The organism is Quyinboa ferrireducens (assembly GCF_042436675.1).
GTDB lineage: Bacteria > Bacteroidota > Bacteroidia > Bacteroidales > UBA5342 > JBHJHP01.
Genome location: NZ_JBHMVA010000010.1, coordinates 115,344 through 173,014, shown reverse-complemented (window position 1 = coordinate 173,014; position 57,671 = coordinate 115,344). Strand labels below are relative to the sequence as shown.

Here is a 57,671-nt window from a genome sequence, read left to right as displayed (position 1 = left end):
GATGTAAAAGTTTAATAAAACAGACCCGGATTACGGAATAAGATACCCGCATTACAGATAACGCCCTAAAACTCTAATTTTCAGATTATTTAACAGGTTACACTCGCCGAATTCTACCCTAATTACTGTATTACTTACCAATATTACAGAATGTAAAATATCTTCGTATTTTATATCAGATACTTCATTAATTTTGGGTCATATTTTAACAAAAATAAAGATGAATGACATTTTTAAAATCAATTCTGTAACAGAGTATAACAACATGGTAGGACAGGAAACGCTGCACCCTTTGGTTAGCGTTATTGATTTTTCAAAACTGCAGCCATTTTATGATCCGGACATTCACACTCACTATTCCAAAACACAATTGAACGTTTATGCTATATTTTTAAAAGACATCAAATGTGGTAGCATGACCTATGGAATACAGAACTACGATTATGAGGAAGGTACTTTATTGTTTATTTCTCCAGGACAGGTATTTGGAGTTGAAGGTGATATTAAAAATGAGTCATTATCCGGAACAGCTCTGATTTTTCATCCGGACCTTCTCCGGGGAACTACGCTGGGTAAACATATTGATGATTATACTTTCTTTTCATACGAAGTAAATGAAGCTCTGCATTTATCATCAAGGGAAAGAGAAAGCATAAACGAATGTTTCAAAAATATAAATTACGAATTACAACATGCGATTGATAACCATAGTAAAACACTAATAGTATCTTATCTGGAACTGTTCCTCAACTATTGCAAACGGTTTTATGAGCGCCAGTTTATCACCCGAAGCCATGTTAATAAAGATATTCTGGTTCGCTTTGAAAACGTTTTAAAGGATTACTTTAAAACAGATCTTCCAATTGATTTGGGATTGCCATCCGTGCGTTACTGCGCAGAAAAACTATTTATTTCTCCAAATTATCTTGGCGACCTGTTGAAAAAAGAAACCGGAAAATCAGCACAGGAACACATTCAGCAGAAAATGATTGATGTGGCTAAAGCTAAAATATTTGACACAGATAAATCAGTTGGTGAAATTGCTTACGAGTTAGGATTTAAGCATCCTCAGCACTTTACAAGGATGTTCAAAAAAAGCGTTGGAATGTCACCAACAGTTTATCGAACGTTTAATGAGAATTAAGCGCGGTTTCACATAAATAAGATTAAAAACTAAAAAGACATACAACATGATTTTAGAAGAAACATATACATTATCGAATGGAATTAAAATTCCAAAACTTGGCTTAGGAACCTGGTTCATTAACAATAAAAATGTAGAACAGGCTGTAAAAGATGCCGTAAGAAACGGTTACAGACATATTGATACAGCCCAGGCTTATCGCAATGAAAGCGGTGTTGGTGAAGGAATAAGAAATTGTGGTGTTAAAAGAAATGAGATGTTTGTGACCACCAAACTGGCTGCAGAGGCAAAATCGTATAAAAAAGCAGTGACAGCCATTGACAAATCACTTACAACACTCGGTTTGGATTACATTGACTTGATGATTATTCACAGTCCACAACCGTGGATGAAATTTCGTGGAAACGATCCATACTTCGAAGGTAACCGCGAAGCCTGGAGAGCACTTGAAGAAGCGCATAAAGCAGGTAAACTGCGTGCAATTGGAGTTTCAAATTTCGAAAAACAGGACATCGATAATATCCTTGCTTCCTGCACAGTAAAACCAATGGTCAATCAAGTCTTAGCTCATATAAGCAATACACCCATGGATCTTATCAAGTATTGTAAGGAGAAGGATATTCTTGTTGAAGCTTATTCGCCGGTTGCACACGGAGAACTATTAAAAAATAATGAAGTTAAAACCATTGCAGAGAAATACGGTGTTTCAATTCCGCAATTATCGATTCGTTACTGCCTTGAGCTGGGGCTTCTTCCCCTGCCTAAAACAGCAAATCAGGATCATATGAAAAATAATGCTGATGTAGATTTTGTTATAGCTGAAAATGATATGGATATCTTAAAAAACATAGCTAAAATTAAAGACTATGGAAGTGCCAGTATGATGCCGGTATATGGAGGCAAGATGAACCTGAAAACACTACTTGCAATGATATTTCGGACTAATCGCAGTTAGTTTAAATGAAATAGTTACAGAAACCTCAATTACCATTAGATAATGGTTTTTTATTGTCTTAACATCTCAGCTTATTACCTAAATCCACTATTTCTTACCCAAATTACGGAATATGGTTTAACAGTGGGTTAAGCTGATAATTGTTGCCTATCTTTGTAAGTGTAACCGATAAGATTTTTATTATGAGTCAGGTTAACAGAATAAATTCAGTAAAGGAATACAACAATCTGGTTGGACAGGAAACCCTGCATCCATTGGTAAGTGTTATTGATTTTTCCAAAGTTAAGCCTTTTGAGTTTTTCAAGGCGCATATGAATGTGTATGCCATTTTTTTAAAGGATATCAAATGCGGTAATATAACGTATGGGATTAACAACTATGATTATGAAGAAGGCACGCTGATTTTTATATCTCCGGGCCAGGTTTATGGCGTTGAAAGCAATGGCGAAAAGCAACAGGCCTTCGGCACTGCCATCATCTTTCATCCGGATCTGATCCATGGCACATCGCTGGGCAAAAATATTCAGGATTATACCTTTTTCTCATATGAAGTGAATGAGGCATTGCACCTTTCTGCGAGGGAAAGAGAGATTATCAACGATTGTATCAATAAAATAAACTACGAACTTGAACATGCCATTGATGCACACAGTAAAACACTTATTGTATCTTACATTGAACTCTTTTTAAACTATAGCAAGCGATTTTACGAACGTCAGTTTATTACACGCAGCCACGTTAATAAAGACATCCTGACACGCTTCGAGCATGTATTAAACAATTATTTTGCATCTGATGAACCTCTTGAATCGGGATTGCCGTCGGTTCGCTACTGTGCCGATAAGCTGTTTATTTCACCAAACTACCTTGGCGACTTGCTAAAGAAAGAAACAGGAAAGTCAGCACAGGAACACATCCAGCTTAAAATGATTGGTGTAGCTAAAGAGAAGATTTTCGACTCTGAGAAATCCATCAGTGAGATAGCTTATGAGCTGGGGTTCAGGCATCCCCAGCATTTTACACGGATGTTTAAAAAGCAGGTGGGAATGTCACCGATTGAATACCGTCACCAAAACTAAAACAACCAGATATAATAAAAAACCCCGACTTCTAACGTAGCCGGGGTTTGGTTCCGATTATTTACTACTGCTTATAGCTTACAGTAAATACTTAATGTCTTAAATTACTTCGCTCACAGTAATCATTATGCAGTGCTGAATCAAAATTGAATGCATCCTAAAACGGATCGGTCAGTTTTTCCTGCCTTTTCTCTGCTTCATTATAAAACCAACAACACCCATAAATCCCCCCATGAATCCGCTTATAGCTCCACTCATGCCATTATTGAATGCATTCTGAGTATGTGTTTGCGGAAAAGAGATGATGAAATATACCATAATAAAACTCATAATGAATCCCATTATTCCTCCTATGAGTCCCTGTTTTACGTAAGTCTTAACCATGTTTTATTCTTTTTACAATTATCTAATTTATTGTCTACCCTACCAAAGCAGCGTACTAATGAAAATACCCCACTGGTGATCCTCCATTTTCATCGGTCCATACCAATCATAATTCAGAGCACAACCGAAAGAGAACGTTTTATACGAAAGTCCGAGTCGACCATAAGCATGGCTCCTGTCGTGTTTTCCTGTTTCAGTATTCTGATTATATAATGCCTGAGCCCTCGTGTACAGCGACCAATTGTCCTTTATTACGGGTCTGTATTCTGCCATGGCTAAAGCCTCATAATTATGGCTTTCACTTAAATATAGTCCTGATATAATAGCACACATAAAGGTTCTGCTCATGTATGCGTACTGCCCTCCGGCATATGGACGAAAGCCCCAGACCGAACTATAAGCAGCACCTGAAAGCACACTAACATTTTTAACCAGCTCATACTTCAAAAGCATCAGGTTCAAAGATTCTCTCAGGTATTCATCGTTGTCGTAATTTGCTTTTATATATGAAAGTGAAAAAAATCCTAATTTGCTTTCCGGACTAAATTTTTTATCGATGATTAGTTGTGATGTCCAGCTTTTGGTTCCTAAAACAACTTCAAGAGGAATTGGTGCAGATGTTTGTGCTGCCTCACTTTTTGATTGTGCACTGGTTGGAAAAGAAACGAACAATGCGATTATCAACAACACAACAGAAAAAGTATAAACTCTAAATTTATTCATGAAAATTATGCATTATAATGATTATAATGCAAAAGTAAAGGCCGGGAAAATGAAATCCTTTTACATTTGTTAAAAAATCATTTTCTTGATCGGATCCGGCTTAAAGAAACCTGTGAAATGCCAAGAAATCCTGCCGTATCACCCAGACTAATACGCTGTTGCAGATGGCCATATTCCTCAATAAACCGGGCATACCGTTCTGTTGCATCCAGATAAAGCAGGTTCTTCAGATTTGAAATTGCGGTATATGCTACCATGGAAACAAACCTGCGGGCAAAGCTTTCAAACGAGTGATAGGTCTGACATAAGCGCTCAAAATCTTCATATTCGAGATAACTTATCCTTGTATCTTCGATGGCTATAGTTGAATACTCAGCGGGCAGATTATTAAAAAAACTGTCGGTAGCAATAAAAAAATCCTCCTCTTCAAAAAACCGTAGTACATACTGATTGTCCTTATGATAATAGTTATGCTTTACCAGACCTTCCTCAACAAAAAAAAGACATTTACATATCCGCCCATGTGCATGGATCACCTCTCCCTTTTTATAATCCCGGGTTTGAAAACAATCCGACAGTTCTGCAGATGCCTCGGCAGATAAAGGGAATAAACTATTTACACCTTTAATAAACAAACTCATAATTCCGCATTTATGACAAGAATGCCAGCATTAGTTATACCCATAACTTAGATATAACCGGAAATATAAGTCTATTGTTGGAAAACAACAATTAATTAATCTTTTTCCTCCAAGGCTCAAATACCCGGGATGTGTCATTCATAAATACCATGTCTCAAATTTCAGGAGTTTAAACATGTATCTCTGAAAATATAGCCATGCGTAATCTGAAAGATAATGTCCAGATTTATTGGGACAGAGATTTTTATAGAATCTTTAATAAAATCCCCCACCAATTGTCAAAGCCAATTGGCACCCTCTTTTTACTTCGATACGCTTCGCTACTCAGTAAGCAAAAGGGGGACAGCGTGATATCAATTTGCTATAGGCCGTCCTCCTTTGGAAAAGGAGGTGTCCCGATTTATCGGGACGGAGGATTTAGGCATTAAAGATTGGTAAGTACAAGGATTAAGACTAGAGAAAAGAAATATTAAACAATTTGTATAATTTTAATTTCTTTCCTGTAACGTTAAGGAAGCTTATCAAATAAGTCCTTTAAATATTGTGCCTTCCATAGTGCACCAAATACATCATTTTCACCATGCGAAAAAATTCCAAGAAACACTGAAATTTGATTACTTACTATGTTACTTGCTCCAGATTTATCATAATAACGATTTGAAATAAAATAAACAGGTGCTCCAGACATTCCTCCCACACCATTAACGTCAATCCACATAATTGGCTTGTTTTCTTGATTAATATCTGGCTCGGAAGAAATAATACCTGACTTCCAAATTGGCATGAATGGAGCCGAATGAACCCCTTTGGGAAAGCCAAGAACGTAAACCACATCAGTTGGTATAAGTTTTAATAAAGTATCATATCTTGATTTATATATAATTGGGAAAATGCTTATATTCAATGTATCTTTTAACGGTAGAGCAACAACGTCGGCAGTTGCATCATCAATTTTAAATTCAAACCACAATGGTTTTCCATTATTCTTAATAAGACGCTCAACTTTGGGGTTATATTCTCCAAGTTTTTCACCATTATGCATTATATATATTTCATTGGGTGATACCATATTATTTGGATTTAGCCATTTTTTATTTGAAGGATTTTTATTTGTAACAACATGATAATTTGTAACTAGATAATTCTGAGTCTTAGATTTAATAATAAATCCCGTGGCAGAGCCAATGGTCTTACCGTCTTTACATACTTCCAAATAAAGACTTTGAAGCGACTCCATTCTAGTGATCATTTGGGAAAATGAAATCATTGTATAAGCACATAGAATGCTAATAAAAAGTATTTTTTTCATAATATGAGTGCTATTAAAGGAGAAGACCAGATTTAGGAAATAGTTTAGCTAACTATTTTTAATTAATACTAGTTCCTGAATCAGACTCATTTCAATTTTGGTGGATTAAAGATATGGAATTGAGGGAAATAAAGCAAGGGTTTAGAAATAAGACATAAGATATAAGACTTGGTTTTGTGGCGCTTGTAGTTTTTAAGTAACGGAAATCCTCCGTCATCCCGATATGCATTGGGATGACACCTCCTTTTGAAAAAGGAGGACATCGTGACGGTCTATCTACTGTGGCCCTATCGAAGTAAGTCGGAGGATTTATCAAACATCAGGTTCCTCTTCCAGTTTTTCTACCATATTCTGAATATCCATCGCCACATAATTAAGGTTGTAGATTACTTCATTTTCTGAAAATCTCAAAACAGTATATCCCAATTCTGTCAACCACTTTTCACGGTCGTAATCTTCAGGGCCATTGGTTTTGTGAGAACTGCCATCCACCTCAATGATCAGGTTTAGTTTCCGGCAAATAAAATCTACAATATAGTTTCCAATTTTGTACTGCCGGTTAAACTGATATCCGTTTAATTGCTTTGCCTTTAATAAATCTCTCCAGAGAATAGCTTCTCCCATTGTGCCCAGTTTTCTGTTCTCCCGCGCAAAATCTTTATTATGCTGATTGTAATTTAGTTTCATTTGTTCAGGGTTTGTTCAAAGGTATGAATACCTGGACCCTTTTCAAAAACTATTGTAACGGAAATCCTCCGTCATCCCGATATGCATTAGGATGACACCTCCTTTTGAAAAAGGAGGACATCGTTAACCGTAATAAAGCTATGAGTCTTACTTTGAATATCTGAAAAATAAGAATACAGTTTAATCTTACTTTTTCATTCCACTCCCTAAATAAAATCCGGGATGTGGTGGCTGGTTATAGGCTGTATTTTGCCAGGCAATGCTCAATCGGTATTGCGGATCCTGCATCAGTGTTACAAATCTGTAGTCGGTTGGGATCGTAGTTGAATAAATATGTAATTCTGTATTATCCGCGGTTCGCCATATCACCTCTTCACGCCAGTCTCCCAATATATCACCACTCAAGCAAGGGGTGGCTTTTGTGCCGTTATTGGATACACATTCACCGGCTCTTAGCAAATTAACCGTTGTGGAATTTTCCCAGTCCCATTTATCAATCTGGTTTCTGTCCAGTAACTCACGCGTCAGATCACCATCCCACCAGATCACAAAATTTGTTGACCGTGGCCCCCGTTCTGAAATTGTTTCGCCATGTACATCACGTAATCCACCCGGACCACCCCAGTTTTCGCATCCGGGATAGCGGGGATCAATATCTGCAGCCACACCTCTGCCTACGTCAACTCCGGGACCAACGCCCCAAAGTATTTCTCCGGTAGCTGCATCAAACATGGCAACACCCGGTGTTTGCAGGGCAACAGTTTTCCCTTCATTTTCGTGAATCCCAAATACCTCCTGCCCGGGCCTTTCCGGATCCAGATCAGAAATATGAAGGGCATCTCCATGACGCAAACCCGTGGTATAAAGTCCCTGCCCGTTATCCTCCACCGTCATAGCTCCCACACAAAATTCATCCTTCCCATCATAATCAAAATCACCCACACTTACCGAATGATTACCTTGGCCGGAATACGGATTTTCTGCATCTTTTGAATCAAATACCCACCGTGAGGTTAACTTACCATCTCTGTAATCCCAGGCTGCGACAACAGTTCGTCCATACCAACCACGTACAAAAACGGCACTTGGCAGATGACCGTCCGGATAAGCCACTCCTGCTGAGAAACGGTCAGCCCTGCTACCAACACTATCATTATTGCCGTTTCCTCCTATGCCTCCCCAGCCATTAAGCGGATAACGATCCGGTATATAATTTTCTGTTGCTAAGGCACGTCCGGTTTTCCCGTCAAACACAGTCAGATATTCCGGCCCGTTTACAATTTTACCATACATCGGAGAATTCCCGTCCAGCGTTCGCCAGTCCTTTTTCGGGTCACCAATTACATTCCCCTGTCCGTCGACTGTGCCGTCCGCAGTTTTGCAAATCATTTCTGCACATCCATCTCCATCAAAATCATAAACCAGAAACTGGGTATAGGCAGCACCGGAACGTATATTTTTCCCAAGATTAATTCGCCATAACAAGGTGCCATCCATCTTGTAGGCATCAATGATCTGTTCGCCGGTCAGTCCTCTTTGCGGTGGATTCCTTACAAAAGAAGGCTGCCACTTCAGAATTATCTCGTACTTCCCGTCTCCATCCAGATCTGCTACTGACGCATCGTTAGCTGAATATGTGTTTTCTCTTCCATTGATAATTGTTGAAGGAGGTATCTGAAGCGGCACGGTCAGATATTGTTTAACAAGGGTATCTGCCTTCAAAGTAAAGTTGCTTCCTGATTTTTCGAACGGTTTTATGCCTGACTTAACTACTGAATAAATGTACGTTTCAGATAAGTGGCACTTGTTATCAATAAAAAAAGTAACCTTACTGACAGGTGAAGAATTAAGTTTTATGGTGTTATTATGACTATCAGATCTGTAAATATCAAACGAAATAGCATCAGCATCCGATTTCAGTAAGCGCCAGCTAATAAATGCAGAATCAGTTGATGTACGTACAACAACAACTCCCCGGTCCATATTCTCCATAAGTCGTTCTGCCTGTAACTCAAACCGGAATAAAGACAACAAAATGAAAAACGAAAGAAATGCAGATATGCGTCTCATGATAACCTTATAAAACTACTGCTTTGGAAATGTACTCTCCCCAATATAAAAACCTGTATTAGGCGGTTGATTATACCCAACATTTTGCCAGGCAATACTAAGCCTGTATTGTGGATCCTGCATTAATGTCACATAGCGATAATCTGTTGGATATGTCGTTGAGTAAATTCTGATTTTCTGATTATCACGTGTTCTCCAGATCACCTCTTCCCGCCAGTCGCCAAACAAATCAGCACTCAACACCGGTGTAGCCTTTGAGCCATTATTGGAATTGCATTCATAATCCTGCAGGAGAATTTTCTCCTTGTTCTGTTCCCAGTCCCATTTTGTAATTCTGTTTCTATCCAGCAATTCACGTAAAAGATCCCCATCCCACCAGATCACAAAATTTGTACTTCTGGGTTTGGGTCCTATATCGTTTCCTTTTGCATCGAACAAACCATCTACATTTGTCCAGAACTCAAATCCTTCGTACCTGGGATCAATATCAGCGGCACAGGCTCTGCCAACATCCCATCCGGGATTCTTTCCCCAAATAATCTCGCCAGTCAGGGCATCATACAATGCTTCACCGTACCCATTTTCATAGCCTTTTACAGGTTCCTCATTTTCATGCGGTCCCCACACTTCCATTCCCGGTCTTTGAGGAACCAGATCTCCTACATAAAGAGCATCACCATGCCGAAGCCCTGTACTGAATATTCCTGTTCCATTATCATCTACAACCATGGCACCGTAAATTATCTCATCTTTTCCGTCATTATCCACATCAGCCACATTTATATTATGATTTCCCTGACCGCTGAATAACTCCAGTCCCGGCTTTGAGCTGTCAAATACCCACCGCTGAGAGAGTTTACCATCCCTCCAGTCCCACGCTGCTAAGACAGATCGTCCATAGTATCCCCGGCACATAATCACACTCGGAAGTTTTCCATCCAGATATGCTACGGCTGCCAGAAAACGGTCCGCCCTGTTAGCGGTATAATCATTCTGACCATTGCCTCCAATACCTCCCCAGCCACCAAGATTACCCCTACCGGGCACATAATCGGTTGTTGCCAGCTCTTTTCCAGTTGCTCCCTCAAAAATGGTGAAGTATTCCGGTCCTGTTACTATCTTACCAAACGTTCTGCTTTGTGCATTTCGGTCCACCCAGTCAGCGTCCGGATCACCAATAACGTTACCCGTCCCATCCGTGGTACCATCAGCAGTTTTCATGGCAATTTCAGCTTTCCCGTCACCATCCAGATCGTATACCATAAATTGTGTATAATGCGCTCCTTCCCTGATATTTTTGCCAAGATTAATGGTCCACAATAAGGTCCCGTCCATTTCGTAAGCCTGGAATATTGGATCAGATGTTAAGCCAAGATGCGAGTTATCATGTCCCCGCCCTGTCATGTGGATCACCAGTTCATATTGCCCATCACCATCCAGATCAGCTACGGATGCATCATTTGGAGAATACCGGTAAGGTGTCTGCAAAGGAATCTCCCAATAGGGCTTATCCCAAGGTTTACAGGTACTACTTTCATCTGTTTCTTTCTTATCCTGAATTGGCCTTAACACATATTGTGCATCATCAGTCGCCTTGTCATCTGTAAAATTTGTAACGGAAAGAGGTTTTGTATTTAGAAGTTTTCCATCCCTATAGAGGTTAAATGTTGCCTGTTCAGGGTCGGAATTTAACAAACGCCAGCTAATAAAAACAGAATCTTTCCCTGCAGGTATGGCCACCATTCCACGGTCCAGCCTTTCCAGATGACGCTGTGCATTCAGATTAAATAACAAACCCTGAGAAAGTATTAACAGAGAGAAAAGAATAGTATGCTTTAACATGTCGTTTAAATCAGTTTTTAATTTTCAGCGTTACTGCGCCCTGTTCCAGTCCATCAGCCTGTACATTTACTGTAATTTCACCTGAGTCTGCTTCAGCACGTACGATTGCCGTACAACTTCCATTCAGAACCCTGCGACTGGATTCAAAAAATGGAATATGTGTCTCCAGATCAGCATTATCAACAGCAATAACAGAACCAGGTCCTGCTACCGTAAATGAAAGCATGTTATCACTGTTTGGGCAGGATACTCCGTTTTCATCTACTATTTCTGCCGTAACATACACCACATCGTCAAAATTGTCAGATAGTGTATTGCTGCTCACAGTCAGCTTAATTTTAAGCGGATCACCAGCCGTCTTCATTTCATGATCAGTAACATCCTTACCGTCATTTCGTCCCACCACTTTTATGGTTCCCGGCTCAAAGGTAAATTTAGCTTTCACCGGAGCAGCATTTTCCGGAACAGGGAAAACGCCTTTTGATGTTCCATTCAGGAAAATCTCCACTTCCTGCGTATTGGCATAGACCTCCACTTCAGCCACATCATAGGTATCTTCATCAGCAGGACTCCAGTTTGAAACAAGCGGGCCATTGCCTGCATTAAACGCACTGCGCACCAAATGCACATAAGGTTCTTCACCCCACCAGCTCTGACGCTGATATGCCAGTGTGGTCTCATTTCCCAAGCGATCCAGCAATCCAAAATGATGAGATATTGCCGGCCAGTTGGCTTCGCCAAGATAATCTATACCTGTCCATAAAAATTGTCCTGACATAAACGGATTATCTCTCATTGTCAGCCAGGCCTCACGCGTATGTCCGTTTTCTGTTCCCAGAACCTTACGTTCCGGTTTATCCAGGTGTGCCTGTACCAATTCCTTCTCACGATAATTCTGCCCTACAATATCCATCATATCAGCAAATCCGTTTTGGTAAACACCGGAAGAATTTGGCCGGAACAAAGCCATTGTAACCAAACTGCCAGGTGCAATTTCGTGTACCAGATCCTGCATTTTTTTATACGTAGAAAAACCCTGCTCATTGTTCAGGTTATCACGGATTTCATTTCCCACACTGTAGATAAAAATGGAAGGATGATTCCGGTCACGTAGTACAACATCACGGGTATCAGCTTTCCACCAGTCATTAAAAAATAAGTTATATCCTTTTTCCGCATGGTTCTTAGCTGCCCGCCAGGTATCGAATGTCTCGTCCATAACCAGAAATCCCATCTCATCGCACAGATCATAGAATTCCGGAGCAAATGGATTATGTGCCGTTCTTATGGCGTTTACGCCCAGCTTTTTAAGCGTTTCAAACCGGAGCCTCCATGTGGTTAACGGTACTGCTGCCCCCAGAGCGCCACCATCTGCATGTAAGGCCACACCTTTTATTTTAATATTTTTTCCGTTGAGCCAGAATCCGGTTGCTGCCTCAAAATGAAATTCACGTAATCCAAATATATTTGATACTTCATCAACCAGTTTATCTCCTTTATAAACAGAAGTAACAGCTTTGTACAATCCAGGACTTTTTACATCCCAACGTTGCGGATCAGCAACCGTAACCTCACTGCTGATGTTTGTTGCGTCTCCTGATTTAATGGTTTGCGTATTTTCGGCTGACCCAACTGTTTTACCGTTGGGATCAATAATTGAAGTCACAACTTTTATTGCTTCATCAGAGGCTGACGTGTTTGAGATTTTTGTTTCAATCGTAACTATTGCTTTATCAGCACTGATTTTTGGTGTTGTAATATAAACGCCCCATTGCGGTATATACACCGGATCTGTTATAACCAGGTTTACATGACGGTAAATTCCTGCACCGGTGTACCAACGGGATGCCGGCTGAATGGAATTATCCGCTTTTACAGCAATCACATTTTCCTTTTTCCCGTAATTCAGGTAATCTGTCAGCTCATAACTAAAACTCACGTAACCATTCGGACGCTTACCCAGCAAATGCCCATTGATCCATACTTCGCTGTTTGCCATGACACCATCGAACTGAATAAACACTTTTTTATCCTGATCCTCTTTAGGCAGTGTAAATGCTTTTCTGTACCAGCCAATACCTGCAGGGAAAAATCCGCCACCCCGACCGGTAGGATTATCGCGGCTTACCTCTCCTTCAATGCTCCAGTCATGTGGAACATCAAGCAAGCGCCAGTCCTTATCCTTAAATTTTGGATTTTCTGCACCCTCAACGTCACCCAAATGGAACGACCAGTCTGCATCGAATGACTGGGTCTGTCTTGGATTAGTTTGACTACTTTGTTGTGAGAACACATTGGTGCCGGTCTGAACCGATAATAAGACAATTGCCAGGAACAGTATAGTTTTTAATTTTGCATTTCCGGCGTTAAAATAACTAGTTTGCATCGTGGTTGGTTTTCTTCGTTAATATAAGACATCAATTATCCCGGAGTCAAAAATGTAACCTTTAGACTATTAGACATCACCAATAAGAATTGTATTCCATTAAAGTTACTTTTCTGACATAAGGCTTTCCAAACTACAAATCTACGGGATAAGTTAATGAGATTCAATATATAAATTGGGATAAAATTTACATTATCTGACACTTTAAAAAGATACAAGAACCAAGATACAAGAATCAAGATGCAGACATTTAATCTTGTTTTGCTATATTTTGAATCAAGGGTTTTTCAAAGCCGACCCATTTTTCATACCCTTTTTCATTCAGGTGAACACCATCAACAGTCAGCTCCTTCTGCATATCACCGTTTGCATCCACAAACTGACCAAACAGATCGATGACATCGTAGCAGCCTTTTGACTCATGCTTTTTAATCAATTTATTTACAGTAAGTATATCCTCCTTGAGATAATCCCTCCTGGTAGGCAGAATTGTTTGCACATAGATCCTGGTCCCGGGCGATTTTCGATGAATTACTTTGGCTATTCTCAAAATATTATGTGCCACATATTTCGCTGATGGTACAACCTTATCATAGGTTAACTGATGCCTGTTGTCCACATCGTGATGCAGACTAAAGAGGTCATTTATACCAATAAGAATAAATACAGCCTTAGGTTTAAAATATGTCACTTCATCCAGACGCTTCAATACGCCATCTGTCACATCTCCCGAAATACCGCGGTTCCTGATATGTGCGACACCAAACTTTTCGCTCCAGTCCTTCCCTTTTTCTGTAATACTGTTTCCAATAAATACAATATCACCATATTCCAACGGTTTGCCCATGAATTGTTTAATGCGCTTTGGATAATGCGTTTGTGTCCAGTTATTATGGTACCGTGATACGACTTTTTTAGTCGGATATAATTCTTCTTTTTGTTTGGCTGTAAGCGGCGTCGTTTGTCCAAAAGCACTGAGACCTATTAAAATTGTGCAAACTAGAATCAGGATTTGCTTCATTAATTCATATTTTCTGTTTTATCTTTAAAACCGGTCTGAACACTTTTACTTACTGAAGTTTCCATACCATAACACCGGCAGTAGGAATCTTTTGGGCTCCAAAAAGAATGCTATTCTCAGACACTGTATTCAGCTCATATTCCTTATCAGAATAATTCATTGCAATCCCAAAACCATCCCTGTATTCCACAATAATACCCTTTGGATAATCTTCTATACCGATGTGCAGCCTTCCATACAATTTCTTTAAAACGTCATATTCAAGATCTCCCTTATCACTATCGGCTCCAACATACGTAACAGTTCCTTCACCTTTTCCGGCAAAGGTAACAGCAGGTTTACCGGCATAAAAATCCCCCGCATAATTACCCCAGACTTCTGTCTTTTTATATGGATTTAAGATATCGCCCCAGCTGGTCCAACTATAATTGTTATCGTCCATTTTCACCGTATCAGACGCATAAGGCATCGGTAAATCGTAAAATTCTATTTCTGAACCTATCAGCTTATAGATTGGCTCTGCATATCTGGCCTGCCAAAGGTGACCTTTTTCATCCTGATGTCCTGTACGGCACGAGAGTATCAGGTTACCTCCCTGTTTAACGTATGCCGTTAATTTTTCAATTAACTCAGTACTTATCTGCTGATATGCAGGCACTACAATCACAGGATATCCAGTAAAATCCATCGTGTCCCGGATAAAATCAACAGGCGCACCAAAAGACTTTAAAGCTTTATAATACTTTAATACATGCTGCTCCGTGTTCCACAGTATTGTTTGTTTATTCTGATTGATCGCAACTGTATTATCCGGATCATATAAAATTCCTGTTTTTCTCTCGAGGTACAACTCCGGTACTTTTCCTGGTTCCGACTGATTCCGCAATTCCTTTATTTCATTGATGAACTGCTCGTATTCCAGACCTCCAGGGGTAGGTGTAATGCCATCCGTACCAACAATGCCGTAATGATACTGCTCATAACCGTAGATTGGCGCCCGAAACCGATATGTGCATGTAAACCTGCTACCTCCGGCAAAAACGTGCCACAACCACAAGTGAACAGCTCCCGGCAAAGGTTGCGAATTTATTCTTCCCCAGTTTACCTGTCCCGGCTGCAATTCCATAACACCGTACATTGGTGATAGCGGCCTGAAGTAATCATTTGCCATGGCTATACGCGAATATTCACCAACACGGTACCCGCTTCTCCCAATGCCTTTGTCCTCACCATAAACCATATACCGCGTATATGTTATAAAGTCAAGTTCTTTACTTGCACCGATAAACCGGGCATCGTACATCGGTATGTAGTTACTTGTGATCCACTGATCTTTATCGGCATATTTTCGGATCGTTGTGGCCTGGTCATCCAAAAATGAAGAAGTTTCCGAATCACAAAACCTGCTGTGATCAAGTTTCTGATACAGATTCATTCCCCACTGATTATATTGCGGAATATTGATTTCAGAGAAACTGCTGTAGGTTCCGCTCCAGAAATTTGTTCCCCAGGCTTCATTCAATGCATCAATGGTAATATATTTTCGCTGTAACCATTCACGAAACCGTTTTTGTGCATCTGCACCGTAATCAACAGTTGAACGGGGTTCATTGTCCAGCTGCCATCCTATGATCCGTTTATCCTTACCATAATGTTTGGCCAGCTCTGTGATCATCTTTAAGGAATACCGACGGTAAAACTCGTTGGAAAAAGAAGCATGTTGCCGCGAACCGTGATCAAATTTTGTCCCGTCCTCCCTTGTGATCAAAATTTCAGGATGTGACCGGGTCAACCAAACCGGAGGAGTAGCTGTTGACGTACACATTATAACCTTTAGATTATATTTGGCCGCAATTTCTACAGCTTTATCCAGCCATCCAAAATCATAGACACCTTCTTCGGGTTCAAGCTGAGCCCAGGCAAATTCTGCAAAATGCGTAAATTCAAACCCCATTTCAGCCATTTTTTTCAGATCGCGGTCCCACTGTGATTCATCCCAATGCTCCGGATAATAATAGGCGCCAACGGTAGTTAGTTGTTCTGACGGGAAAAAGGTTTCATTATTCTGTGCCTTACCTATAAAAACGGTAAATAAGATCATAAACAGAACCAGGGTGTATTTCATAATATTTAATTTTCTTTATTTATCATCATTCTCTCAATACCCAATTCAAGCCCACTCAGTTCAGCCAGCCCTTTTAATCTGCCAATCAACGGATAGCCCGGATTTGCCGATTTGCTGTAATCATCGAGCATTTTGATCCCGTGATCAGGACGCACAGGGATACGAACATCTGCACGACCTTCCGACTTACGTCGTTGTTGTTCTTCCAGCAGTGCCTTCATAACCGGAAATAAGTCCACATCACCATAGATGTGACCCGATTCATGAAAGCTGCCATCCGGAAGAAAAATATTATTTCGTAAATGTGTGAAATGAATCCTGTCGCCAATCGATTTTACTATGGCGGGTAAATCATTCGTCCTGTTTACCGATAAGGATCCGGTACAAAATGTAACTCCATTGGCTATTGAATCATTTTGCCTGCATATCCATTCCAGATCTTCCTGTGTACTTACAATCCGGGGCAGGCCCAACACCGGGAACGGAGGATCATCCGGATGAATACAAAGCTTAACTCCCGCCTGTTCCGCAACAGGCACCACATCGTTAAGAAACAGACGCAAATGTTCCCGTAAACGGGTCGCATCAATTTCTTTATAGGTATCGATAAATTGCAGAAAAAGCTTTTTATAATCAGGGGCTGAACTATCAATTACACCGTCAATAAATCCCTGGGTAACCACTATAATGTTATACGCCAGCAATTCCTTATCTTCCTCACTCATTTCAGATGCAAGTTTCCTGGACTTTTCCACTATCTCTGCCGGATAATCCGATTCTGCTCCGGGTCTTTTTAAAATAAAAACATCAAAAGCAACAAACGTCGGAAAATCGAACAACATCACTTCTCCGCCATCATCAAGCTTAAAATGCAAATCGGTTCGGGCCCAGTCAAGAACGGGCATAAAATTATAGCAAACGCGATCTATTCCACATTTTCCCAGGTTCCTGATCGACTCCTGATAGTTTTGAATCAATCTGCTGTAATCCTCATTATGTGTTTTGATTCCTTCGGTAACCGGCAAACTTTCAACCACGCTCCAACGCATATTATGCGCTTCAATCTGGTTCTTAACCTTCATGATTTCTTCCACAGGCCAGACTTCGCCGTTCGGAATGTGATGCAATGCCGTCACAACTCCCTCAACACCCATTTGCCGCAAATCTGCTAAAGTTACAGAATCCTTTTGTCCGAACCACCTCCATGTTTTCTCTAATCCCATATCCCCTTTCTTAAACGCCACTGTATGAGCTAAAGCCTCCGTCAACAGGAATAATGGCCCCGGTTATAAAGCTGGCTTCATCCGAACACAGGAACTGAACCAATCCGTTCAACTCAGTAATATCACCAAAACGTTTCATTGGTGTTTTAGCAATCACCTTTTTGCTGCGTTCGGTGAGTGAACCATCCGGATTAATTAATACGGCCCGGTTCTGATCACCAATAAAAAAGCCAGGTGCCACAGCATTTACCCTGATCTTATCACCAAACTTCATAGCCATTTCCATGGCCAGCCATTGGGTGAAAATATTAATACCTGTTTTGGCTACAGAATATCCAGGAACCCTTGTTATAGCTGAATAAGTAGCCATAGATGAGATATTAATGATGCTGCCGCTACCACTTTTTGCCATTTCTTCTCCAAAGATCATGCTGGGCAAAACCGTTCCGTTAAGGTTCAGATCAGTAACCTTCTTGAAGTCTTCCATCTTCATATCAAAAAAGGTCTGATCTTCTGTCAGCGTGGCTCCCGGCATGTTGCCACCGGCAATGTTCAGAAGAATATCAATTTTACCAAACTGATCCAGAACCTCTGCCCGAACAGCTTTTACAGAAGTCTCATCCAGAATGTTACAGACAAATCCTTTAATAGTTCCGGATTGCTCCATCTGCTTTATTTTTTCGTTTAAGATATCCTCTCTTATGTCGAGCAATGCTACTTTTACGCCCTTCAGGAGCAAACTTTCTGCTATACTGCTGCCTAAAACTCCGGCTCCCCCGGTTACAATAGCTACTCTTCCTTCAATACTAAAACTGGTTGGTTGCATGATTCAATTTTTATTTTCAAAAATACGAATCATTCTTAACTATCAGGTATTAAATTTTTATTTAAAAATTAACTATCACCTTATATTCGGGTATCAAACGTACATTAACCAACTCCGCATTTTTAGATTTATCCTGAGCTTCTTTCAAATCAAAATATACACGTGCATCCTCAGACAACGGTTTAATTTGTAATTTAAAAGTCTGTCCTCCCGGATAAAACCCAAGCCGGTTCAAACCGGTAATCCATGTTGTTCCGTTATAGAAATCATCTGCTATCAAACGATCATCGTGATAAAGTTTCGCCTTATCACCTGTATAATTTATCTCCATATAAACATTATTCAAATCTTCGGGGTATTCATCAGGAAAGGATAAGGCATATGTTTTCTCAGCTGAAACAGACGTATACTCAGGGGTAGAATTTTCCATAATTTCAGGTGCCTTGAATCCGCTATAACCGGTCAGAAATGATGGATATTTGTAATTGTCATTTACCAACCAACTTCGATCAGAATTAAATGTGATACGATCGGAATTGAAATATTCTACCTCCATCTTTGCCGCAAAGATCTGCAGATTTGACTGGTATGGAAATTCCAGCAATAAATTATTATCACCCTTTTGTACATATCCGGTCACATCAATTATGTTCAGCCTATTTGGTTGTATTTCGCTGTTTATCCATTTAGAATTAACCTGAACATGACTGGTTCCCTGAACATAGATTGTCAACGTCGCCCTTTTTACTTCCGAAGGATTATTCAGATCAAAGTCTTTCAGAAAAAAACGGTGCATCAGTTTGCTTCGGCCTGACAGAGTTTGTGCATCACTGCTTATCAGCCACTGTGCATCATCCAACGGTTTTGTCTCCTTTACCTGCAATTCAACAGCCTGTTCAGGCACTGTAAACTTCTGTGTTTTAAATATTCCTTTTTCAACTAACTGATTTATAGTGAAATTTTTCGATGTACTTAATGCATCAAGTTCATTTCCATTCATGTAAAGACTGGCATCTGAAACAAAGAAATGCTTATTTTTTGCTGTATCGAATAACCAGGAATGTAAAGCCTCCTCTTCTTTTAATACCAACACAAACAGTTCGGATCCATCATTTAAAATAAGCTTAACTGATGAGCCCATTCCGGCTTTAAGCTTATGAATGAAAATTGCATTTCCCTTTTTCTCCACATTTCCGTCAACGGCAACTATTTCGTCTATTCCTTTGGTATCGAAACATAATTCCGGTTCAATACATGACGTTTCATAAAAAACCCAGGTATTATTGATATGCCCCACAGGCTGCACTGTAGCATAGCGTAATTTCACTTCGCCCATCTTAAAGTTCACAGGCCAGATGAACATGGCGCTATCGGGAACTGTAATTTTTTCAGAAGGGAATGTTACTGTTTCGTTGTTTAGTTCTACTGAAAACTGAATCTTTTGCTTTGCTCCAGCAACATTATGCCTGCAATAATTTGAACTAAAAAGAAAAGCAGAGGTATTATCAGTTCTTACCACACAGTTCAGTTCATCCGGTTCATCGGGAAATACAGCCTCCATGGGTGCCAGCCTGTGGCCAAACTCATTCAAAAAATAGTGCAGTTTTTTAACCTCAAAGTAAGATTTATTGAGCTGACCTGACTCCCTTATAGCTGCCTGAAAATCGTAAGAAACTACCGGATTAGTGTTCCAGTAACCGGTCTCTTCCTTGTTCTCTTCCATTGTAGTCAGAATGCCATGCGGATTAGATCCACCGGCAAACATGTAATATCCGGGCAGGTTACTTCCTGAACCTATTTTAGACATGATAATTCCAAGTCCATCTTTTGAATCTATGGATAAGCGCCTGTGATCCGTGTTCATAATGCCCACACCCACTTCACAGGTAAAATAAGGATACGCGTTATGATCAACATATGGCTTTTTAACCTGTTCGCCTTCATTCCCAATAGTTTCGCTATTCCTGAAAGGTTTAAACACAAACTCATCACACGATGTGCCACGATTCAGGTCTGTCTGCCACGGGGCATCCGGATAGCCACCGTACAATGGAATAACTTCATAAGCCGGCACAGACGCATTGCCCCAGCCTGTTACTGTATACAAAGGCATATCAAACCCATATTTTCGTGCAGTTTTTTTCAGCCATAAAATGTGTGCTTCACCTCCTCTTCCTCGCCTGTATTCATTTTCGAGCTGAACACCAATGACCGGACCACCATCTTTATACATCAGCCCGTTTAATTGTAAACCAACCTGTTTATACCATTCCTCTGCGTAATGCTGGTATTCCGGATCATTTGAACGATCCTTTATTTCAGGATTTGTGAGGATCCAGTCCGGCGTGCCACCATTACGGACCTCTGCGTGTACCCAGGGTCCTATGCGCGGATAAAACCATAAACCATGCTTTTGACACAACTCAGCTAATGCCCGCAGATCCTTATTCTCTGACCAGTCAAACTGCCCTTGTATCTCTTCATGATGGATCCAGATGACATAGGAGGCCACGATATTGATTCCGCAGGCCTTCATCTTCAGCAGCACATCCTCCCACTGATCCCTCGGAATACGTGAATAATGGCATTCACCCATAACAGGAATAACAGGCTTGCCGTTTAGTGTGAGATAGCGGTTATTCACTTCCAGTTTACGGCCTTCCTGTCCCGGATCACCCATTTTAAGCTGATTTTCAATGACATCAGAATTTACTGTCACAGACTTTTTAAATGAGATGAGACTTCCCTGAGATGGGATACTTAAGACCAGAAGTAAGGTTAGAACCACATATTTCATCCGTTTACCGTTTTTATTTTGACTGAATATGATTTAACATCGTATCAAAGATAATAAACCTTACATTGGTCCTATCTATTTCGCTTTCAAGAAATTTTATACTCCGGTATGCAGATGGATTAATTTAACTCATTTCTTACTTTTTGTGCGGTTGGGCTGTAACTCATCCGGATTTTCTTTGGTGTACATTTCCACCTTTTGCCGGTCTCTCTTTTCAAATAATTCGGTGATCACGTCCGCACTTAAAGTATTTTTCGGCATAAATTCCGCGGAATTCATGTAGCTCACAATGGAATTCCGCAGCTGAGCCGATACTGGTCCATTGTTCTTATCAATATTCAAAGTGGTTACCATTAACTTCCCTTTGCCAACATTCGCCTCAAACAGTTGCGCCAGCCGACGACTTAAAAACCATGTATCTATGGGTTGTAATATGGGTCTGAAAGATGGTGGAAAACTGTCAATATTCATAATCTGACGATTGTTTACGATCTCCCACCACTGATAGTCGCTGTGATATGATGTTGGAAAATCTCTGAAGACGGGATGCTCATCCTGTACCAGGAAACCGGTAGTATGCGGTGGCCGCATTTTAAACCATGAGGTATTCCAGAATACTGGTGTGAAGTAAGCTACCACATCCTTCCCATGCTCCACCTTACCGTTTGCCTCAAGAAGAACCGTTCCCCCTTCTTCAAGTTTTTTCTGTGCAGCTTTATCAAAGGTTGACGTATAGTAAATTTCATCATTTTTTACGGCAGAAAGGTTTGCAGGATATACCCAGAAGTCCCAACCGTTTTTATGACCACCAATGGTAACTTCCAGTCTGCATTGGGTTGCCATGATAATTTTATCCAGTGAATACGAAATTTCTCCTATAGAGCTTAATTGCCCCGTTTGTACATTTGTTTCAGGAAAATTGCTTTTCAATAAGGTATCTCCAACTGCCGTTGTGATGGTATATTCTGGTTTAACATCTTTAAGATCAAACGCTCCGTAATGTGACACCTCAACAGGAACAATCATTGTTTCATCGTTTTTGAACACAAATTTATCGAACAAAGCCAACGGAACTGTTTCACCATTAAAGCTGCTGATATCCTCTTTTGTAATATAGCCTTTCTCCTGCCAGAACACATTCAACATTCCAATAATAGCCGATCCCTGTCCCGGAAAATCTGTTAATCCCAGCAACTGGTAGCCATCAAGTGTTTCGGATCTCAGCTGGCCTTCAATTTCTGCCTTATAACACAATGCCTGTAATTTTCCCGAAGCCATTAAAAAATCCTCTGCCTGATCACCCATGTGATGATCATTCAGGATATCCTTAAACATTTCAAAGTTCTTCGCTTTATAGACACCGGTATATTCATCTATCTCAGAGAAGTCAGGAAATACACAGTACTGACCCATCTCATGGGTAATATACGGTCTGCTTTCATCAGCAATGCGGCTGTCGTAATTAAAATCAGCTGAAGGCTTTTGTTTAAATGGTAATCCACGGGGATACGACCGTACTATATATTCACTCTCCGGATTTACACTCCAGCTTTTACCTATACAGGCTGCTGTGTAAATTCTGCGCTTATCTTCCTTTTTACGAACTTTCAGGTCCTTATCCAGAAAAGGAACATATGCTCCGTACGGTTCATTGCAGTAGGCCCACATGACGAATGACGGATGGTTACCATAGGCTTTAAATATGCGATCAGTTTCCTTTATGATATAATCATCTATCGGGCGACCTTTACCCAGTGCGGTCCCGTGGTTTGGCCAGCTTGCTGCTTCAGGCTGAAGATAGATACCGATTTCATCAGCCGCAGTAAATGCAGCTTCCGGCGGACAGTTGGAATGAAAGCGAACATGATTCAAACCACTTTCTTTACACACTTCAAAAATCTTCTTCCAGGACTCAACATCCATTGGTGGATATCCTGTCAGTGGAAAAGCACCACATTCCAATGTGCCCCGAAAGAAAACGGGACGGTCATTCAGGAATATCTTTCCATCTTTGGTCTCAATGTGCCGCATCCCAAAGGTTATTTCTTTATTATCGGTGGTTTTATCTCCGGTGACAAGAGAAACATGCATCCGGTATACATTTGGTTCAAATTCATCCCAAAGTTTCATATTGTTTCCCATGGCATAATTCAACTCAATTACCTGACTATCCCCCTTCAATTGTACCGATTCAGATTTTTCTGGCAATGGTTTTGCGTTTGAATCAATTAAGGCCGCCTGAAGTTTAATTATAGCCTCTCCTGCCTCTGCATCTGTATTTTTAATCTGAATGACCGCCTTAACACTTTTCTTCTCAACATCGGGATAAAGCTGTACATCACCAATAAAAACGTCAGACTTAGCTTCCAAATACATATCACCAACTATGCCATTCCAGTTTCCCTGTGTATGATCCGAAATACTATGCGAATCGGGTCCGACATTTACTTTATCACTCCGGTTATCCACCACAATCGTTATATAATTCACACCGGTTTGAACCAGATTGGTAATATCAAAAATATGCGGTGTTGATAGGCTGTTTTGTTCTCCGGATTTTTTATTATCAACCCACACTGCTGTTTGCCAGTGCGGACGCTCCAGGTACAGTACAACACGTTTCCCTTTCCAGTCATCAGGAATGTTCACTTCTTTGCGATACCAGGCTGCTCCCTTATAATATTTATTTGGTGTAAGCCAGAAAGGAAATTTGATATCTCCCTTCTTTCTGAATTTAGCCAGAGCCGGATTGAAATAGAACGAGCTGTCATAAATGGAACCTGTCCAGGGTGTATGAAGATTGGGGGTAAATCCCTTATCATTGGTCATCATTGATCCGGGTAACTCAACCGTTTCATCCAGATTTTTTGAAAACCATTGTTCCGAAACGCCCACATCATTCCAATCCATCGCAAACTGCCAATCTCCCGAGAGATCAATTTGTCTTGATGATTGGGAACATGAGGTGACCAATAGCAGCGTAATAATACTTAGAATACTATTCTTCATGTATTAACCATTTAAAATTCCGAATCAATCTGTCCTAATGATTTACTCTGTATAAATATCGGTAGCCTCAAACTGTTTCTGCTGAGTTTCATCAGTAAAATCAAGTTCATCCATATTTACTGAACCAGAAGGATTAAAGGTATCACTTTCCATGTATTGTAACAAACTTGACCTCAACTGACGCGCTACAGGACGTTCGGAAAGATTGTTGATTAAATCGATAGAAGAAAAAATGAGCTTGCCATTACCAGCTTTGGTTTCAAAAACATTAGCCAGGTGATGGTTCGTAACAAAATTATCAATAACCCTGACAATGGGGGTCACATTCAGTGAATCGATAATCATGGATTTGGAATGGATGCAAAGATCCCACCACTGCCATTCCGTATAACCACTGGTTGGGAAATCATTAAACGCCGCATGATTTTCATCCATCAGCAAGCCCATTGTACTGGGTTGATTCGGGAAATGAACCGGACTCCAGAATACAGGAACAAAGCGTCCATCAATGCCTTTTAACTTTTTGTAATCAGGATTGAGCAGTACAGTTCTGCCTTTGTCCAGTTCCTGTTTCGCTTCGGCAAACGATGACGTAATCACAACATTATCAGAAGATAGGATTACCTTTTTCGGATAGACCCAAAGCGGCCAGCTATTCTGATAATCAGAACCTCGTAATGCCACACTGATCAACAACTTTTCTGCTTTAGCGGCTGAAACTTTAAACGCAATTGATCCTAAATCAGGATTATTACCTAAAGTCAGGTTGATATTGTTTTCGGTTCCTTCCAGTACTTTTTCACCGGCTTTGTTTGTTATGGTCCAGTCAAGGGTTTGATCCTGCATATCTTTATAGAAGTTGGCAACTTCCAAAGAGGCATTAAACATTTCACCATCCTCATAAACGGCTTTTTCAAAACGAAGAAGCGGAACAAGCTCGGAATTAAACTGACGGAATTCTTCGGCACTGATCACGCCTTTTGATTCCCAGAAGGCATTCAGCAAACCTACAAGTGCCGTTCCCTGGCCTGGGAAATCCTGTAACTGTAACAACTGAAAACCATCAAAAGCCGGTGTCTTTAAGGCTCTTTCAATTTCCTCCTTGTAAAGCATGGCAGCCAGTTTCCCGGATGCATATGTAAACTCAGGAGCCAGATCCAGTAATCCGTTTTTTTCCAGTTCGTTTCTTACTGCCATAAAATTGAGCGGTTTAAGTACTCCCGTATATTTTTCAATTTCTGACATATCGGGATAAACGGAGTACTGTCCGATTTCGTGAGAGATTAATGGGACCGGTACATGTTCGCTGGCGGCCGTATAGTCTTCGTTAAAGTTTGGCGGCTGTGCGTTAAATATTCCCTGTCCACGGATCCAGCCTTTATCGGTTTTTTGAGTGACAAAGTAGTCATCCTCCGGTTGGGCTATTGTACCTAACGGATACTGAAACGAATAGGTGGTTGTCATGTACAGATGACGGTTATCCTTAGCACGTAATTCAGCTACGGTGGAATTCATCAGATCAGCATCGCCCTGCAGTTCATTGCCCAGAGACATCAATATAAAAGAAGGATGATTTCCGTATTCGCTTAGAATCCGGTCTGCTTCGTTCAATAAAAAGCGGGTCGTTTTTTCATCCTCACCAAAATGCAAACTCCAGTGAGGAAGTTCCACCTGAAAATAAAATCCGGCTTCATCGGCCGCTTCAAATGCTGCTGCGGGAGGACACCATGAATGAAAGCGCAAATGATTTAAACCATACGCTTTGGCCTGTGCCAATAATTTTGCCCAACCATCTTTATGCATTGGCGGATGTCCGGTTAACGGAAATATGACACATTCGAGGTTGCCACGTAAAAAAATACGTTTCCCGTTTAAGGTTAGTACATTCCCGTCTTTTTGGATCTGACTGTAACCAAATTTTACACTTGCTCTTACATCCTTTGTAAACAGCCTGAATTCATAAAGATTCGGATTGAATTCATCCCAGAGTTTGACTTCATCCGGTTTTGGAATAGTAACCTCATCTTTCCCGTTTTCCACAATTCCTTCTGCAAGCGCATCTCCGGAAGTCGTCAGTATTTGATATTTCAAATCATTTTCAGAATTGGAATGAAAGCTGAATACTGCTTGTATTGTTCCTTCAGCTACATTCGAATAAACCTGAAGATCTTTTATTTCATCGGGTTCAGAGGCTGAAAGTTTTATGTTTCCTATAATACCGTTCCACTTGATTTGGGTGTGGTTGGTATAGGAATGCGCCAGTTCCTGATTAACCGGGTCAGGGTATTTATCACTTGTGACATTAATCAGTGGATAAATATCAGAGTTGTCTATTAGAATTGTAACCGTATGTTTTCCAGGAGTTAATGATGAACCTAAATCGAAGCGATGTGGCGTTGTTAAACTTTCATTTTTCCCGATAAGTTTCCCATCAATAAATAACCGGGATTGCCAGATCACCCGTTCCAGTTCCAGGTGAATGCTTTTGCCTTCCCAGTTTGCCGGAACATTAACTTCCTTCTGATACCAGGCTTTGCCAATGTACTGATGCTTTCGTGTTAATCCCCACATGACACTGTTATCCATTACCGGCACTTGCGTATTTGTTGTTCCTAATCCGGCATCGTCAAGGGTGCCCGGCAATTGAATGGTCACACCATCAAGGTTTTTGCCAGCCCATCCTTCATCCAGGCCTGAATTTATAGAATCCAGTTTTACAGTCCAGTCTCCTGCAAGATCAATTTCCTTTACAGATGATTTTGAACACCCTGTAGTCATAACAACCATGACTACTACCAAATAATATAATACCGCCTTCATGTACTCATTTTTAATAATTAGCGCAATGTCTTTACGGAGATTTGCTCCAGTAAATCTTTTGATCCCACATGCATGGAGTTTAACTTCAAAACATCCTTCAGATTTTGCATCGCATCGTTGTATGATCGTAAGCCAACCTGTGCCAATGCGATTAGATACTTTGCATCTATTGTGTTTCGTTTTTGAATATCATCTTCAAAAACAAGCAACAGAGGCAATGATGTGGCAAAATAGTCAATCTGTGCTTTTTGGTTCAGTTTAGATTCTCCAAATATTCTGATATCAGACAGTAATCTATTCGCTTCATCCGTTTTTCCCAATTCATTTAACGAAAGTGCCCTGTAGTACGATAACTCAGAATAGGCACTGACTGCCATATCAATAAAATCGCCTTCTTCGTTGGTACTTTCCAAAAAATGTGCATTGGCTTCTGCTTCTTTTCCCATAGCCTTTAAAGCCATACCTTTCCAGTAGTTTATATGGGCAACAGCCTGGAGCGGATGGTATTTTTCACCCAGGTTATCAGGTGTATTCACTGATCTGTTAAAGTAATCCAAAGCCGTCTCGGCATCTCCTTTCTGTAGTGCTGCCTGCCCCAATTTCAAACAGGCATAGGTGAATTGTCTCAATACCTGGCCTTCACCACCTTCCCATGGATGGAAATTTCGTTTTTCCAACAGATTCAACGCTTTGTTATATTCCCCGTTGAAATTGTACAGCGCTGCCAGTTCCACCGAAAAGTCATCGCGGGTTGTGATTTGGTCGATGATTGGTAATAAATCATCCAGTCTGTCTATTGGATCATCATTTAATTTTTTTCTCAACTGGTCATATTCGTAGCGAATACGCATATCATTTGGAGAACATTCAATGGCTTTAAGGAATGCCTGTCTGGCTTTTTTACCATCTTCAAAGGTATTCCAGTATGCAATACCTAAATTGCGGTACAAAGTTCCATAATGGCTATTGGCATTGGAAGCCATTTCCCAAACACTAATGGCATCTGTGTGTCGCTTTAGATTGAAATAGTAGTTTCCCAATCCAAATGCAGCCACTGTATTTTCTTTATCCATTTGCAACGCCCATTCCAATACCAGTTGCTCATATGTTCGCGATGGGAAAACATAATCGCAGGAAGCTGATTTTGTCTTTTTCAGTAAATCAAGGGATTTCGCTGGGTCACCATTCCGTTCATACAACCAGGCCAGAATAAAGTCTGTCATTACCGATTTTGCCATCGGATTGGGCACAACACATTCCGGTATCCCACTGCTATGGTGCAGTTCAATTACAGCAATAGCCTCTTTATAAAAGCCGGCTTCAGCATAATCGAAAGCAATATCGATGATAGTTTGCGCATCGTTTCGTGATGATTCAATAAATTCACTGTAGTTTTCGGATAAAGTTGCTGATTCAAATTTTGCCCACTGATCGAGTGAATCATTTAAGAACAATTCTGACAATATCTTCTGTGCACTTTCTATACGCCCCAGATGTTTCAGGATAACAGAATTCAGGATATGTGCCTTATTATTTTGCCGGTTTGTATCCAAAGAAGCATCGAGATGCTCCAGGGCTGTTTCATAATCAGCCTTTAAACAATCCAGTATTGCCAGCTGATAATAAGCAGCTGAACGCCACTCATAATTCCAGGTTGCTTTATAGAATAAATCATATGCTTCTTCTTTGTTATCCTGGAATGAACATGCTAAACCACAAAAATAATGCGCCTCACCGGATGCGGGATTCGGATGATATGTGGTCATGATGTCAATAGCCGTTCTGAAGTTTCTTTCAGCTTCAGCGAACCTGCCGTTTTTAAGCTCAACACGTCCTAAAGCGATGTATGATTTATAACTTTTCGGATCACGTTTAATAGCTTCTTTCCAGTATGGTTCAGGATATCGGGTAGGATGACGATACAGTTCCAGGTGTTCACCTACTAATTCCAGCTCATTTGCACTTTCAATTTCAGAAGGTAGTTTGGGCTCAAAAGCAAGCTTACGATTCCTTTCTTTACGGATTTCCTGTCGATGATAAGCAATTAACTCTTTCCCTGATTCATCAATGACAATCAATGAAATCGAATTCTCCTGTCCTGATTCAAATGACATCGTTTTGTCTATCCATGGTTCATCAGGCGAAACACGGACATTGTTATATGTTTTTATACTATTACCGATTTTCAGATTAATATGGATGTTTTCGATAACACTGCTGGCAGCAACACCCAGATCCAACTTATTCCCTTGCAGGATTTCAAGTCGTACGGCCATTTGCTTATTGGCATTCTGAACGGGGCCTAACTTTTTAAAACTCCACCAGTACTGCGAAAAGGTTTTGGTCTCGTATGGTAGCAAATATGTGAAATCAGGCTGATTATCGGTATAGACTCCTGCCATCAGCTCAAAATAGGGTCCACCTTCATCCGTCAGTTCACGATCCCATGCTTTACCAAAAGCTTCACTTCCCCAGGTCCATTGTTTTTTACCGGGAGCAATATGTCTGTCGGCAACGTGAATAAAACCACCGTCAGCCTTAAAATCATATCCACCGAAAAAATCATATTTGGTATCGCAAACCATATAACTGGTTGGAACAGGAATGTTGGCATAGTTTCGCAAATCGTTTTTTCCCGGTCTTTTATGATAGGGTATACCATAATAATCATTCTCTGCATTCGGGAAACTGCTCATTGCACGCACTGCATGATCGGCCACGTAATGTACATCGGGCGGGAAAAAGCTTTGATAATCTTTATGGACTTCAACGGCCACGTTTGCCCACCATAAAAAGGTTTGAGTCAGTGGGGTGCGGTTAAATAAACGCCCTCTTAATTCTATTAAAGCGCTATCAGGACGGATACGTATGCCGTGCATGCCTTTTAAACGATACATAGGGTCGTATTCCGACATCCAGACCGTTCTGGCACCATCTTCTTCCTCTTCGATAAAAACATCAGCAGGCAGGTATGTTCCGGGGCGGTGGTGCTGAGGCCAGTTAAACTCCACGCCACCACTTATCCATGGACCTGCCAGACCAACGAGGGCAGGTTTAATCACCTTTTGCTGGTAGAAAAAATTATAATTATTATTGGCTTTATCCTGTGCTTCAAAAATCCTGCCGCCAATCTCAGGTAACATCACCAATTTTACAAAGTCATTTTCCATTATTGCCGCCAGGTATTCTTTATCAAGTTTATCATCGTAAACTTTATCGATGAATGGAACCGGATAAACTTTCCCCGATGATCCCTGATACACACGTTTTTCAAAAAATACGGGATTTATTTCTGATTTTCCAAGTTCATAAGTTGGTAGTACCAGCTTTCGTTTATATGCTTCAACATGTTTCATTTTATCCTTCTCCTATATATGGATCCTGTATTAATGCTAATTTAATATTTCTGCTTCAATTTCTTCCAGTGATTTACCCTTTGTCTCAGGCAAACGTTTATATATAAATATCAGTCCTGCGACACAAATCAGACCGTAGACCCAGAATGTCCCGGAAGCGTTGAATGCTTTGTTCAGTAGAGGAAACGTGTAGGTTAACAGGAAACTTGCCAACCAAAGTGACACCGTTGCTACTGACATGGCAGCGCCACGTATTCTGTTGGGGAATATTTCTGAAAGTACAACCCAGGTTACAGGTGCTAATGACATTGCATAACAGGCTATAGCAGCGACTACCAGTAAAAGAAGTGGCCAACCGGTAAGCTGGAAATAGTAGGCTGCTCCCATGAATGCATAAATACCTGAAAGGCCAGCTGCTCCAATAAGCATTAAAGATTTACGCCCCAGTTTATCTACGGTATAAATGGCCACGAAAGTAAATATCAGGTTCACACTTCCGGTAACAACAATATTAAACAATGTATCGGAAACCCCATAGCCAGCTGCTGCAAAAACTTCCTGAGCATAATTAAAGATAACATTTATGCCACACCATTGCTGAAAAGCTGCAATAACAATACCTATCAGCAATATTTTCCGCATGCCTTTTGAATTCAGAAATTTAAAATTCGCTTTGCCTGCATCATTCAGTAAATTCCGGTGTATATTATCATATTCCGTTTTAGCATATTTTTCACCTCCAATTTTACCCAGTATATTCAATACCTTGTTTTGATTACCGTTTTTAGCCAGCCACCTCGGACTTTCAGGAACATAAAACATAAGCAGGAAGAATGCGGCAGCCGGAATTGTTTCTGCCCAGAACATCCACCGCCAGGCCATTTGCCCGTTCCAGGACGCCAGAATGTCTGCGGCAGTTGAGTCGGCCGGAACAGGTTCAGCAATCTGCCAGTTGGCAATCTGAGCCAGCAGAATCCCGATTACGATAGTGAGTTGGTTTAATGAAACAAATTTACCACGCATGGATGCCGGTGAAATTTCAGCAATATACATGGGCGACAGGTTGGATGCGAGCCCAATGCCTATACCTCCGAGTACACGATAAAAAATGAAAAAGCTGAAGTCGGATGTTGCACCGGTTCCAACAGCTGAAAGGGTAAACAGAAAAGCTGAAAATATTAGTAGTCTTTTCCTTCCGAACCTGTCGCTGAAAGCACCTGATGTAACGGCTCCTAGCAAACAGCCCAGAAGTGCACTACTCATGGCCCAGCCCTGCAGGAACGGAGCATCGCTTATATGAAAAAACTGCTCATAAAATGGTTTGGCTCCACCAATAACAACCCAGTCGTATCCAAACAACAGACCTCCCATGGCCGAAACCATGGATATGGTAAATATGTATTTTGTATTGAATGTATGCATCGTTCAGCTAAAAATTTATTGATTTAAGTGTATTCTGCTTTTCTATCACCAGTGTTGAAACCGAGCGTTTGGGAATAACAAGTTGGTCCAAACGCACCTGATATTTTTGAAGATTTCTTTTTTCATCTGTGATAAAAAAAGCCGGTTGACCGGTACTTATGTCACATCCTTTCAGACGGATTGGTTTATCTTTATGGGTGTAGTTCTCAAAAACAAATACCAGTTTGCCGGAAGTTGTATCTTTAAATGCTGCAACCTGTAAGTCTGTAACCTGCTCTAAAGGTGATAACCCATTCTCAATTTTTGCATCAATCCGAACCATCCCGGGGCGAACAAACCGCGAATAGTTTCCCAGAGCCCAAAGCAGTTTGGTCTCGGTAATTTCACCATCGAACCGTAGCTTGTAATTTAACTGGCTTGTATCATTTACCACACCCGGTCCTTTGCCATCATCCAGATGTATCAGTCCATCCTTGTAATTAAACTGGGAAAGCGCTGTCCACCAATCCCATGATCGCGCATTGGCAATTGTAAGATCCGAATGAATGACACGTGCGACATACAGTGCGGTTGGCATTCCTGTATCGCGTCCCCAGCCACCACTGATTTCATCATTTTTTTCAAGAATACAAAATTCAGTCTGCCAGAAATCCAGATCAGGATTAATATCTTCCATACGATCTGCAAGTTTTTGCCGGATGTCAAGCTGTGTTTTTAATGGCCAGGTCGTGAAGTAGGAGTGTGCTGTAATGGCATATTCCATATTATGTAAATCGCCTAAGTACATCTCTGAATCAGGATTAAAGAAAATATTGATCTGGTCCCCGTTTGAGTTATTACCATTCTTTTTATACAGATATTCCAGGTCTCCGGCTTCACCAATAATAAGTTTAGTATTTAAAGCACGCGCGTATAATTCCTTTGAAAGGATGCTTATAAATCTGTACAGTTCCTGATTTGTGGCAGGTGTGCCTTCCTGGTTGCTTTGATCCCATGCCCACTGAGGTTCGTTAAACGGACTCAAATAATTAAAATATACCTTTTCATTTTTTTCAAAATGCTCTATGATGTCCACCAGAAATTTTGAATAAGCTTCATATGTATCAGTCTTAAGGTTAAAACCTAAATCACCTTTTGTGGCATGTGCCAGGCCGTTTTTTGTGTAAAACACGGGTGGTGAAATAGTATAAGCCGTAAATTCAGGAACACCCCGCTTTTTTGCGGCCTGTAAAAACCAACGCTGACCCTTATATTTTGACCAGTCATACTTGCCTTCAGCGTCAAGGAAGCACTCAGATCGTCGCCAGACATTTCTTATATCAGAATCATCACCTTGTTCCATTGATCCTGCACCTATATAGAAACGCCAGTTTGAAAGGCCGATACCTACTGGATTCCCGTTTTCATCTGTGTCCAGACTAAAGAGGAGATCGGCGATTTTTTCACGTTTAGATATTGGCCAGTTTTCGCCCACAAACTGTACACGCCAGGAATCGGATGCCCCAAAATTCTGAATGCTTTGGTATGTTCTTTCAGGGTTTACCAGAATAGTCACCTCACTGGTTTGAGCAAGTAAATGACCTGATAATAGTATTGATAATATAATTAATACGGGTCTCATCCTTATCCGATTGTTTAATGTATTACAACTTTCGTCGTTTCATAATGATCATTTGTCATTCCCGTAAGGAAATAAACACCGTTACTTAACTGATCTGACGGAATTATAATCCGTTGTTGTTGATTCACTGTGATTGTTTTTAACAGATCACCTGAAACCGAATAAAGTTTAAGGTGATTAATAGAGTAAACAGAAGGCAAGATGGCAATGATCTCCCTGGTATTACTATTGTACCATGCAACCATGTTTTGTTCTGTCCGGTTTTGATCAATCGAAGTTTCTTCTGCAATGTCTGCCGTATACGTAATCACTGAATGAGCCGGGACAATAAGTTTGTCATCAGAAAGATCAATAACCTGCTTTTCAAGATTTGCATATTCATCAGTTAAAAAAAGCTTTGGATTTTTCAGTCCTTTCTGCTCAATATTTTTAAGTGATAGACTTACCACGCGTGCATCTTTCGTGAAATTTGCAGCAACCAGTACCAGTTTATTGATCTCTGCATTCGTAAAAATTGAAAAAACAACATTGTTAAAAGATTCCTCAACGGATATGTTATCCGAACGGGTAAAACCAACTCTGGTCATTCCCGGTCGAATGAAATGTGAAAAACTACCAAATGTATAAAAGAGTTTTGTCAAATGATAATTGCCATCGCTGTCATCTTTTTTTGTTAGAGCTTCTATGAGTCCAAAACGTGATTCTCCGTCAAATTTGACTTCATCGAAAGTTGTCCACCACTGCCAGGCCGACACATTTGCAATGTTCAGATCAGCCATTATAACCCTCGCTAGGGAAAGTGCACACTCCATCTCCGTTAATTTTATTCCTGCCGGATAACCGTATCGATATCCATTGTCGAGCAAAGAATATTCAGTCTGCCATAAAATTGGCTTTGAATTCAAAGCCTGTGATTTCTGAAAAATTTCATTCCTTAAATCAATCAGGCTTGAACCATAATCTGTAAAATAACTGTGATACGTTGCGATATCTGAAAAAGAAGCTTTTTCAAGCAATGATAGTTGAGAATTTGTGTTCCAGAATTTGTTAAGCTGATTATCAGCATGTCCGGCTCCACCAACCATTCTTTCCACAGAACCAGCCTCTGTAATAATTATGTTTGAAGAAATACTGCGGGAAGTAAATTCTTTGTCAATCTCCGCCACCACATCAAAAATTTCTTCGTTAGTCCATGGTGTTCCCTCCTGGGTTACCGTACCACCGCTTGTTGTTGGTGCCCAGCCCCACTGGGGTTCATTCAGCGGACTTATATAATCAAAATGTATGCCTTCCTTACTGAAATGATCGCAAACATCAGCTAAAAATCCTGCATAATCATCGAAGTACTCCGGTTTAAGAATTGTTGCCATTGCGGTACCATAGTCCCGAAATCCAAGATGATTTTGGGTGTAAGCTACCGGAGGACTGTTTTGCCAGCCGATTAAATGGTGTACATCATACTGATTGGCTTTTTGTAAAAACCATTGTTGTCCAATTTGTTTGTCCCAGTTATATCCATTCCCATCGGCATTCAAAAAACCTTCAGTCCGCCTTGATTCTACACTGATCCGACTGGCAGTCCCTTGTTCTGCAGTCCCCGCACCAATATTAAAGCGCCATGCCGATAAGCCGATACCCCTGGGGTTACCATATGAATCTGTATCAGTACTGAATAATAATTCAGCAAGTTTTTCTTTTTTTTCAATGGGCCAGTATTTTCCTATTCGTTCTGTATTCCAGGCATCTGAAGAACCAAAATTCTGTATGGTTTGGTTTTTCGCGGAGAGATCTACGGTCAGGTCTATTTGTGAGCCGGCCGTTTTCCAGTTCGTCTTATTATTAACCGGTGCTGGAATATCAGTTTCATTAAAAAGAGCCTGAATCTGATTAGCTGAAAGTACCTGATTAAAAATTGTAATCTCATCTAAACGAGCTGATATATAATAGTTATCAGATCGATCAGGATTTCCTCCAAGATATAAGGAACTACCCTGAATAAGGCCGGGTGAGATCGCTAAATAGCCAGTGGATATTTCAGAACCATTCAGGTAGATCTTTACGCGTTTATCTTCTATTGTTATGGCGATGTGTAACCATTTATTTTTTTGTAATGTGATGGATTCAACAGTTTCGTAAAGCCCGTAATCCCGGCTGTCGCTAATTAATGCACACCCATAATCTCCCCAGCCAATTTGTGGTGTAAAAAAGAAATTAGAGTTTGTCGCCTTATTGTGTATTTCAAAAAGCTGATGCCATGATCCGGCACCTGCATCCTCCCAATAAAAGAAGAAAGAAATTGTACACGTGTCAGTATTGAGTAAGTTTTTATTAAAAGCAGCATAGCTTTTATCCGATGCAGTAAAATGCAGTACTGCTCCTCTTTCGCTGTCCGTAATTAATTTTGCGTTATTATAAAGCAATAATTCTGAGTTTCCTGTTTCATCTACAACCATGTTACTGTTGAATGTGTAGCTTGCAACAGGTTTAATATTACTTTGTGCAAATACAAGATAATTTGCATAAAATAATACGCATATTAAAGATAGTTTTAAAAATGTCATTAAAAATTCGGTAGCTTTATATAAACTGTGTTGGTCGCAATTCTATTATAGTAACAGGAGATGTTCAGTTGAAAATCTCCTGCTACTAATATAAAATAATTTATTTGATGATAATTTTTTCAGTCCTGATAAAACCACTATCGGTTAGTACTCTGACAATATAGATACCTTGTTTCATTGGTATGGACAAGGATTTATTATGCGTCACAGCAGCGTCCACTTTTTTACCTGTAATGGTATATATCGAGTATTTTACGACATTTTCGTTAGCAAGAACATTAAGATTTCGTCCTTTTTGCCAATAGATTATATTGACATCCATCCCGTTAAATTCTAAATCTGTAGTAACAGCTTTAGCAGTAACTGTTACATATACAGGAATTATGGACTGTAACTTAAGTTCGAAATTATCGAATGTTCCCCAGTTGTTGGCAGGTATGTGGTTATCTGTATCGGCCCCCTTGATACCAAAGGTTAATGAGCCACCATTTACTGCTACCGTCAGATCTCGTTTGGTGTTGGACCATTCCTCAAAAGCCAAAGGTTCTTCAACCAATTCTCCTCCATCAGCATATAAGAAAATCGTACTGTCATTACTGACAACACTCATTACGGAAACCTGATAAGAACCGTCAACCAATCCATTGACTGTTTGCCAGTTTTTAAAGGTATAATCGGCACTTTGCCAAATCGTCATATTCTTGGATCCGTCAACGCCTTTATTTTCGATATAAGGCAACCAATCGGTATCTGATTCATGATCCCAACCTAAAAAGTCTTCCTCGAAACCTGGATTAACCAGATCTATGTCAGGTAACCGAACTACCTCAAAATTATCAAAAGTACCCCAGTTATTGGCTGGAATTGAATTCTCTGTTCCTGCTCCTTTCACCCCAAAAATCAGGCTGCCATTTGTGACATTAACCACAATCTTCCGCTTTGTATTTGTCCATTCTTCAAAAGCCAGGGGTTCTTCAACCAGTTCGCCTCCATCAGCATACAGGAAGATAGTACTGTCGTTGCTGACGACAGCCATAACAGAAACCTGATATTTACCGTTTGGAAGGTTCTCCAATGTTTGACCGTTTATAAACGTATAATCGGCACTTTGCCAAATCGTCATATTCTTGGATCCATCAACACCTTTGTTTTCAATATACGGCAACCAGTCAGTGTCTGATGTCGATGACCAGCCTTCAAAATCATTTTCAAATCCTGGATTTACAAGCCCAATATTCGACAACCATTTTACTTCGAAATTGTCAAAGGTCCCCCAGTTATTGGCAGGAATGCTGTTGCCGTCACCAACGCCTTTTACACCAAATTCAAGTGCCCCGTTAGTTATCTCAATTGTAAGTGATCGTTTTGTATTTGTCCACTCTTCAAAAGCGAGAGGTTCTGTTACCTCATTTTCACCACTTTTTGCAAACAGCGCTATGGTACTATCATTGCTTACAACCGCCATCATACTAATCTGGTAGGTTCCGTTTGGAAGATTTGAAAGTGATTGATAACTAATAAACGTATAATCGGCGCTTTGCCAGATGGTCATGTTTTTAGAACCATCAACACCCTTATTTTCTATATAAGGCAACCAGTCGGTATCTGAAGTTGAATTCCATTTGTCAAAATCATTCTCAAAATCAGGATTTATAAGTTCAACACTGGTGTCTCCTGCTTCCAAAGCTTTTTGAAATGTTACAATGGCATTCTGCACGGCTTTAATGGCATCATCCAGCTGCTGTTCAGTAAGTCCCGAAGTATTAATCAATACAAGAGCATTTTCAATCGCATTCCCTAATTCCTGTTTCGCCTCATCAAATTCCGGCGTATTGGCAATCAGATCATTTGCAGAAAGCAATTCATTGATCAATTGTTGCACTTTATCCATAACTGAGATGGCACTGTTATAGTTATCTGCACTGGCTGCAGGATCAGCCAGTATCGTTTTTGCCGATTCAACCGATAATAGCATACCCGAATTATATCTTGTATCATCAATATCAACCAATGTTGCTGCATATGCTTCTGACTGTATAATAGCATCAACTAAATTCTGTGCCACAGAAAGGTTGTTCCTTAAACTATCGATGATTGCATAATCCGGTTGTTCTGAGTCCAAAAATTCCTCGAGATTCGATATTATGGCATCAAACGAAGTTTTTACATTCGCATCGGCTTCAGATGATGCAATAAAAGATTTTGCTGATTCAACATCAGAGGATAAATCAAGATAGTTATTGAAGAATGCCAGTGCTTCATCAATATTTGCCTGATAGTTAAGCATTTCTCCATCTGTTCCAAATACCCTTACTTCACGGGCCTTTTCCAGCGCATAGAAAAAATCAGCCAATACTACTTCCGAAATATCAGAATGAGCATTATATAACTCCATGCCTTTCTCGATTGAAGATTCGAACAGGGCAATAGGATCAAATTCTACCAGTTTGAAAACGCAGTTGGTGGCATTTGCCTGTGTTATGTCAGCAGTCTTTAGACGAAAGGCAGCTACACCGTTTGCGTCAAAATTCAGAGCATTTGGGCCTGGCGTGTAATTCATACCACTTAAATCTGCTGGCTTATCAATGGTCTCGAAGGCGTACCAATCATCGAAAATATTGGTGAATCGAAACGCCAGTTCCTTATCATGTGTCTCGTTTCCTTCACGTCCATGTTCAGCATCCTGTGGTTCTATATAGGCCAGATTACTCCATGATTTCAAAAAATACTTATCTGACAAACCTTCATCGAGGTTACGAACATTGATATAACCCGGATTTCCCTCCTGCTCATCGAATACCCATAGTTGGGAGCCTGAACCGTCAAAATATTCTGAATATCCTACCTGATCAGACCAGGATGCTACCTCCGGATGATAACTCAACACCTTTTCGTTTCCCGCACCATCGTAAATAAGCAGATAATATTTCGTTCCATCAGTTTTGGGCATAAAATGCTCCTGTGCATTCACCTGACCAAAAAAACAGCAGCTTATTAATAATGCAATTAAATATTTTATTCGTTTCATTTCTTCAAGTTTTAAATTTCAAAATTACATTACCAACCCGGATTCTGAGATAAACCATTGTTTATTTCACTCTGAGGGATGGGGTATAAATTCATGCGTTCTTCGAAGTACCTTTTTTCAAGTTCCTTTTCCTGATAACTATAGGTGCCATCAGCATTTTTAGTTACATCCATTTTATATATTGGTTGACTTAATACATCAACAGCAATTCCCCACCTGCGTAAATCCCAGGCTCTCTGGTCCTCAAACGCAAACTCAATAAATCGTTCTTCTCTGATCCTGTCTCTCATTTCTGCCTGCGTCATGCTGTTGAGCTCAATTTCCGGTAATCCACCATGTCTTACAACTGTCTGATTCAAGAGGGTTGTAGCGGTCAGGTATGATTCTCCCAACGTTGAAGGACCATACAATTCATTGGCAGCTTCAGCCCAGATTAACACTATATCGGCGAATCTAAAAACAGGCCATTCCCGGTTTGATGTCTGATCCTGCCTCAGGTCAAGAGTCGGATCCATAAATTTTCTCAGATAATACCCGGTCTTTGTACCGTAGGCACGATCCATACCGTCACGACCTCCTTTGAAAATCTCGATAATTCGTGATTCAGAGTTTCTTTCATCCCAGTTGCTTCCATTTACTATTACGGTATGCAACAATCTTTGATCCCGGTTAATATACGGGTTTGCAGGATCGTAACCAGAATCAGGATCATTAATCTTTTTACCATTTATCATCCTGTAAGCATCTACCAGGTTCTGGGTTGGGTTGGTGCTTCCTGTGACATTAACTCCTTCTGATCCAACCGGAAAGTTAACTCTCTCTATATAATTAATATCAGCCTGACGATATCCCAGGATGATTTCAGGACTGGTACCATCAAACTGGTCATAGGGTCCGAAAGTAAATACACGGTCGAAAGCAATATCCTGTGCGATATCCAGAACCTCCTTCCAGTAAACTTTTTGTTGTTCAGAACCCTCAGTTACTGCACTATTATATGCAGGACTGGCCATCAATAAATATGTTTTGCACTTTAACGCTTTAACCGCAGTGCCATTGGGTCTGCCCTGATCGGCACCTTCATCCAGCAATGGCAGCAGTTCATTATCGATTAAATTGTCACATTCGTCAATAATGTAGTTCGCACAGGCCACAAAAGGAGACCTAGCTGCGTCAAACGCGGTATTTGACAAATCACTGATGTCTTCAACTACATTGTCACCTACCAAAACGACTGCCCCATATCTTTTAATCAGCTCATAATAATACAGCACCCTTAAAAAACGAGCCTCAGACTTGTATGACTCAAGATTATCCAGGTAGACCTGTCTGTTAGCCGGTTCAAAAGTGTCATACGTTGTGTTCTTGGTTTTCTCCAGAAACAAATTCGCTTTATAAATGGCATAGTAGTATTTGATCCAGATATTATCGGGGTTAGAAACTGCATTCCAGTTGCCTGAATTAAAGTTCTGAATCCCTGCCAAAGGATTGGCATTTTCCGCTTCATCTGTAGCACTGCCAAATAATTCACCCTGACTAAATCCTTCAGGACTAAATCCGTTGGGCATTTCACTGATCAGATCAACCATGTACCGATCGATATATGTCGGATTGTTCCACATAAGACCATCGGTAACACCGGTGTCCTGTTCCATACTGAGTTCCTGACACGATGAGAATATAATAATCAGGATACTTAAAATCGTTGATATTTTTATATAATGTTTCATATCAGTTCTGTATTAAAAGTTAAGATTTAAACCCAGAAAATAAGATTTCATCGGAGGATATCCTATTCCGGTAAATTCAGGATCCGTATATTTCCAGTTGCTCATTGTCAGCATGTTAACACCTCTGATAAAAAACCTGACATTTTCTAATCCAATTTTTTGGGAAGTATTCACAGAAAGTGAGTATCCAAGTTCCAGATTACGCAGTTTAATAAAATCACCTTTACGTACCCAATAAGATGAAGGCTGATAATTGTTGGTATTGGTTAAAGACAACGTTGGGAAACCACTTTCGTTTACAATTTCGGTCACAGCATTACCAGTTAAGAATGGTTGGTATAACTGGTTTTCTGATAGTACAATATCTCTGTTAAACTGTCCCTGAAACATGACATCCAGGTCAAAACCCTTATATTCAAATCCGAGATTGAGACCAGCATCCATATTGCCCATGATATCTCCAATTGCTGTCATATCTCTTGAATCAATAATTTGATCGTTATTTAAATCCTTATACTTTAAATCGCCTACCCGTGGTGTACCAAAGGTTTGGACCGGAGATGACTGTATGTCACCTGTATTTTCAAAATAACCATCAACCTCGTACCCATAAACAGTTGAAACAGAATTACCCGTTTTGTTCAGGTGAGCTAAAGATGATCCGTTAAGCGATTCTCCCATTTCATCTATTGTATTATTAAAATATGAGAACACCAGATTTGCAGACCATTTAAAATCCTTGTTATGAGAAGAATAGCCTAATGACAGATCGAATCCGGAATTGGTAAGTTTGCCAATATTTTCATACGGAAGATCAGCACCTGTAACAGATGGATGGGTGTAATCAATGTACAAAACATCCGACCTTTTGTCCATGAAATAATCAAATGTGAAAGACACATGATTAAACATCTCTAAATCGATACCAATATCCATTTTTTTGGAAATCTCCCATTGAATATCTGAATTAGCCAACATGCCGGGTTGAATACCGGTAATTACGTCCCAGCTTGTCCCTATAGGGAATGAACCGCCGGCTACATAAAATTGTGTGAAAGGATATCTTCCGTTGACATAACGGTTTAAGCCTGTAATACCATAAGACGCTCTTAACTTACCAAAGTTGATAAAACTGTCGTCGGATAAGAAATCTTCATTTGAAAATACCCAGCCTGCAGATACCGACGGGAATAAGCCGTATTGACTACCTTCTTTATACTGATCGGAACCAAAATAGCTGGCCGAAGCCTGCAATACATACTTTTTTGCATAAGCATAATTTACTCTTGCCCCATAATTATTGGTAAGATATGGTGATAAGTCTGTATTTGCCCGGTATTCTCTATCTCCCTCATAACGCAGCAACACATTTAAGTCATGTTTCTTTGAAGATGCTAGTTTGTATCTGATATCGGCATTAACCACATTGTTCCTTACGCTGCTTGCGTTGCTCCATGTATTGTATGGAGAATCTTCACCATATCTATAGTAGCTGTAATTATTTCCAACAGCAGATGCAATTTGCTGTACCGGGAAATACCTCCAGTTACCGTCACCGTTAACTGCTCCGTTATCAATTACATAACCTATTCCGGCTGAAAGTCCGTCCAGAATATAATCAAGTTGATGGTTTAAATAGAATCCTGCATTAAGGAAATTGGTAACAGAATTATTTCTCCCTCCGTACTCAATCATTGCATAGGGGTTATTCGTAAGTAACGAAGTACCACCATAACTGTCGTTTGGATTTATTACATTAAACGCATTTGGTGGCAGGGTATACATGGCTGTCCATATTTCGCCTGCTGAAAATGCCGGGAAACTGTTATTATTAACCATTCCTGCCAGATCCATGGAAAACCGTGTTCTTTTCGATATATTAATATCTATATTGGAACGCAGATTAAACTGGGTCAGGTTCGCATTAGCTTTCATATCGGGGTTTACAGGTTTATAAATCCCGTCGTTGTAAAGGAACCCAACATTAATAAAGTATTGTATAAAGTCTGAGCCACCCTGCACTTCAAGGTTTGCCCTTGAAACGTTCGATGCCTTTTTAACAACCTGATCGTACCAGTTCACATCAGGGAAAAGAGGTGATGACCCAGCTGCTGCAATATCTGCGTCAGAATATATGGGGCTCAGTCCGTCATTCACAGCAGCCTGATTGTAGATGCTCATGTAATCACGAGCTCCAAGAACTTCAATTAAATTAGTTGGACTTTGCATGCCGGATTGCACTCTGAACCGTATATTACGTTTCTGCACCTCGCCTCTTTTTGTTGTAATTATAATTGCACCGTTAGCTGCTTCCATCCCGTACAAAGCCACAGCAGATGCATCTTTAAGCACAGAAATGGTTTCGACTTCTTCAGGGTTTAAATAAGTCATATCCCTTTCAAATCCGTCGATGATAATCAGCGGTGCTCCATTTGCCCCTCTTATTCTGAGGGTAGGTGAGTTATATCCTGGTTCGCCGCCTCCCTGCTCAACAAATAGTCCTGCTAATTTCCCGTACAGGGTATTGCCAAAGTTGCTAACCGCACCTTTTGAAAGCTGATTTCCTGTAACAGTAGACATGGAAGAGGTAATAGTGCTTTTTTCCTGAATTCCGTAAGCAATATTTATCTCTTTTAACTGATCTGCCATTGCTATCTCAGATGTATCATTCTGGGCCCATCCATATACCGGTGCCAGAAAAGAGATAACAAGCAATGCTATTTTATTTATATATTTTCTCATAATATTCGATAATTTGGCTGGTTAATATTTTGGATTCTGGTATAGTCCGGGAGTATTATTAACCCAGTCGTTATAAAATGGATGGAAATAATATTTATCCTCAAAGAAGTCTACCCAGTTGATCTTCTTTCTCGAAACAACTCCATCTTCAATTACCGCTCCAACCATATCGAGTTGCAACTCGTTTCCTTCTTTCCATCTTCTAAGGTCAAAGTATCGCTGCCCCTCCAGGAAAAATTCTACCTGGCGTTCATACTTAATTGCATTGTGAAACTTTTCCTTTTCGGTTGAACCCTGATAATTTGCCGCATCATATCCTGGCATGCCAGAACGGGATCTTATGTCGTCCAGATACTGAATAGCTTCAGCAGTTGGACCGTTATTGGCTTCACTCAGCGCTTCTGCATAAAGGAGGTATAAATCTGCCAGACGAATAATCGGATGCACAGGAGTATATACTACTGAAGGACCTGCTCCCAACTCCTCGTTTACAAATTTTCGTACCATAAAACTTGTTTTAAATTCGGGCCAGTCACCGTGTGTTCTGTCCGGTACATTCGGATCAATATCAAAATTAATCAGCTTGTCATTATAACTGGTTCCAAATTCAGAACCATGATATACAATGTTCTGATAAAATCTGGGATCTCTATCTTTCCAATATTCCTGGTCGTTATAGCCCGCTGCAATACCGGCATCCGAGATAATTGGTTTAGTCCCGTCTCCATTCTCATAACCTGAAATAGGAAATTTTCCGTTTTTCATCTGATATCCGTCAACATGCTGAAATGTAGGCTGATAGGTGACATCAACCCTATTATACCAACCAATTCCATATGGCCAGTTCATCATGTTATGCGTGTACTCCCATCCTCCTTCTGAATTATAAGAACCAAACGTTTGATAAATGATGTTCTCGTCGGTATGGTTAATCGCCAGCTCATAAACATTGTGCTCAACACCTGCAGCAGTATAAAGGGCATGGCCTGCTGCCTCCGCTTCTTCTATTGCCTCTTTACATGCATTTGCGGCCCTTATCCAACGCTGATCATCTGCGTTGCCATAACCCAGAACTTCCGGATGTTCATAGCCGGCGGCATAATCAGGAGTCGGACCGTTATATAGTGGACTTGCCGCATAAACCAGTATTTTTGCTTTAAGAGCTTTGGCTGCTGCCTTTGTAAACCTTCCGGTCCAACGATCTTCCCAATTCCGGGGTAACAGCATAGCGGCTAAATCCAGATGATAAACCAGGCTATCGATCATATCTCCAAAAGCAGCTCTTGGAATAGGTTCTTCTCCACCTTCCATCTTTTTATTAATCCAGGGTAAACTTCCCCAGACTCTAAAACCTTTAAAATACTGGTAGGCAATATGAGCATGAGCTTCACCAAGCATACGTTGAACATATTCCTGTTCGCTTGAAGATGTAGTAGGTATTGAAGCTGCCTTTTCAATAAATGTATTACAGGTTCTTACCGCCTGGAATAAATAGTCAAGAGGATAAATCTGAGTTGTTGCTGAACTAAGTGTACCATTGACATATTTCATATACTGGTTGTCGCTGATATTGGGAACATACATTTGTTCACCAATATCAGACCAGCTAATGTAACCGTCCCACCAGCTAAGGTTTATATTGTCGGCTCCGAAGTAATTATCGTGATAAAGCGAAAAAATTAACTGTTGAGCATTGTTGGTCGATGCGAATACGGTGTCAATAGTAATGTCAGCTCCTGCCGGCTTCTCAAGAAAACTTTCCTGACAGGAAAATAGCGATGTGGCAATTATTACTAAACACGCATATATTACCGGATGAATTATATTCTTTTTCATGATAATTTATTTACAATTAAAATTGAACATTAACCCCTAAATTAATGACTTTTGATCTGGGGTATCTGAGTACTCCATTGGTCGTTTCCGGATCAATGTTTTTAATTTTTGAGAATGTCAGCAAATCCATTCCGTTCGCATAAATCCTGAGACTGCTTAAGCCTAAGTATTCAATAAACCTCACACCAGACTTAAAGGTATATCCGGCCTCTATATTCTTTATTCTAAGATATGTTGCATCCTTTATCCAGTATGAACCTGTGTATTTCCAGTTGTCATTTGTATTTACAAGGCGAGGGTATGAAATACTTTCACCTGCTGCATATTTCTCAGGAGTATACCTATCCAGCACAAAATCAAGTACCGTTCCCTGGTTAGGAGTAGGACTATAATTTGTTCTGGTATTAATTGAAAAATTTGAAGCGCCCTGAAATAATACAGATAGTGAAAACCCCTTGTGCTCTATTCCGGTATTTAATCCAAACATCGTTTCTGGAAAACTGGGCGTATCTAAATATCCTTCATCCAGGTTATTAATTAATCCATCGGCATTTCGATCAATAAATTTTAAATCACCTGCTGAAACATCATGCCCGGCTGTAAATATCTGATAAGCCTGATAATCTTCTTTACTTTCACCTGGATTTAAAGCGCTGTAAGTAGCCCATAATTCATCACGGTACGCACTGGCTTCATCCTCAGTCCTGAAAAAATCTTCCTGTTGATATCCCCAAAGTTCACCTACACGTCTTCCCGTTTGCATCCTGTAATCATAGGCCTGAAGTGGTTCATCCATTTCTATGACTTTGTTTCGGGCAAAAGAATAGTTTAAATCTACCCAGAATCTGGTATTTTTCATTTTTTGATTCCAGCCTAATTCAAATTCATAACCTGAATTTTTGACACGGCCCAGGTTCAGTGCAAGTTCTCCTGTCTGCTGGTAGATTGGAACTACCCTTTGATTTATTAATATGTCTTTTCGGTCTTCGGTGAAATAATCAAACTTTACCGATAACTTACTGTCAATAAAATACAAATCAGTTCCGTAATTGATTTTTTTAGACGTTTCCCAGGTTACATTGGGGTTTCCTGCAGCACCCTGGTAGGCCATGGGATAGTTTTGTATCTGACCGGGTAAACCAAAATTAATTCCAATTTCACGCCATCCGGTGTACGCATCATTGTTCATCACATAAACATCAGGAAGATAAAGGAAACGTTGGCTCATTCTGTCATTTCCGACCAGCCCATAGGAAAACCTTAATTTACCGTACGATAATATTCGTTCTCCTATTATGTTTTTGATCCAACTTTCTTCAGTAAAAGTCCATCCTGCGGAGTATGCCGGAAAAAAGCCAAAACGTTTACCCTCTGCAAAATTCTCTGACCCATTATAACCCAGATTATATTCCAATAGGTATTTGTTGGCATAATTGTATGTTATACGTCCTACTAATCCAAGATATGATCTGGGTATTTCATTCCAATACGTTTCCGTAAAGTGTGATTTATCTGCATTTACGAGTGCTAAAGCCGTAACATTATGCCCTCCGCTAAAATTATGGTTATAATTCAGTGCAAATTCATAGTACTCTTTTCTGGTTTTTGCCTGTGAAGTTGTATTATAAGGCAATACATTTTCCTGTACCTGGTAAAAGCTTACACTCTCGTCCCCATTTAAGTAAGGTCTCCAGTAAGGGCGTTTCTTTTCGTCCTTGTCTCTGCGAATAAAATTCTCAAAATAGCTTACCACCGATACTGTACCTTTGGCTGAAAGTCCTTCTGTAATAAAATCAAGTTTTTGATCGAGAATAAAACTGTAGTCTGCCGTGTTTTGAAGTTCAACAGTATAACCGCGTATATCACTGTTCAGCAGAACAGAGTTTGCATTATCCTGAAGCAACACAACTTTACCATCCTGTACATATCCATCCCATGGTGACGAGTGAACCAGCATGTTCCAGTAAAATCCCTGATCGGGTTCTCTTCCGGCTTGTCCCAGGTTAATATTTTCATTAAAACTTCCACCAATATTAATTTTGGCTGAGGTAGTATTGGTTATTTTTACATCGATGTTAGTCCTGTAATTGTATCTTTTGTAACTGGTTGATTTATCAATCTCAGGATTCAGGTTTTTAAACATGCCATCCTGGTTAAAATATCCCAGTGAAGCAAAATACATCAACCTGTCGGTACCTCCACTAATAGTAACGTTATGCTGTTCCTGCAATGCATAATCCTTAATCATCAGATCTGCATAGTTGCTACTGGGATAGAAGTATGGATCACTTGTGTTCAATGGATTACCGTCAATCACTCCTTTAAACCTGTCTCTTACCGACTGAGGATACGGAGCTGTAGGATCCGTGGAATTAGCTGCAAATCCCATGTATTCGTTCGCTAATCCTGACTGGGTATAACTGTCAAGGGGATTGACCCTGAAACTCGGTACAAGGACTGCCATGGAACCTTTGTAATTAATCTGTGCCGGCCCGCTTTTACCACGCTTTGTTGTGACCAGAATTACACCATTTGCCCCCCTGACACCGAAAACCGCTGTTGATGAGGCGTCCTTTAATATTGAAAGGGATTCGATTTCGTTGGGATCAAGGAAATTAAATGCATTTTGATCCCGTTCAATACCATCTATTAATATTAATGGATTTGAACCGGATCCAGCGTCAAGGGTTCCTATCCCCCTTATTTTTATTGTGGCAGCATCCTTTCCGGGCCTACCGCCGGATTGGTTTGCGACAAGTCCTGGAAGTCTGCCCGCCAGAGCCTGTGAAACACTACTTACCGGTTGCTGTACAATATCATTCGAAGAAATGGAAGACATTGATCCTGTTACAGTTTCCTTTTTCTGAACGCCGTAACCAACCACCACTACCTCTTCAAGATTTGAAGTTTCTTCCTTTAAAACAATAGTCAGGTTTGTCTCACTACCGGAAATTGGTATTTCCTGTGACCCAAAGCCAATTGAAGACACCAATAAAATTCCATCTACAGGTACCTCAATGCTAAAGTTACCATTAATGTCAGTTACAGTACCCACTGAAGTTCCTTTAACTATAAGGGTTACTCCGGGAATGGGCTCATTCGTTTCATCAACGACTGTTCCTGAAATTTTTACGTTTTGTTGAATAGCATTTATTTCATCTTTACCATTATTGGATGCATTTGCTTCAGAAAAAGAACCAAATCCCCAAAAAAGAATAAGAAAAATCCAAACAGGTATAAGAAGGGCATTCTTAATGCTATTCCTGCTCGTTAAGTTCATAAACATCAGATTTTTTAGTTAACAAATGCAAACTTATGGAGATTGGTATGTGAAGGAAATGGATAATTTTACATAATTTTGTACAATCCGATTATTTATTACAAGATTTTATTAAGTGTATATTTAAAAATTAATCTAAATATTTTCTCATACTATTTAGTTATATTCTGTTGTAAATATGACAACGCTTTGCGAATAATTTGTAACTTACAATAAAACAGATAATTAAATAAAAAAGAAATGAATATTTTTTAAAGAAGCTTTCGTAGATAATTTTATAAAATTTATTCGATACCTATATTAACAAAATTTACGTTTTTGACAATCTGATTATTTTAATAAACTGACTAAATATGCAGGAAACAGAACAAAACAGAGGTACAAAAAATTATAAAACAAGTTCTCCTGAAATAGGTAAATCGGAGAATTTTACCGGAGACAGAAGTGTAGTATTATCGAAGAAACAACTAAAAAAGATCAGGAAAAACCCCTTAATAAGCGGACTCTATATAACAGATATTGGATTCTACCCGAATGCGAAGCATCACTACAGAAAAAGAATTCTGGGTATAAAGGAACACATCCTTATTTACTGTATTGATGGATATGGCACGATTAAAATCGGGGAAGCGGAACATCAACTGGAACCTAATACTTTTTTTGTCATTCACTCTGATACTGCACATTCCTACTGGGCTTCACAAAAGGATCCATGGTCGATATACTGGCTTCATTTCGGGGGCGAACGCAGTTCCTTCTTTACGGAGCATTTTAGTAAGGTAAACTGGATAAAGCAATCCAGTAAATCACGTATTGATGATCGGATCATACAATTTAATGAATTACTTACTGCACTTGAATCAGGCTTTTCAAAGGAAAATATAAATTACGCTAATCTAAGCCTGAATGGCTTACTGGCATCATTCTTTTATGTTGAAACATACAGGGCTGTGAAAGGCTTTAGTGTAACTAATCCTGTTGATCAGGCCATCATTTTTATGCAAAAGAATATAAATACAACGATAAAAATTGCCGACATCTCTCAACACGTTAAGCTTTCCGAATCGCATCTCAACAAAATCTTCAGGAATAAAACGGGAACTTCCCCCATGGACTATTTTATCAATTTAAAAATGCAGGAAGCGATACGGCTGCTAACCAATCAGTCATTGAAAATAAAAGAAGTAGCCTACAGACTGGGTTACAGTGATCAGTATTATTTTACACGTATTTTCACTAAACATATTGGTTCAAGCCCCGGATCATTTTCAAAGATGAGTATTCAACCATAGTATAGTTAAAATCACATACATCAATCATTAGTTGAAAATCTAACTATTACGCGAATTACTAATGCTTAAACAGACAACCAATCAAATTTATCTAAGGTTCTAATTTACCCGGACACCAGTGGAAATAAATTATTAATAAGCAATATTTATAGTATCTCAACACCTTCAGGTGCTTTTATTTCAGTTTTTATTTTTCCGTTTTTCTGCTTTATATGTTTTACGTACAACACACCCAAAGGAGTAGGAAATGTACCTTCAGCCCATTCCAAATCACCTAAATGCGGTTCAATCTTTATTTTTTTGCAGCCAGGTTCCAAAACTTTTATTCCCAGGATATATTCACTTAACCATGGCGTTGGTCCTGATGCCCATCCATGGCATAAACTGCGTCGAAGTCCGATATAGCAGTTGGCTCCGGTTGAATAATGGTAATCCAGCTTAACTGCAGGAACGATATTATCTATTGGTGCGGCATTTTCTGCTTCTTTCAGATTGAATTCTTCCCAAAAGGTTGTTGCTCCTAACTTTAGCATGCCACCCCAGAATTGCCTCACATTATTAAGGGCATTTTGATAATCACCAGCCAATGCCTGTGCCTGCAGCATGTAGTATCCATAGAATGAGGAATATGCACCAACACCATTAGGTAACAGAATTTCCTGATCTACATCCTCCGGATTCATTATCCCTGCCAATGCCAAAAGTGATCCGGCCTGATTTGATCCGTTAGGATTCGGAACCACCTTTCTCATTTTTTCAGCCAGTTTTTGATATTTCTCAGATTTTTCCGGCTCATTCAATACCCGGCACAAATAACTTCCCTTCTCAAACATCATCGTCATCAAAGCCTGAAGTCCCGCATGTATGGCAGCGGTGTCCCTAACCGATGGCCAGTCCAGAAACCGGAATCCAATTCCTCTGAGGTTTTCCTGTCCTTCATCATCTACATAGCGACTAAATTTATCCAACAAAGCCAGCATATATTCTTTTTGTTCAGTCAAATAATCCTTCCTGCCATGATATATGTACCAATCGTGCTGCATAATTACCCACCACATGGAATAAGACGGAATACCGTTCATAAAAGCCGGCAGCGGTGTATAGTCTTTAAGAAAATCAAGTGTTTTCGGTACAACTTCATTATATCCGAACACAGTACTTATAGTCATAACTTCGGGATGCATATCGCCGGCCCATACCATCCTGTCGCGCTTAATGCCGTCCCATAAATAATCCTGCATACACAAATGAACCGTATAAGCACCAGTCTCCCAGATTTTATTCAGAAGAGAATCATTGCATTTAAATGAACCCAGATAAGGAATATCCCTGAATGTTGCAATGGCCTTAACTTCTTTTATAGCCACCATTGCATCAGGTTCTGCCAGATCGATCCGTAAAAACCGGAAACCGGTGTTACCTACCTCAATATTGCCATACCCGGGCAGAGCTATTTCAAAATCACGCATGGCATGGTGATTTGTTGCCCCGCCTTCGGTTCCGGAGGTCCCATCACCTATAACATCACTACATGTCTCACTCACAGATTCCCCAAATCGTAACCTGACTTTTCGTGTAACACGGTTGCTCTGGGACGTAATTATTCGTACACCTCCCTGAATTTCTTTTCCAAAATCCAGGATCAAACCCGACACTGAACCGTTCTTATTGGTTATCCTACACACTGTTTGACGCCCAAAATAAGCCTGCCCGGTTCCTTTCTCCAGTAAAATATCTGCATTTTGCACCAGCGAATCGCTGGATATCCACACAATTCGTTGTGGTGTGAGATATACCCGGGCTAACGAATCAACTGTAGCTTTTGCAATCATCTTTTCTGTAAATGTTGGTGGATACTGCCCAATTAAACTCGATACAGAAAATAACGATAACAAAAAAAAGACTACTGCTTTAATGCTTAATTGTCTGTTCAAATGTATCATCATATAATGTGTTTATGAAACTCTCTTATCCAACGGAGTTGTGAATTTAAAAATAAAAGCGGAAATGAATGCTCACCCCCGCTTTTTAGTACCAACTAATTAATTATGAAAAAAAATCTAATTATATAACGATGCTTTTAATTAAGCATCTTAAAGTCTATAACGTTTTCGTTAATTACCGGTTTATCCTCTACGTTCTCTGCCGATACTTTCTTAAGTATCACATTTTTAACCGGCAACTCCTTTTGTCCCAGAATCCGTGAAATAAATTTTACGTCTTTTGCCTGTATATTCTCAAGATAAATATTGCTTATCGGAGTAAGCCGCCTTTCATACGTTGGAACCAAATCCCTCCACTGGTATAACACATCGGTTTCAATACCCAAAATACCTTCACGCATCTTGTCGGCCACAATATTGCTAACATGTATATTTTTTACATATCCACCACGGCGTTCATTGGTTTTTATAAAAACCAGGTGGAACATGCTGGCACCATCAGCAACCTGACAACTATCCATATAAACATTTTCTATTCCTCCGGATAATTCACTGCCGATAGCCAACAACTGGTGACCGTTCTTAACATAGCAATTTCTGATGACCAGATTTTTGGTTGGTGTATTCAGGCGCCATGCATCCTGATTGCGACCGGATTTAACAGCGATGGCATCGTCACCCTGATCGAATACACAGTTTTCAATTAACATATTCTGAGTCATCTCAGGATCAACTCCGTCGTTATTATGACCATGTGCATAGACATTAATATTCCGTATCACTACATTTTTAGACATATAGGGATGGATAGTCCAAAACGGGCTGTTTATGACAGAAATACCCTCCAGCAAAACATTTTCACAGCGGTTAAACTGGATAAAATGCGGTCTTAAATGTGCGGTATCATTTACCATTTGTCGTTCCTGAACAGGAACATCTTTTGCAGCCAGATTATAGAGGCGTTTCAGGCTGTTCATATGAGCCGGCGGACGGGAAAACCAGGTTTCCCAGAGATCCATCCTGGCTTTCACTTTACCTTCACCGCTAATGGCAATATTTTTACACTCGTACGCATAGATTAACGGAGAATAATTGTAACACTCCAATCCTTCCCAGGTAGTATGCACAGCTGGTAAATAGTCTTCAGGATTATCCGAAAAAAGAAGGACTGCACCTTTGTCAAGATGCAAATTAACATTGCTCTTAAAATGAATTTTTCCAGTCTGCCATTCACCCTCAGGAATAACTACTATTCCTCCTCCGGCGCTGTTAGCCTGACCTATAGCCGCAGCCATCGCTGCAGAAGTTTTAACCTTATCATCTTTTACTGCACCGTAATTAATAATGTTAAATGTTTTACAATTGCTAAAATCAGGTATAGCGATTTCAGGCATTTCAAAAGGCGCATCAACTTTTACTGTAATGAGTTCAGGAGGAATACTTTTATTGCAGGATACAACAACAGTACCAAGAACAATCAATACATATAACAGTCGGGATTTCATACTAACCAGATTTAAGTAATACCTGTTTCCTATAACTTTATAATTAGTTTCCATCCGGCTTAATTAACTCTACTGCCGGACTTACAGGCCAGAAGAAATTTTCATACGGATCAGGATGATTGGGATCAAAACCTTTAAAATCATCTGAAACATATTTGGCCAGCTGCGGATAATTTTCCTTAATGGACTCTACAACACATTTAGCCAGCTCATAAGCTCCGTATGGATTAAAATGAGTGTTATCCGCCAAAGGTTTATCCTGTCCCGGATAGGTATGAGCCGGATAATGTACAAATGCCTTTTTAGAGTTCTCCGGTCCCAACGCCTCAAAAAGTTCTTTGCTCATGGCATTCAGGTCAATTAAAGGCACATTTTCTTCTTTGGCCAGTTGCCGCATGGCCTCCGGATATTCTTCAAGAGTATTAACAATCTTTCCGTAATCATCAAAAACCCTTCTGTTTGTTGATGTGACCAAAACAGGGTGCCCGCCTTTTTTCCGGGTTTCATTCATAAAGTATCTTAGCTGATCCTGATATGTCGTAAAGGGCTCCACATGACTACTTCCTGGTTTTTGATCATTGTGGGCAAATTCCATAAAGAGGTAATCACCAGGCTTCATAACACTTAATATTTTTTTAAGTCTTTTCTCACCCCGGAATGCCTTCAGTGTTTCACCTGATTCTGCATAATTGGCAACAACTACGTCCGGTTTCAGAAAACGAGGAAACATCTGTCCCCACGATGCCCAGGGTTCGTACATCTGATCCACTACAGTAGAATTTCCGGCAAGAAAGATGACAGGAAAATCATTCACGGCTTCAATTTCCAGTGATGACACACATGGTCTGGGCCCACCAAATTCCAGGGTAAGCTTGTTATCCCAGTTCAGATACCCCAGTTCTCTCTTCTTCAATCTTATCTTTTCCTCATCGTTTATTTTGGATGAGCGGACATCAACAATAAATGTTTTAGTTACTATTTGTTTATTACCTGTTTTAATATTTTCCAGCATCAATCGGCGATTTTCCGCCTTTACGGTTGTTTCGGACTTACCTTTAGGATCCCCAAGGGTGACTGTAATTTTATAACGCCCTTCAGGAATATTTACGTTGAAATAAAACGGATGTTCACTGGTCAGAAAATCACTTGTCAGGTTATTTTTTTTATCTCTCTTAATGGTCTGAACCATAAAATTACTGGCAATACCTAATCCGTTTTCTTTGCTGTAAACAGTTTCAGGCGTTACAGCAATATAACCTTCAGGTGTCTTCTCCGAACCGAAATCAAATTTTTCAGGAAATGCAGTATCGGTTTTAGTCTGTGCTTGCGCCGTAAAAAAACCTATTGAAACAACACCAGCTAATAAAATTCCTGCAAGAAGTTTTTTCATTTGTAGTTATATTTTTCAAAAATGCTTTCTGTTCTGAATAAATAAGACATTCAGCTGTTAAAGAAAAAATAAGATATTGATAATGAGTGTTTTCTTAACTAACAAAAATAGAACATTCACAATACAGTTTCAATGCATAATATGACTATATATTTACACAATATGACACTCTTTTACATGAATAAGAGACTACTAAAAGAATCATAATATACTAAAAGAAAGATATTTAAAAAAATATATATAAATTAATTTGTTGTATTTGATACACTTATAATGCATATTATTATTGAGTCCACAACGCAAAAAACCCGCTACATTCAGTAACGGGTTTTTACCTTATTTCTTAAAGATTTTATCTTATTTCATTCCGGCTTTCTCCATGAAGAAAGACAGAGGCTGAGATTTTGGTCGTTCGATACCGAAACCGTACAAACGGTCCCAAACCAGCGAAGCTAAAACACCAAGTGATCGTGATACTCCGAACAAAACAGTATAAATCTGCTGCTCTGTTATACCATAACTGGTGAGTAATGAACCTGAAATGGCATCAACATTAGGCCATGGATTTTTCACCTTCCCGGTTTCTCTTAACACATCCGGAACAACATCATAAATATCGCTCACTACCTTAATATACTGTGCATCCGGCTTATATTTCTTAGCAAATTCAAGCTGAACGGTAAATCTGGGGTCGGTCTGACGTAAGACCGCATGTCCATATCCGGGGATTACATTCCCAGAGTCTAATGTAATCTGTGCAAATTCACGAATTTGATCTTTAGTTGGACAACATGTATCAGCCCATGACAATAGTTTATTAATCCAATGCATAACATCCTGATTAGCCATTCCGTGTAGAGGCCCAGCTAATCCATTCATACCTGCAGCAAATGAATAATAAGGGTTTGATAGGGCTGAACCGACCAGATGTGTGGTGTGTGCCGAAACATTTCCACCTTCATGATCCGCATGAATTACCATATAAAGTCGCATCAGCCGCTTAACTTCTTCACTTTCATATCCCATCATGTGAGCAAGGTTTCCTGCCCAGTCCAAACTGGGATCAATATCTATATACTTTTCCTGATGGAATACACGGCGATAAATGTAAGCAGCTATAACAGGAAGTCTGGCTATCAAATCCATAACTCCTTCGAACATCGGATCCCAAAAATCTTTCTTATCCATACCATCATCATAAGCTTTCCTAAAATGTGACTGCTTTGACATGGCAAGAATCGCCGTATTTAGCTGTATCATTGGATGAGCATCTTTAGGCAATGCATTGATGACATCAAATACGTAATGTGGAATGTCCTTTGCACGACGTGACCAATCCTGACTTATTTTTTTAACATCCTCTTTGGTAGGTAGCTCATCCATTAACATCAGATAAAACAATCCTTCAGGTAATGGTTCTCCGTCAGGTTTAATTTTTGGAAGTACTTCCTTTAATTCAGGAATACTGTAACCTCTGAAACGGATACCGCTTTCAGGATCCAGTTTTGATGTGTCAGTTAACAGACTTACAATGCCTTTCATTCCTGTTAATGCATGTGCAATGGTTACCTTTTGTAACTCAACGTCACCGTGATCTTTGAGAATCTTTTTTACAATTTCAGCTTTTTCAAGTCCCTTTTGATGCAGTTTTGCTTTGATTTCTTTCATTTGCTTCTATTTTGTGGAGTATTAGTATTAATGATATTGTTTTATCATGTGTAACATATTATTACTGTCTTCTCCGGGATTAACATTCATTTCTTTGTGTATAATAATATTATTTTTATCGAGTACAAATGTCCAGCGACTGGCTGTAACATTACGGGTTAATTCAACCTCATTGCCATCGACCTTCCTTGTTATGCTTCCTCCGTCTCCTGTTGGCACACCAAACATAGCGGCAACCTTTCCTTTCGGATCAGACAGTAACGGAAAATTCAGGTCATATGCCGTTTTAAAGATTTTCAGATTTTTCACTGCATCTCCGCTGATACCAACAACTTGTGTACTATCCTTTTTCAAATCATCTGAAACATCCCTGTATGAGCAGGCCTGTGTAGTACATCCTCCTGTCATAGCGGCCGGATAAAAGTAAACGATCAGATATTTGGATGTAAAATCTTCAGATAAATCCCAGGTTTTTCCATTGTCCTCTTTGAGAGAAAAACCGGATATAGTATCTCCTACTTCAACCTGGGCATTTAATGCCAGGCTGATGAACGTTAACACGACTATATAAACAGCTCTGGAAAACATCATTGAGATTTTACTACATCAATCAAACAACGGGTATATAAAAAAGGTTCAACCCGTTTTTACTAAATCTTATTAAAACTACCAAAACGCTAAACAACCCTTTTTATACGCCTTTCGAAGTAATTCAGGAACCTTGCTGGTTATAGCTTTTGCTATTTTGAATTTTCATTCGGAGTTATATTATAGCTCCCCTTCAAAAACTTAAATACGTGAACTAAATTCTTTCAAATCTCAAACGATAAACTCGCAATAACTTACAGCCCCTTTTTCCCAATCAGACCAAATATAGTAAAATATATACATATTTAAAATTATATTATGCCAATTACAAAAAGAAAAGCACCTGTAAGATTTCCTACAGGTGCTTGCAATTAAATGTTTATATATCCTATGCTCAATTCATGTTTAATCCTTAAATTTTAATATGCTCAATTAAAAATCCTCCCAATTATTCTTTTACAATTCTATGTATCTCTGTATTACCATCAGAAATAATTTTCACCAGATAAATTCCCTGAGGGAATGTATCAAAACTTACTGCGAGAGTTTTATCATTCACATCTACAGAATTGTAAACAACCCTGCCGGATAAATCAATTATCGAAATATCTGAATTTCTCCCGGCCCTTTTAAAGTCCACATATAGTGTTCCATTCACCGGATTTGGA

34 protein-coding genes (1 of these 34 only partly in view) are annotated in these 57,671 nt (G+C 39.8%); 4 read left to right on the top strand and 30 right to left on the bottom strand.

Annotated elements, in window-relative coordinates:
* The first annotated feature begins 220 nt into the window (after nucleotides 1–220).
* The 3 genes from ACE01N_RS14310 to ACE01N_RS14300 all read left to right on the top strand — a co-directional run bounded on the left by ACE01N_RS14310 (nucleotide 221) and on the right by ACE01N_RS14300 (nucleotide 3,178).
* Entirely contained in the window at nucleotides 221–1,144 is a 924-nt protein-coding gene (locus tag ACE01N_RS14310) for a helix-turn-helix domain-containing protein (protein WP_380590297.1), read from the top strand.
* Nucleotides 1,145–1,190: 46 nt separating this feature from the next.
* Entirely contained in the window at nucleotides 1,191–2,099 is a 909-nt protein-coding gene (locus ACE01N_RS14305) for an aldo/keto reductase (RefSeq protein WP_380590294.1), read from the top strand.
* A gap of 182 nt (nucleotides 2,100–2,281) precedes the next feature.
* Nucleotides 2,282–3,178 carry a helix-turn-helix domain-containing protein gene (locus tag ACE01N_RS14300; protein ID WP_380590291.1) on the top strand — a complete coding sequence of 299 codons (897 nt, stop codon included), beginning with the start codon at nucleotides 2,282–2,284 and terminating at the stop codon, nucleotides 3,176–3,178.
* Between the two features lie 171 nt (nucleotides 3,179–3,349).
* On the opposite strand, the gene ACE01N_RS14295 is transcribed toward ACE01N_RS14300, so the two are convergent.
* The 24 genes from ACE01N_RS14295 to ACE01N_RS14180 all read right to left on the bottom strand — a co-directional run bounded on the left by ACE01N_RS14295 (nucleotide 3,350) and on the right by ACE01N_RS14180 (nucleotide 48,617).
* On the bottom strand, nucleotides 3,350–3,562 hold the full coding sequence (locus ACE01N_RS14295) for a hypothetical protein (RefSeq protein WP_375720739.1): 213 nt from the start codon (nucleotides 3,560–3,562) through the stop codon (nucleotides 3,350–3,352).
* Between the two features lie 39 nt (nucleotides 3,563–3,601).
* On the bottom strand, nucleotides 3,602–4,285 hold the full coding sequence (locus tag ACE01N_RS14290) for a hypothetical protein (RefSeq protein WP_380590287.1): 684 nt from the start codon (nucleotides 4,283–4,285) through the stop codon (nucleotides 3,602–3,604).
* A gap of 77 nt (nucleotides 4,286–4,362) precedes the next feature.
* The gene (locus ACE01N_RS14285; protein ID WP_380590284.1) at nucleotides 4,363–4,926 is read right to left on the bottom strand and encodes a Crp/Fnr family transcriptional regulator; all 564 of its coding nucleotides are present in this window, start codon (nucleotides 4,924–4,926) and stop codon (nucleotides 4,363–4,365) included.
* Nucleotides 4,927–5,434: 508 nt separating this feature from the next.
* A complete protein-coding gene (locus tag ACE01N_RS14280) occupies nucleotides 5,435–6,235 on the bottom strand; it encodes a S1 family peptidase (protein WP_380590281.1) in 801 nt (266 codons plus the stop codon).
* A gap of 312 nt (nucleotides 6,236–6,547) precedes the next feature.
* Nucleotides 6,548–6,922, bottom strand: coding sequence for an endonuclease domain-containing protein (locus ACE01N_RS14275; RefSeq protein WP_380590279.1), 375 nt, complete (start codon nucleotides 6,920–6,922; stop codon nucleotides 6,548–6,550).
* A gap of 186 nt (nucleotides 6,923–7,108) precedes the next feature.
* On the bottom strand, nucleotides 7,109–8,992 hold the full coding sequence (locus tag ACE01N_RS14270; protein ID WP_380590276.1) for a rhamnogalacturonan lyase: 1,884 nt from the start codon (nucleotides 8,990–8,992) through the stop codon (nucleotides 7,109–7,111).
* Between the two features lie 15 nt (nucleotides 8,993–9,007).
* Nucleotides 9,008–10,834: a rhamnogalacturonan lyase gene (locus ACE01N_RS14265; RefSeq protein WP_380590273.1), complete on the bottom strand. Its 1,827-nt coding sequence runs from the start codon at nucleotides 10,832–10,834 to the stop codon at nucleotides 9,008–9,010.
* Nucleotides 10,835–10,844: 10 nt separating this feature from the next.
* Entirely contained in the window at nucleotides 10,845–13,220 is a 2,376-nt protein-coding gene (locus tag ACE01N_RS14260; RefSeq protein WP_380590270.1) for a glycoside hydrolase family 2 TIM barrel-domain containing protein, read from the bottom strand.
* A 250-nt stretch (nucleotides 13,221–13,470) separates the two neighbouring features.
* Complete coding sequence (locus ACE01N_RS14255; protein WP_380590267.1) at nucleotides 13,471–14,241, bottom strand: GDSL-type esterase/lipase family protein; 771 nt, start codon at nucleotides 14,239–14,241, stop codon at nucleotides 13,471–13,473.
* A 49-nt stretch (nucleotides 14,242–14,290) separates the two neighbouring features.
* Entirely contained in the window at nucleotides 14,291–16,366 is a 2,076-nt protein-coding gene (locus tag ACE01N_RS14250) for a beta-galactosidase (RefSeq protein WP_380590265.1), read from the bottom strand.
* 5 nt (nucleotides 16,367–16,371) lie between these two features.
* Nucleotides 16,372–17,589, bottom strand: coding sequence for a mannonate dehydratase (gene uxuA, locus ACE01N_RS14245; RefSeq protein ID WP_380590262.1), 1,218 nt, complete (start codon nucleotides 17,587–17,589; stop codon nucleotides 16,372–16,374).
* Between the two features lie 10 nt (nucleotides 17,590–17,599).
* On the bottom strand, nucleotides 17,600–18,415 hold the full coding sequence (locus ACE01N_RS14240; RefSeq protein WP_380590259.1) for an SDR family oxidoreductase: 816 nt from the start codon (nucleotides 18,413–18,415) through the stop codon (nucleotides 17,600–17,602).
* A gap of 61 nt (nucleotides 18,416–18,476) precedes the next feature.
* Nucleotides 18,477–21,212: a beta-galactosidase gene (locus tag ACE01N_RS14235; RefSeq protein WP_380590256.1), complete on the bottom strand. Its 2,736-nt coding sequence runs from the start codon at nucleotides 21,210–21,212 to the stop codon at nucleotides 18,477–18,479.
* Between the two features lie 129 nt (nucleotides 21,213–21,341).
* Nucleotides 21,342–24,221 carry a glycoside hydrolase family 2 protein gene (locus ACE01N_RS14230; RefSeq protein WP_380590253.1) on the bottom strand — a complete coding sequence of 960 codons (2,880 nt, stop codon included), beginning with the start codon at nucleotides 24,219–24,221 and terminating at the stop codon, nucleotides 21,342–21,344.
* Nucleotides 24,222–24,263: 42 nt separating this feature from the next.
* Entirely contained in the window at nucleotides 24,264–27,041 is a 2,778-nt protein-coding gene (locus ACE01N_RS14225) for a sugar-binding domain-containing protein (protein WP_380590250.1), read from the bottom strand.
* Nucleotides 27,042–27,058: 17 nt separating this feature from the next.
* Entirely contained in the window at nucleotides 27,059–30,397 is a 3,339-nt protein-coding gene (locus tag ACE01N_RS14220; RefSeq protein WP_380590246.1) for a DUF5107 domain-containing protein, read from the bottom strand.
* Nucleotides 30,398–30,433: 36 nt separating this feature from the next.
* Nucleotides 30,434–31,819, bottom strand: a complete 1,386-nt coding sequence (locus ACE01N_RS14215) for a sugar porter family MFS transporter (RefSeq protein ID WP_380590243.1) — start codon at nucleotides 31,817–31,819, stop codon at nucleotides 30,434–30,436.
* A 7-nt stretch (nucleotides 31,820–31,826) separates the two neighbouring features.
* Nucleotides 31,827–33,440: a glycoside hydrolase gene (locus ACE01N_RS14210; protein WP_380590240.1), complete on the bottom strand. Its 1,614-nt coding sequence runs from the start codon at nucleotides 33,438–33,440 to the stop codon at nucleotides 31,827–31,829.
* 14 nt (nucleotides 33,441–33,454) lie between these two features.
* Nucleotides 33,455–36,001, bottom strand: a complete 2,547-nt coding sequence (locus tag ACE01N_RS14205; protein ID WP_380590237.1) for a glycoside hydrolase — start codon at nucleotides 35,999–36,001, stop codon at nucleotides 33,455–33,457.
* 100 nt (nucleotides 36,002–36,101) lie between these two features.
* A complete protein-coding gene (locus ACE01N_RS14200; RefSeq protein ID WP_380590234.1) occupies nucleotides 36,102–39,029 on the bottom strand; it encodes a T9SS type A sorting domain-containing protein in 2,928 nt (975 codons plus the stop codon).
* A gap of 29 nt (nucleotides 39,030–39,058) precedes the next feature.
* Nucleotides 39,059–40,759 (bottom strand): RagB/SusD family nutrient uptake outer membrane protein, encoded by a 1,701-nt coding sequence (locus ACE01N_RS14195; protein WP_380590228.1) that lies wholly within the window; start codon nucleotides 40,757–40,759, stop codon nucleotides 39,059–39,061.
* Nucleotides 40,760–40,771: 12 nt separating this feature from the next.
* A complete protein-coding gene (locus ACE01N_RS14190; protein ID WP_380590223.1) occupies nucleotides 40,772–43,501 on the bottom strand; it encodes a SusC/RagA family TonB-linked outer membrane protein in 2,730 nt (909 codons plus the stop codon).
* Between the two features lie 21 nt (nucleotides 43,502–43,522).
* A complete protein-coding gene (locus tag ACE01N_RS14185; RefSeq protein WP_380590220.1) occupies nucleotides 43,523–45,337 on the bottom strand; it encodes a RagB/SusD family nutrient uptake outer membrane protein in 1,815 nt (604 codons plus the stop codon).
* A gap of 16 nt (nucleotides 45,338–45,353) precedes the next feature.
* Nucleotides 45,354–48,617 carry a SusC/RagA family TonB-linked outer membrane protein gene (locus ACE01N_RS14180; RefSeq protein ID WP_380590217.1) on the bottom strand — a complete coding sequence of 1,088 codons (3,264 nt, stop codon included), beginning with the start codon at nucleotides 48,615–48,617 and terminating at the stop codon, nucleotides 45,354–45,356.
* Nucleotides 48,618–48,970: 353 nt separating this feature from the next.
* Here ACE01N_RS14180 and ACE01N_RS14175 point away from each other — a divergent pair, with 353 nt between their 5' ends.
* A complete protein-coding gene (locus ACE01N_RS14175) occupies nucleotides 48,971–49,909 on the top strand; it encodes an AraC family transcriptional regulator (RefSeq protein ID WP_375727042.1) in 939 nt (312 codons plus the stop codon).
* Between the two features lie 146 nt (nucleotides 49,910–50,055).
* Here the strand turns inward: ACE01N_RS14175 and ACE01N_RS14170 are convergent, their stop codons facing one another.
* The 6 genes from ACE01N_RS14170 to ACE01N_RS14145 all read right to left on the bottom strand — a co-directional run.
* A complete protein-coding gene (locus ACE01N_RS14170) occupies nucleotides 50,056–51,855 on the bottom strand; it encodes an alpha-L-rhamnosidase-related protein (RefSeq protein WP_380590213.1) in 1,800 nt (599 codons plus the stop codon).
* Nucleotides 51,856–51,989: 134 nt separating this feature from the next.
* Nucleotides 51,990–53,357 (bottom strand): glycoside hydrolase family 28 protein, encoded by a 1,368-nt coding sequence (locus ACE01N_RS14165; RefSeq protein WP_380590210.1) that lies wholly within the window; start codon nucleotides 53,355–53,357, stop codon nucleotides 51,990–51,992.
* Nucleotides 53,358–53,400: 43 nt separating this feature from the next.
* On the bottom strand, nucleotides 53,401–54,747 hold the full coding sequence (locus tag ACE01N_RS14160) for a rhamnogalacturonan acetylesterase (protein WP_380590207.1): 1,347 nt from the start codon (nucleotides 54,745–54,747) through the stop codon (nucleotides 53,401–53,403).
* A 357-nt stretch (nucleotides 54,748–55,104) separates the two neighbouring features.
* Entirely contained in the window at nucleotides 55,105–56,415 is a 1,311-nt protein-coding gene (locus ACE01N_RS14155) for a citrate (Si)-synthase (RefSeq protein ID WP_380590204.1), read from the bottom strand.
* Nucleotides 56,416–56,442: 27 nt separating this feature from the next.
* Nucleotides 56,443–57,003: a peroxiredoxin gene (locus tag ACE01N_RS14150; protein ID WP_380590201.1), complete on the bottom strand. Its 561-nt coding sequence runs from the start codon at nucleotides 57,001–57,003 to the stop codon at nucleotides 56,443–56,445.
* A gap of 448 nt (nucleotides 57,004–57,451) precedes the next feature.
* Nucleotides 57,452–57,671: the 3' portion of a rhamnogalacturonan lyase family protein gene (locus ACE01N_RS14145; RefSeq protein WP_380590198.1), read on the bottom strand. 4,397 nt of this gene lie beyond the right edge of the window; only the last 220 of its 4,617 coding nucleotides appear in the window; the start codon falls outside the window, past its right edge; its stop codon occupies nucleotides 57,452–57,454.

Excerpts from the sequence above, each read along its gene's own strand:
- ACE01N_RS14190 (WP_380590223.1), bottom strand. The coding sequence starts at position 43,501 with ATGAGAAAATATATAAATAAAATAGCATTGCTTGTTATCTCTTTTCTG.
- ACE01N_RS14170 (WP_380590213.1), bottom strand. The coding sequence starts at position 51,855 with ATGATGATACATTTGAACAGACAATTAAGCATTAAAGCAGTAGTCTTT.
- ACE01N_RS14230 (WP_380590253.1), bottom strand. The coding sequence starts at position 24,221 with ATGAAGAATAGTATTCTAAGTATTATTACGCTGCTATTGGTCACCTCA.
- ACE01N_RS14270 (WP_380590276.1), bottom strand. The coding sequence starts at position 8,992 with ATGAGACGCATATCTGCATTTCTTTCGTTTTTCATTTTGTTGTCTTTA.
- ACE01N_RS14310 (WP_380590297.1), top strand. The coding sequence starts at position 221 with ATGAATGACATTTTTAAAATCAATTCTGTAACAGAGTATAACAACATG.
- ACE01N_RS14175 (WP_375727042.1), top strand. The coding sequence starts at position 48,971 with ATGCAGGAAACAGAACAAAACAGAGGTACAAAAAATTATAAAACAAGT.
- ACE01N_RS14295 (WP_375720739.1), bottom strand. The coding sequence starts at position 3,562 with ATGGTTAAGACTTACGTAAAACAGGGACTCATAGGAGGAATAATGGGA.
- ACE01N_RS14255 (WP_380590267.1), bottom strand. The coding sequence starts at position 14,241 with ATGAAGCAAATCCTGATTCTAGTTTGCACAATTTTAATAGGTCTCAGT.
- ACE01N_RS14250 (WP_380590265.1), bottom strand. The coding sequence starts at position 16,366 with ATGAAATACACCCTGGTTCTGTTTATGATCTTATTTACCGTTTTTATA.
- ACE01N_RS14205 (WP_380590237.1), bottom strand. The coding sequence starts at position 36,001 with ATGACATTTTTAAAACTATCTTTAATATGCGTATTATTTTATGCAAAT.
- ACE01N_RS14160 (WP_380590207.1), bottom strand. The coding sequence starts at position 54,747 with ATGAAAAAACTTCTTGCAGGAATTTTATTAGCTGGTGTTGTTTCAATA.
- ACE01N_RS14285 (WP_380590284.1), bottom strand. The coding sequence starts at position 4,926 with ATGAGTTTGTTTATTAAAGGTGTAAATAGTTTATTCCCTTTATCTGCC.
- ACE01N_RS14220 (WP_380590246.1), bottom strand. The coding sequence starts at position 30,397 with ATGAAACATGTTGAAGCATATAAACGAAAGCTGGTACTACCAACTTAT.
- ACE01N_RS14185 (WP_380590220.1), bottom strand. The coding sequence starts at position 45,337 with ATGAAAAAGAATATAATTCATCCGGTAATATATGCGTGTTTAGTAATA.
- ACE01N_RS14165 (WP_380590210.1), bottom strand. The coding sequence starts at position 53,357 with ATGAAATCCCGACTGTTATATGTATTGATTGTTCTTGGTACTGTTGTT.
- ACE01N_RS14260 (WP_380590270.1), bottom strand. The coding sequence starts at position 13,220 with ATGCAAACTAGTTATTTTAACGCCGGAAATGCAAAATTAAAAACTATA.
- ACE01N_RS14200 (WP_380590234.1), bottom strand. The coding sequence starts at position 39,029 with ATGAAACGAATAAAATATTTAATTGCATTATTAATAAGCTGCTGTTTT.
- ACE01N_RS14265 (WP_380590273.1), bottom strand. The coding sequence starts at position 10,834 with ATGTTAAAGCATACTATTCTTTTCTCTCTGTTAATACTTTCTCAGGGT.
- ACE01N_RS14240 (WP_380590259.1), bottom strand. The coding sequence starts at position 18,415 with ATGCAACCAACCAGTTTTAGTATTGAAGGAAGAGTAGCTATTGTAACC.
- ACE01N_RS14150 (WP_380590201.1), bottom strand. The coding sequence starts at position 57,003 with ATGTTTTCCAGAGCTGTTTATATAGTCGTGTTAACGTTCATCAGCCTG.
- ACE01N_RS14300 (WP_380590291.1), top strand. The coding sequence starts at position 2,282 with ATGAGTCAGGTTAACAGAATAAATTCAGTAAAGGAATACAACAATCTG.
- uxuA (WP_380590262.1), bottom strand. The coding sequence starts at position 17,589 with ATGGGATTAGAGAAAACATGGAGGTGGTTCGGACAAAAGGATTCTGTA.
- ACE01N_RS14215 (WP_380590243.1), bottom strand. The coding sequence starts at position 31,819 with ATGCATACATTCAATACAAAATACATATTTACCATATCCATGGTTTCG.
- ACE01N_RS14195 (WP_380590228.1), bottom strand. The coding sequence starts at position 40,759 with ATGAAACATTATATAAAAATATCAACGATTTTAAGTATCCTGATTATT.
- ACE01N_RS14290 (WP_380590287.1), bottom strand. The coding sequence starts at position 4,285 with ATGAATAAATTTAGAGTTTATACTTTTTCTGTTGTGTTGTTGATAATC.
- ACE01N_RS14210 (WP_380590240.1), bottom strand. The coding sequence starts at position 33,440 with ATGAGACCCGTATTAATTATATTATCAATACTATTATCAGGTCATTTA.
- ACE01N_RS14280 (WP_380590281.1), bottom strand. The coding sequence starts at position 6,235 with ATGAAAAAAATACTTTTTATTAGCATTCTATGTGCTTATACAATGATT.
- ACE01N_RS14235 (WP_380590256.1), bottom strand. The coding sequence starts at position 21,212 with ATGAAATATGTGGTTCTAACCTTACTTCTGGTCTTAAGTATCCCATCT.
- ACE01N_RS14225 (WP_380590250.1), bottom strand. The coding sequence starts at position 27,041 with ATGAAGGCGGTATTATATTATTTGGTAGTAGTCATGGTTGTTATGACT.
- ACE01N_RS14155 (WP_380590204.1), bottom strand. The coding sequence starts at position 56,415 with ATGAAAGAAATCAAAGCAAAACTGCATCAAAAGGGACTTGAAAAAGCT.
- ACE01N_RS14180 (WP_380590217.1), bottom strand. The coding sequence starts at position 48,617 with ATGAACTTAACGAGCAGGAATAGCATTAAGAATGCCCTTCTTATACCT.
- ACE01N_RS14305 (WP_380590294.1), top strand. The coding sequence starts at position 1,191 with ATGATTTTAGAAGAAACATATACATTATCGAATGGAATTAAAATTCCA.
- ACE01N_RS14275 (WP_380590279.1), bottom strand. The coding sequence starts at position 6,922 with ATGAAACTAAATTACAATCAGCATAATAAAGATTTTGCGCGGGAGAAC.